The sequence below is a fragment of the Roseospira goensis genome (assembly GCF_014197795.1).
GTDB classification, from domain to species: Bacteria; Pseudomonadota; Alphaproteobacteria; order Rhodospirillales; family Rhodospirillaceae; genus Rhodospira; species Rhodospira goensis.
Genome location: NZ_JACIGI010000008.1, coordinates 1 through 56911 on the forward strand (window position 1 = coordinate 1; position 56911 = coordinate 56911).

Below are 56911 nucleotides of genomic sequence, written 5' to 3' on the forward strand. Positions count from 1 at the left end.
CAAGGTCATCAAGCGGATGGCCTACGGCTTCCGCGATGACGCCTACTTCTTCCTCAAGATCCGCGCCGCCTTCCCCGGAATTCCGTGATGAACCTTTTTTTGGTTCATCATGGATGTGCGGTCGGCGGTCCTCGTCCGCCTCCCCGTGCCCGCCAGGACTCGTCGCCCGTCCGGACGGCGTGCCCGGAACCGTGGCGCGGCGGGCCATCCCGCGGCGGGGCGCCGGGCCGGGTCGCGGGGTTGCGCGCACGGATGGATCTGATATCTGTGACGCCTTGCCGCCGGTGCCGAGGGGCGGCGCGCACATCAGGCAGGGAGGGCGCTGTGCAGCATGCGCTGGAGGACGACGCCGCCCAGGGCGCCGAGACGACCGACGTCCCGACGTTGCGCGACCGTCTGCGGGCGGCGCAACAGGACATGCGCGTCGATGCCATGGCGGCGCTGCTGGCCGATGCGCCGGAACTGGAGTTTGCCGACGACGCCGGGTTGGTCGTCATCGCGGCCGTGTGTCTGGTGCTGACCGGGCGGCCCGAGGACGGCGCGATGCTGATTGAGCGCTTGGGCGAGCACGAGTTCACCGATACCGCCGGGCTGGCGGACTACGGGCTGGCGCTGTCGATGGCGGGGCGGTTCGAGGCCGCCGAGCGGGTGCTTAAACGGGCGGCGGAGGCCGTTGATGCCGGTCCCGAAGTCTACGCTCGGCTGGGGGCGGTGTATCTCTCGCTGGAGCGGCTGCACGAGGCCGGCGAGGCCATGGAAGCGGCCCTGGACCGGCGGCCGGACTGGCCCGAGTTGCTGTCCAACCTGGGTGGGCTGCGGTTCCGGGAGGGGGACCACGCCGCCGCCGTTCGGCTGTACGACCGGGCGCTCGCCTTGCGGCCCGAGTTGCAGATGGCCCGGGACATGCGCGGGAAGGCGCTCGTCGCCCTGGATCGGGGCGACGAACTGGTGGAGGAAGCCCGCGCGGCGCTGTCTCGGGACGTGGACTCGCCAGAGGCCTATCTGCGTCTGGCGCTGGCCCAGCGGCAGGCGGAGCAATGGGCGCAGGCGGAGGCCACGCTGTCGGATGCCATCGAGCGATTCCCGGATCGGGAAGAGCTGCGGATGCTTCTGATCACGCTTCTCATGGATCGCAAGGAGCATCACCGCGCCGGCAATCTGTTGAAGCAGTGGGTGGAGGCGCGCGAGGAGCCGGACTGGACCCGCCTGGCGCTGAACCGCGCCCGCATCGAGGCGCGGTTCCTGGAGGCGGCGGAGACCGACTTGGCCGCGCTGGCGGACACGCCGCTGGCGCAGGAGCCGCTGTACCCCGTCCTGAAGGCGAAGATTCTGATCGAGCGGGCGCGCGCGGACGAGGCCGCCGCACTCCTGGAGGAAACCGTGGACCGGTTCCCGGGCCATGCCGAGGCCCGGGCGCTGTTGTCGCACACCCTCATGTCGCTGGGGCGACTGGACGAGGCTGCCGCTCAGGTCGAGGTCGGCGCCGCCTTGAACCCGATGGCGGTGCTTCAGCAGGTTGAGAACCGCGGCTACAAGGCGGAAGACCACGAGATCACCGCGATCGAGGGGCTGTTCGCGGCACCGTTCCTGGAACCGGACGCGCGCGCGCGGGTCGGGTTCACCCTGGCGACCGTGCGCGAGAAGCGCAAGGACTATGACGGGGCGTTCGACGCGCTGAGCAAGGCGAACGCGCTGGCGCGGCGGGCGCTCAAGTACGACTGGCGCGCACACCGGCGGTTCATCGACGACAGCCTGGACTGCTTCACGCCCGACCTGGTGGACCGGTTGGCGGGCCTGGGCGATCCGTCGGCGCGACCGATCTTCGTCGTCGGCATGCCGCGCTCCGGCACGACCCTGACCGAGCAGATCCTGTGCAGCCATCCGGAGGTCTACGGGGCCGGCGAACTGCCCTGGGTGACCAAGATTGCGGGCCTAATGCCCAAGGTGGTGCAGGGCGGTTTGGCCTACCCCAAGGCCATGGAAGCGATGACCGAACAGGCGCTGAAGAGCGCGGCGCGGTATTATCTGGACCGGATCGCAGAACAGAACGCGGACGCCGCACGCGTTGTGGACAAGATGCCGCATAACTTCGATCGTGTCGGGCTCATCGCGCTGATGTTCCCGAATGCGGCGATCATCCACCTGGACCGCGAGCCGCGCGACGTCGCCCTTTCCAACTACTACCAGAACTTCGCGCATGCCTACGGCCTCATGGGCTTCGCCTACGACCTGCGCGACATCGGCCATATGCTCAACGACCACGACCGCATCATGCGGCATTGGCACGACCTGTTCCCGGGCCGGATCTTCGAGCTGAACTACCAGAGGCTGGTGTCGGAGCCGGAGGACACCATCCGCGCTCTGCTCGACCACTGCGGGCTGTCGTGGGACGACCGCGTGCTGCGCTTCTACGAGACCCAGAGGCCGGTCCGCACGGCGTCGATCCGGCAGGTGCGCGAGGGCATCTACACCTCGTCGGCCGAGAAGTGGCGCCGCTACGAGGCGTTCCTGGGGCCGCTTGAAGAGGTGCTGGCGGAGGGCTATAAGCCCCTGGGCGAGGCCGACAGAGCGGGCCGCCTGCGGGATGTGATCGCGGGTCCGACCGGTCTGGTCGGCGGGTGACGCGGACGTGGCTGAGGGACGGATCATGCAAAGCGAAGCGGCGGGCCTCGGGGGCCGGACCGGCGGCGAGGCGGACGCCAGCGACGGCGGGTTCTACGTCCAGGACGTGGACTTCCGATCCGGCGTGGTGGGTGTGCAATCGCCGATGTCGATGGCCCTGACCGCCGCCGTGGGTGGCGTCGTGCCGCCCGATCCCAGCGCCGCGTTCACTTACTGCGACCTGGGGTGCGGCGACGGGACCACCGTCAATGCCTTCGCCGAACTGTACCCGCACGCGACGTTCGTCGGGATCGACTTCAACCCCGGCCACATCCGCACCGCGCAGGAGACGGCGGCGGCTTGCGGGCTCGACAATGTGCGGTTCGTGCAGGCGCGATTCAGCGACCTGGCGAACCTCGACGACCTGCCGGTGTTCGACTTCATCGGCATGAACGGCATCTACGCCTGGCTGGAAGAGGACGAGGCGCAGGCCGCGCGCCGCTTCGTGGGCGACCATCTGCGGGCCGGGGGCCTGTTCTACGTCGAGTACACCTGCCTGCCCGGCAAGGTCTCGGTACAGCCGCTGTGGAAACTGATCCAGACGCTGACGCCCCCACGCCCGGGCGAGGACAGCCGCGAGCGAGCGCGCCGCGGTCTCGATCTGACCGAGGCCCTGGCCAAGCGTGGGATGGCCTACCTGGCAGCGCATCGCCCGGCGGCCAACGGCGCGCAGGGCTATATCCGCGGCCGCAAGGTCGACGAGTACCGTGTGGATCATTTCGCTCACAATGCGATGGCCAGCGGGTTCCGGCCCCGCTACGTCACCGACATGTTCGCGGAGATGGCGTCGGTCGGGTTGACCTATGCCGCGCGGTCGGAACTGGCGCTGAATGACCTTGAGTTGTCGGTCCCGGCGGCTCAGGTGCCAACGTTCCAGGACTATCGGGACGATGTCGGAACGGTGGAGCTCCTCAAGGACTATATCCGCAATGAACAGCAGCGCCACGACGTGTTCGTCAAGGATGGCGCTCCGGATCGCGCCGCGGCCGACGCGTGGCTCGATGCCGTGCCGCGCCTGATGCTGCGCATGCCGGCCGACGGTGTGACGCGCCACATCCAGGCGCCCGGAAACGCGCGGATCCCGCTCCGGGGCCCGGCCTACGATGCGCTGATCACGGCGGTCGACGCCAAGGCCCAGACCGTCGCCGACGTTGCCGCCGCCAGCGGGCAGCCGGTCGAGCGGGTGCGGCGCGCGGCCGTCCGGCTGCTGGCCTCCCATCAGATGGTCGCTTGCCGGACCGGCGCGATCGAGCCCGTGCCCGAGCCCGGGACGGTGGCGGGCCTGACCATCCCCGGGCGCATGAACCGGCGAACCCTGCGGCTGGCGGCGGAGCGCCTGCTCGGCAACCAGCTCGTCTCGCCGGTGACAGGCACCGCGAGCATCCCGGTCTCGCCGCTCGAAGCCGTCCTGCTGCAGGCCGTCGTGGACGTGGGGGTCGCGGACGCGCCCCCGGCGGCCCGGGACCGCTTGGCCAGCGAAACGCGGCCGCTGCCGGGACCCGGTGGTCAGAAGCCGGCCCGGGACATCACCGCCGACGATCTGAACGAGGTCCTGGGCGCGATGCGTGGGCGCAAGCTCTATAACATGCTGCGTCTCGGGATTGTCGCGCCCGCGTGACCCGGGCGCGTGCCGGCTGGCGGCGAGGACGTCATGACGCAGCCCTCGAAGCAGGCAGCCGACGCCCTGAGGCAGGCCGTCGCGGCCCATCGCGCCGGACGCCACGCCGAAGCCGAGCGTGGCTACCGCGCGGTGCTGGCGGTTGCGGCGGACGATCCTATGGCGCATCACAATCTGGGCGTCCTTGCGGTCCAGACCGGCCGCGCGGCCGCAGGTCTGCCCCATCTCCAGAAGGCCGTCGAGGTCTCGCCCGACACGGGGCAGTACTGGGTCTCGCTGGCGGACGGGCTGTTGCGGTCCGGTCGGGTGGCGGACGCCGCCCGGGTTCTGGAGCAAGCCCTGTCGCGGGGCCTCGACCCGGTCGCGGCGCGGACCGTGCGGGCGCGCATCACGGCGGCGCGGACCGGAGAGGGCGACGGCGACGCTGGGGCTGCGCGGCTGACGGCGGCGGCACGGGCTCTCCGCGAGGGGCGCTTCGCGCAGGCGGAGGCAGAAGCGCGCGCCGCGACGCGTTTGAAGCCCTCGGCGTCGGCCGGGTGGACCGTGCTGGCCGCCGCCCGGCGCGGGTTGGGCCGGTGGGACGGCGCGCTGGCCGCCGCGCGGCGCGCCGTGGCGCTCGCACCGGGTGATGCCGCGATAGTTTCCAACCTGGGTGTGTTGGAGCTGGAGCGCGGACAGGCCGACCATGGTCTGGATCTGCTTTCGCGCGCCCGGCGGCTGGATCCGGCGTACGCGGAGGCGGCCTTCAACCTGGGCAACGGTCTGGCGGCCGTGGGGCGGCCCGATGACGCCGCCGCCGCCTACCGCGCGGCCCTGGCCCTGCATCCGACGCATGCGCAGGCGCTGAACAATCTGGGAACCGCCCTGCAGGCGGCCGGACGGCCCGACGCGGCGGTGGCGGCGCTGACCTGGGCCGTGCGTGTGGCCCCGACCTATGCGGCGGCGCATTACAATCTCGCCCATGCCCTGCTTGATGCTGGGTGTCGGACGGGGGCCGCACGCGCGTTCGAGATGGCCTTGGTCCTGAGGCCGGATCTGGCGGAGGCCTGGAACAACCTTGCCAACCTGAGGCGGGACGACGGGCGTCTCGACGAGGCTATTGCCTGCTATCGGCACGCTGTTCATATCCGACCCACCTACGCCGAGGCGTTGACCAATCTCGGGGGGGCTCTGCGCCAAGACCCGGCCCAGGCCGAAGCCCTGTGCCGGCGCGCCCTGGCCCTGGCGCCGCGTCTGACCGAAGCCCGCATCACCCTTGGCGCGGTGCTGGCCGAGAAACGGTGCTTTGAGGACGCCACGATCTGTTACATGCAGGCGGCCATGTTGCGGCCGGCCGATGCCGGCGCATACGTCGGTCTGGCTCATGCGCTCAGCGAATGCGGCCTCAGCCGGCGCGCGGCGGCCATCGCCACCCGGGCGATCCGGCTTGACCCGCTGGCGGCGGAAGGGCACCGCGTGCATGCCGCCGTGTTGCGTGAAGAGGGGCAGGTCACGGCGGCTGTCGGGGCAGCTCGCCGGGCCGCGACGCTGGCGCCCGACGTGCCGGAGGTGTGGGTAACGCTGGCGCTGTGTCTTCAGACGGCGGGCGACCTCGCCGCTGCCGAGATGGCGTTTCGCCGCGCGGTGGCGCTGGTGCCGGGTCATCCGCGAGGGACTCACGGCCTGTACATGCTGGCCCGGGCCGGCCCGACGGAATCCGCCTTCGGCCTGATTCGGACGCGGCTCGACGACCCGGCCACGCCGCCGTCCGATCGTGTGCTGCTCCACTTCGCGCTTGGCAAGATGAACGCGGACGTCGGGGCGCATGACACGGCCTTTGCGCACTATCTCGACGGGCACCGGTGGCGCGCCGCCGTGCGGGGCCACACCTACCAGGCCGCCGCACAGGAGGCACGTTTTCTGTTCCGGCGCAGCCTCTTCACACCGGCGTATTTTCGGGCGCGGGCGCAGTGGGGTGACCCGTCACGGCGCCCGATCTTCATCGTCGGCATGCCGCGATCGGGAACGACCCTCACGGAGCAGGTGCTGGCGAGCCATTCACGTGTGTACGGGGCCGGCGAGCTGCGCGCCCTGAATAACATCGCGGCCGACCTGTTCGACCAGCAGACCCTCGCAGCGGATGCGGCTGATCCGCGGGCCGACTTCGGGGACCGGATGCGGACGGCTGCCCGACGGTATCTCGACTACGTCGGGTTTGTGTCCGGAGGATCGGAGCGTGTGACAGACAAGATGCCGCACAACTTCGAGCTGCTGTGGTTGGTGGCGTTGCTGTTTCCCCATGCCACGGTGCTGCACTGCGTCCGGTCGCCTGTTGATACGTGTCTGTCCTGCTTCTTCCAGAACTTCACGAATGCCCACACTTACACCGATGATCTTTCAAGTCTCGGGCATCATTACAGACTCTATCAGGCATATATGCGTTTGTGGAAGCAGGTCCTCCCCATGCGTATTCATGACGTCGTTTATGAGGACCTTGTGAGCGACCCCAAGGCGGCGATTTCTCGTCTTCTGGATGACTGTCAACTCTCGTTCGAGCCGCAATGCCTCGACTTCCACCGCACGGATCGGCCGGTCAAGACCGCCAGCGTGGCCCAGGTGCGCAAGCGGGTGTACACGACGTCCGTCGAGACGTGGCGCCGGTATGAGGCGCATTTAGGACCGTTGCTTCAGGCGCTGGAGACCCCGTTGGCCTTTGAGCGGGCGTCGGCGAATTCGTGAGCGGCGCTTAACCATGCTCGCTGGAGGAGTGCCCGTGAGGACTCCACAGACCCTTTTCCGCGCGGCCCTGGCCCACCATCGGGCTGGTCGCCATGGTGCCGCGGCGCGCGCCTACCGGGCCGTGCTGACGCTGTCGCCGGCCGACGCCAAGGCGCTCCACAATCTGGGCTTGCTGATAGTCCGGGAGGGCAGTGTAACCGCCGGCCTCGCGTGCCTGCGGCGCGCCTTGTGCCTGCATCCCGGGGCCGAGCTGTTTCGCCGCTCGTGGTGCGAGGGGTTGCTGGCGTCTGGACAACCCGATGCGGCGCTGGCTGCGGTCGCGACCGCACGGGCGCGTGGGCTCGACGGCCCCGCGTGGCAGGATCTGGAGCAGCGGGCGCGCGATGCCGCCGGTCGCTATCAGGGCCAGGCGATCCCGGCGGACCGCCTGGCGACGCTGCGCCGTCTCCTGGAGGAAGGGCGCTGTCGCGCGGTCGTCGCGGCGGCTCAGGAGGTGACGGCTCGCTGGCCGGCCGATCCGCGGGGCTGGACCCTGCTCGGCGCCGGGTTGCGGACGCAGGGCAAGGCGGAGGCGGCCGCAACGGCCTTCCGGGCTGCGGTGGCCCTGGAGCCGGCCGCCGCTGTGGGATATGCGAACCTTGGGGCGGTGCTGCGGGACGTTCCGCAGCTCCATCAGGCGTTGTCCAGTCTTGATCGGGCGCTTCGTATCGCCCCCCATGAGGTGCAGGCCTGGCTCAACAAGGGGATCTGCCTGACCGCGCTGGACGATGCGACCGCGGCGGTCGCGGCCTTGCGTGTGGTTTTGATCCAATGTCCCGCGTGGGCCGACGCCTGGATGCATTACGGGGTTGCCCTGGGCATGCTCGGTCGTCCGCGGGCGGCGGAGAACGCCTTCCGCCGCGCGCTGCATGCGGCGCCGGAGGCCGACGCGCCGCGCCGCAATCTAACCGTGCTGTTGCGCGCCGAAGGACGCTCCGTCGAGGCGGCGGCGGTGGACCGCCACACCCTGTGTCGCCGGCCATCGGCGGCCGCGGCCTGGGTCAGCCTGGGGATCACGGCTGCCGACGCGGGCCGGCTTGACGCGGCCGAGGTGGCATGGCGGCGCGCGGTGCGGCTGGATCCCGAAGACGCGGAAGCGTGGTACCGTCTCTCCACGCTGAGCGGCGGGTTGGCGGACGACTGGGCGGCCGGCGCGATCCTCGACCGGTTGACAGAAGAGGCCGGCCGGACTTCGCACGATCGCATGCTGGCCCATTTCGCCCTGGCGCGACGCCTCGACAGCCTGGACCAACCGGAGGAGGCCATTGGGCATCTGAAATCGGCCCACCGGATCCGGGCGACCATGCGGGGACACCCTTATGATCGTGCCGCCGCCGAGGCGCGGCTGGATCATCTGCGGCGCACCGTCACGCGCGCCTTTGTGGCGGCACTGGCTCCGTCGGGCGACCCGTCACAGACGCCGATCCTGATCGTCGGCATGCCGCGGTCGGGGACAACGCTGGTGGAACAGATCCTCGCCAGCCATTCCTGGGTCTTCGGCGCCGGCGAGCTTCCGGCCTTGGGTCGGTTGGCGCGGCACCCCGTGATCGCCGGCGTCCTGGACGCGGCGGCGCAAGGAGCCGGACCGGAAGGCCGATCGCGGATCAACTGGGCGGCCCGTTCGTACCTGGACACCCTTAAGACCGTATCAGGTGGGTCCGCGCGGGTGACGGACAAGATGCCGCACAACTACGAGCACCTGTGGCTCGCGGCGCTGCTGATCCCGAACGCGACGATCATCAACTGCGTTCGCGATCCCGTGGATACCTGCCTGTCGTGTTTCTTCCAACCGTTCGGATTTGGCCACGCCTACGCGGATGACCTTGCTGACCTCGGCCATCAGTACCGCCTTTATCAGGACTACATGCGGCTTTGGACCCGTGTCCTGCCCATCCCCATCCATACCGTCGTCTACGAGGATCTCGTGCGGGAGCCCGAGGTCCAAATCCCGGCCCTTCTGGATGCCTGTGGCCTCCCGTTCGAACCGGGATGCCTCTCATTCCACACTACGGATCGACCGATCCGGACGGCCAGCATGTCGCAGGTCCGGCGACGCGTGTACACGTCCTCTGTGGCGAAGTGGCATCGGTACGAGGCCCATCTTGGCCCACTCCTGCGCGCCCTTGAGGCGCCTGCGCACGGACCGGGAATCTGACGCCCGGGAGCGGCGGCATGCCGGCCTGGCCGCAAGGTCTGCGCCGTCGGCGGAGGGACGCCTCGCCTGTGTTCCGCCGATTGCGTTCGCCGGCATCTCCCCGAGGGTTCCCGGATGGCAACCCTGGTCCGCAACACCAAGCGTGAGGGGCACCCATCGTTGACGCCCGGGGGCGACATCGGGAGCCGACTCGAAACGAGAGCCTACGGGCCTACAGCCGATTGCGACAAACCGGACTCGCGGCACGATTTCGGTTTGTAGCGATAATCAGCTGTAAAATCAATACTGTAGAGCCGATTCACGTTCGAAATCGGACCGCATCTGCGGTTCCGATTTCGAACAATCGGCTCTATGTCACGCCCGGACTCCCGGGTTATCGGTTCGCGCTTTCCTGGGCACCGAGCAAGGTATTGGCGGTCTCCGCCGGCGAGGTGGCCTCCGCCCCTGCGGCCAGGAACGAGAAGTCACCGCGCGTGATGCGGCTGGCGTTCTCCGCGAGCGTGCGAAGTGCGATCCGTTCAGGGGACTTCCAGTATGGGTAATTGTTGCCCAAGTTCGCGGTCGACATCTGGTCGGCGAGGCCGGACAGCGCGCTTGCATCCAGCCCGAAGTCGGCGATGGCCCGCGCCACTTCACTGGAGTCTCGACCCGCGTAGCGGAGAATGCGGTTGTTGGCGTCGATCAGATAGAGTCCGCCGCCGTGGGCGTAGGTTTCGTTCGGTGTGAGGGTGGTGGTCTCCAGCCAGGCAAAGTTTCCCGAGCGGGCGGCGAATCTTGCCGGGGGCGGCGCGTCCTCGTCGTCTGCGGCGGCGTCACCCTGCTGGGCTTCGCCCTCGGCATCAAGACGCGCCAGGGCTTCGGCTTCCAGCGCGTCCGGGGCGGTGCCCGCGATGCTATGATCGCCGCTGGCGTACATGGCGCCCAGCGCCGCACGCGCGGTCGCCAATGGGTCGTCGGACTCCAGGATCGCCGCCCAGTCGCGCAGGTCCTTGTGGGTGCCGACGTTGTTGTACAGGACCGAGACACGCTCCATGACGGAGGCATCAATGCCCTTCGCCTCCAGGGCCGCCTGGAATTCCGCCATGTTGGGGCGTTCGGCGGCGAACAGGCGGTCGCCCAGCGCCGACGGGTCGAGAAGGTAGGCGGACCCGTCGATGGCCGGGGGGGCGTCGTCTTCGGATCGCACAGGCGTCTCGTCTTCGGAGGCCTCGGAGGCCTCGGCGGCCTCGGAGGCCGTGTCCACGCCATGGTCGTCGCGTGCGTCGGTGTCCGCGTCCTTCAGGGTGGCGGCAGGCGCCGGGGCCGGTGGCGCGTCTGTCGGGGGGGCGGTGGCCGGGGCTGCTGTCGGCGTTTCAGAGGCACCGGGAGCATCGGTGCGGACGCTGTCGGCTGCGCGGACACGGCCAAGCGCTTCGGCGAACAGATCGCCTGCAGAGCGGGTTTGTGTGGTCTGACGCTGCTTTTGAGCGTACTGGGCCGCGGCTTGAGGGTCATGGACACTCGCGACGGACATGGAACGGGCCCCTCTCAACGGACTGTCTGACGAACGGCAGAAACTGCGTGCCTTTGCAGAAGCAACCGCTGTGCCATCCAGTGTGGCCGGAAACCTTGACAGGAGGCCACGGGTGTGGTCCTCACGGCGGGTAGGCTCCGTTCCGTCGACGAAGAAGAGGCGTTGAGTCCGTGTACACCCCATTGCAGCCGTCCAATCCCTCCCATCGTCTCTATACGCCTGTGGCCGGCTATCCGGCCGCGCGCGGAAGACCCATCGCTGTTCTGTCGCGCGGCGAGCTGAGACGGGCCGTGCCGGCTCTGCCGGTGGCCTTTCGGCGCGAGGAGGGCGGGGTGACCATGGTGGCATTGATGGGCCTGACCCTGGATCGCAACTTTTTTGTGCAGGATGGTGGCCGCTGGCTCGGTTCCTACGTTCCCGCGGCATTTCGCGGCTATCCTTTTGGGCTGGCAAGCGGACCCGATGGAAAGTACGTCGTGTGCGTGGACGAAAACAGCGGCGCCCTGCGCGATGGCCCCGGCGCCAAGGCGCTGTTCGAGGACGACGGCCAGCCCTCCGGCTTCCTCAAGCAGGTCATCAATTTCCTGCAGCAGGTGCAGGCCGACCAGCAGGCGACGCGCGCCGCCGGCGCGGTGCTGGACCGTCACGGCCTTCTCGAGGACTGGCCTATCGCCGTGACGGCGGCAGAACAGAGGATTCCGCTGAACGGGTTTCTTCGCGTCAGCGAGACGGCACTGGCCGCCCTCGATCCGGCCGTGCTGGCCGAGGTTCGGGACAGTGGAGCGCTTGACCTGGCATACGGGCAAATCTACGCCTCGAACAACCTTTCTGTTCTAGGCCGTCTGGCCGAAGCGCATGCCAAGGCTGCAGAGGCCGAACGGGCGCGGTTGCCGAGTGCCGAGGAGATGTTTGCGCCCGAGGACATTTCCTTCAACTTCGACTGACGCCGGTCGGGCTTCAACGGGATCGCGCGCCCATGCCTCTGTCGCCGCCCCAGCCTCGAATACCGGTGTGTGCTGGCCGCGATGCGAGGTTGGGCGGGGAGATCACGCGTGGCTTTAGCGCTGGCGCGGGCGCATTTCCCGTGAGGGCCGGCGCGCCATGAAGGTCCTGTTCGTCCACCAGAACTACCCCGGCCAGTACAAGCACCTGGCACCGGCCCTGGCGGCCCGGCCCGGCATCGACGTTTCCGCCCTGCACATGCGCGCCGATCTGCCGGACAGGCGCGACGGCGTGCGCCTGCACCGGGTGCAGCCTGCGCGCGGGTCGACCCCCGGTGTTCATCCTTGGGTGGCCGACCTGGAGACAAAGACCATTCGTGGCGAGGCGACGTTTCGAGCGGGGATTAAGCTGCGCCAGCAGGGCTACGCGCCCGATGTGATCGTGGGCCACCCCGGCTGGGGCGAGATGCTGTTCCTGAAGGATGTCTGGCCCACCGCGGCGGTCGGGATTTACAGTGAATTCTACTATAGGGCCCAGAACGGGGACGTGGGCTTTGACCCTGAGTTCGCAAGCAACGATCCTGCCACGGTCTGCCGGGTGCGGCTGAAAAATCTCACCTTCGAGCTGAGCATGGCGCGGGCGACGGCCGGCTTGGCGCCGACGCAGTGGCAGGCCGAGACCTTCCCGCCCGCTTTGCGCGACCGCATCGCCGTCATCCACGACGGCATCGACACCGACCAGGTGGCGCCCAACCCCACGGTGTCGATGACCCTGAACCGGTCGCTGACCCTGACGCCGAAGGATGAGGTCGTCACCTTCGTCAACCGCAACCTGGAGCCCTATCGAGGCTACCACATCTTCATGCGGGCGCTGCCGGCGCTGCTGCGCAACCGGCCGAAGGCGCGGGTGCTGATCGTGGGTGGCGATGGGGTGAGCTACGGCGCCCGCCCGCCCGACGGCACCTGGAAGGCGCGGTTCATCGAAGAGGTGCGCCCCGGGATGCGTGACGCCGACTGGGCGCGGGTGCACTTTCTGGGCAACGTCTCCTACACGCACTTCCTGGGGCTGCTGCAGTTGTCCACGGTGCACGTCTACCTGACGTACCCGTTCGTGCTGTCATGGTCGCTGCTGGAGGCCATGAGCGCCGGCTGCGCCATCGTCGCCAGCGACACGGCACCCCTGCGCGAGGCCATCCGCGACGACGAGACCGGGGTTCTGGTCGACTTTTTCGACGTCGACGGCCTGGCCGACCGGGTCACGCACCTGCTGGCCGACGCGCCCCGCCGGCGGCGGCTCGGGCAGGCCGCGCGGGCGTTTGCGCGCGCGACCTACGACCTCAAGACGGTGTGCCTGCCGCGCCAGATCGCCTGGGTGGAGGCGCTGGCGCGGGGCGAGGCGGGATCGGCCCTCAGATCAGACTGAAGTCGCCGGCGGTCAGGTCGACGGTGAAGGTGCCGATCAGTTGCAGGCCGCTGGGCGGGGCGTCGCCTCCGTCGGCGGTGTCGTCCCCGCCGCCTGCGGTGTCGTCGCCGCCCCCGGCGGTATCGTCGCCGCCGCCTGCGGTGTCATCCCCGCCCCCGGCGGTATCGTCCCCGCCATCGGCCGTATCGTCGCCGCCATCGGCCGTATCGTCGCCGCCGTCGGCGGTGTCGTCGCCGACCGGGACGTCGACATCGTAGTACAGCTCCCCGGTGTCGCTGCGGAACACCAGCACCTGGCCGTCCTCGGCGTCGGCGGCGTCCATCTCGGTGGCGTTGGCGGCGACCACGAACACGTCGGCGATGCTGCCGGTGATCTGGGTGAACACCGACGCCGCCAGGCCCACGGAATCGCTGCCGACGCCGTAGTCCTCGACCGTGTCCGCGTTCTCGGTCCCGAAGGCGTCGAAGACGAACCGGTCATCGCCGGAGCCGCCCGCCAGGGTGTCGGTGCCGGCGCCGCCGCCGACGGTGTCGTTGCCGAGGCCGCCGCTGACGGAATCGGCGCCGTCGCCGCCGTCCAGGCTGTCGTCGCCCTGCTCGCCGGTCAGCAGGTCGTCCCCGGCGCCGCCGCGCAGGGTGTCGTTGTCGGTGCCGCCCGAGAGGGTGTCGTTGTCGGCGTTGCCGTCCAGGCTGTCGTCGCCGGTATTGCCGGACAGGGAGTCCGCGCCGGTGCCGCCCAGCAGGGTATCGTTGTCGAGCCCCCCCAGCAGGGTGTCGGCCTCGCCGCCCCCCAGGATCAGGTCATCGCCGTCGAGGCCGTCCAGGCTGTCCGCGCCGCCGTCGCCGGACAGGGTGTCGTTGCCGTCACCGCCGCGCAGGGTGTCGGCGCCGAAGCCGCCTTCCATCTCGTCGGCGCCGGTGCCGCCCGACAGATCGTCGTCGCCGTCGCCGCCACTCAGCACGTCGTCGCCGGCATCCCCGGTCAGGGTGTCGTTGCCGGTGCCGGCGTCCAGCAGGTCGTCGCCGTCGCCGCCGATCAGGCTGTCGGTGCCGGCGGTGCCGATCAGGGTGTCGTTGCCGACGGCGCCGTCGAGGAAGTCGGCGCCGGTGGTGCCGGTCAGGGCGTCGTCTTCGGCCGTGCCGGTCTGGCGCGTGTCGAAGGTGGTGTCGGTGGCGCCGCTTTCGGCGTCGATGGCCTGCTTGGCGGCCACCACGGTGTTGAGGTCCTCCGTGACCGTGGACAGCACCGCCTGGAGGTCGGCCAGGGTCTCGGCCGGTTCCGAGACCTGGGTGCTGTAGTAGCTCGCCACCTCGACCTTGTTGCGGAACTGGGTCGCCGCCGGCTCGAAGGCGGCATCGACGGTCTCGCTGTTGAACAGGTAGTCGGCCGCAGCCAGGATCACCGCGCCCACCGAGGCGCCGGCGTTCAGGTTGGCGATAAAGGCGGCCTTGGCCTCGGTGAAAGCGTCCGAGCCTTCCTGGAAACCGAGGTTGCCGAGCGCGATCGCCAGCTTCTCGTCGTCCGTGGTGGCGGCGGTGTACTGGCCCTGGAACGCCTCGCTTGCCACCAGCGAGTCCGCGAGCTGGAGCAGGGTGCCGCCGTCCTCGATGAAGGAGACGAACTCGAAGAAGTTGGTCGCCCCGGGCGCGGCGTTGAACATCGCGACCGTCATGGCGACGATGTTGTCGCGCGTCTCCTGGGGCACAGCCATGGATCGAAGCCTCCGAGCGGTATTCAGCCGTCGCGCGCCCGCCGCGCGGGTGCGCTCCCTGGTCGGGAGTATGCGCGGGCGGGCTTAAGCGATGGTTACCCCCAGGACGGGACGGGGGGCGGGGCGAGGGTGGGGCGGCGCACCGTCAGCCATCGTCATAGGCGCCGCGGCGGCCGATCTGGACATCGCGATGGACCCACACGCTCATCAGCAGGCCGAAGGCCAGCATCAGGGTCATCATGGCGGTGCCGCCGTAGCTGACCAGCGGCAGCGGCACCCCCACCACCGGGATCAGGCCCATCACCATGGCGACGTTGATGAACACATAGAGGAAGAAGGTGAACGTCACCCCGATGGCGACCAGCCGGCCGAAATGGTTGCGGGCGCGCAGGGCGATGGCCAGTCCGTAGGTCAGCACCAGCACGTACAGCAGCAGCAGGCCCATGCCGGCCAGCATGCCGAACTCCTCGGCCAGCATCACGAAGATGAAATCGGTCTGCTTCTCGGGCAGGAAGTTCAGGTGGCTCTGGGTGCCCTCCAGGAAGCCCTTGCCCGTCAGGCCGCCCGATCCCAGGGCGATCTTGGACTGCAGGATGTGGTAGCCGGCCCCCAGCGGGTCACGCTCGGGGTTGATGAACGTGAGGACGCGCTGTTTCTGATAATCGTGCAGCACCTGCCACGCCACCGGAATGGCGGCCAGGCCGAGGGCGACCACGAGTCCGAACATCCACAGCCGCACCCCGGCGACGAAGAACAACACCCCGGCCCCGGCCAGCATCATCAGGGCCGTGCCCAGGTCCGGCTGCTTCAGCACCAGCGCCACCGGAACCAGCACCAGCACCGTCGGCAGGATGAGATACAGCGGCCGCCCGGTATCGGCCAGGTCGGCGCCGTGGAAGAACCGCGCCAGCGCCAGCACCAGCGTCACCTTCATCAGCTCGGAGGGCTGGAGCTGGAACACGCCGAGGTCGATCCAGCGTTGCGCCCCCATGCCGATGGTGCCGCGGACCTCCACGGCCACCAGCAGCACCAGGGCCAGGGCGTAGAGCCAATAGGCGTAGCGCATCCATTGTCGGATATCGACCATGGCCACCACCAGAAGCAGCGCCAGCCCGACGCTGAACCGGGCGATGTGACGCGATGCCCACGGGTCCATGTTGCCGTTGGCGGCGGAATAGAGCATGGCCACGCCGATGCCGGCGAGGGCGCCGATCAGCAGCAGCAGCGACCAGCTCACCTGCCACAGCTTCTCGCCCAGGGTCATCTCGCCGCGGCGCAGCCGCGCCGTCATCAGGCCGTCCCCGATCATTGTCCGTTGCCTCCCTGGCCCGGTGACCCTTCGGCGGCCTCCGCCGCGGTCTCGGCTGTCGCCTCGGCCAGCGCGGCGGCGGCAGCGGCCTTCGCCTCGGCCCGGCGGCGCCGTTCGGCGGCGGTGGGCGGCGGGGCCTCGCGGATCGCCGCCAACTCATCGGGTGTGCGCCGCCGGGACGGGTCGAGCCGCAGGGTCTCCAGCATGACGTCATGGGCGATCGGCGCCGCGAACCGGGAGCCGCCGCCGGCGTGCTCGACGATCACGGAGACGGCGTAGCGCGGCGCCTCCGCCGGGGCGAAGCCGACGAACAGCGCGTGGTCGCGGAACTTCCACGGCAGGTCCTCGTTCTTGCGTACGCCGGTCTCGCGCTCGCGCATGCTGATCCGGCGCACCTGCGAGGTGCCGGTCTTGCCCGCCATGGTCTGGCCGTCGACGTCGATGGCGGACCCGCGCGCGGTGCCGCGGTCGCCGTTGACCACCCGCCACATGGCGTGCTTGACGACCGCCATGGCCTGCTTGGAGACGCCCACGGAGTCGAACGACGGCGTCGGCTCGGTGATCAGCCGGCCGTCCGCGACCCGCTGGCGGCACAGCGTGGGGCGCACCGCCAGGCCGTCGTTGGCGATGCGGGCGGTCATCACGGCCAGTTGCAGCGGCGTCGCCAGGACGTAGCCCTGGCCGATGCTGGCGACCAGGGTTTCGCCCTGGACCCAGGGCTGGCCCAGGGTGGCGGACTTCCAGGCCTTGGTGGGGATGAGGCCGGATGCCTCCCCGGGCAGTTCCAGGTCCAGGTCCGCGCCGAGGCCAAGCCGCCGTGCCATGTCGGCGATGCGGCCGATGCCGATGCGCCGGGCCACTTCGTAGAAGTACACGTCGCAGGACTGCTCGATCGCCCCCACCATGTTCAGGTGTCCGTGGCCCCAGCGCTTCCAGCAGTGGAAGCGGTGGTTGCCCAGTGTCAGGTGGCCGGGGCAGTAGAACGTCTGCTCGGGTCCGACGATGCCGCTTTCCATCGCCGCCAGGGCCACCGCCATCTTGAAGGTGGAGCCGGGGGCGTACTGGCCGGCCAGGGCCTTGTTGCGCAGGGGGGCGCGCGGATTGCCGGCGAGTGCCTTCCATTCCTTGGTGCTCAGCCCCCGGGCGAAGGCGTTCGGGTCGTAGGCCGGCATCGAGGCCATGGCCAGCACCTCGCCGGTGTGCACGTCCATGACCACGCAGGCGGCACTGTCGGTGCCCAGCCGGCGCGAGGCATAGTCCTGCAACCGCATGTCGATGGTGAGCTGCACCTCGTGGCCCGGCTCGCCCTCCTCGCGGCGCAACTCGCGGATCATGCGGCCGACCGCGTTGACCTCGACCTGGCTGGCGCCGCTCTTGCCGCGCAGGGGCAGGTCGTAGACCTTCTCGATGCCGGCCTTGCCGATGCGGAAGTCGGGCAGTTGCAACAGCGGGTCGTCGCCGTCCATGTCGTCCTCGGAGACGGCGGCGACGTAGCCCAGGATGTGCGAGGCGAGGTCGGCGTACGGGTAGTCGCGGGTCAGGCCCTCGTCGATGATCACGCCGGGCAGGTCGGGGGCGTTCACCTGCACCATCGCCATCTGCTCCCAGGTCAGGTTCTCGCGCACCGTGACCGGCACGAAGCTGCGGCGGCGCTTGCTTTCCTTGAGCACGCGCTGGTGGTCGTAGTCGGTGAGCGGCACCAGACCGGCGAAGGTCCGCAGGGTCTGCTCCAGGTCGCGGGTGCGTTCGGCCACCACCAGGGCGCGGAAGTTCTGGCGGTTGACCGCCACCGGGATGCCGAAGCGGTCCACGATGCGGCCGCGCGGCGGCGGGATCAGCCGCATGTTGATGCGGTTCTCCTCGGCCAGGGTGCGGTACTTCTCGGCCTCCATGACCTGGAGGTAGTACATGCGCGCCCCCAGCAGGGTGACCAACAGGGCCTTGCCGCCGGCCAGCAGCACGACCCGTCGGGTGAACACCTTGGAGCGGTCGCCGTCCTTCTGCATCGCCGGGGTCTCACGGTTCCTTGGTGAGCAGGATCTGGGTGCGGGCGAACACCCAGGCGAGGATGGGATACAGCAGAAGCGTCAGCACGTAGCTGGCGATCAGCGGGCCCGGTGCCACCACGTAGCCGGACAGCAGCGCGATTGCCAACGCCTTCAGCAGGATGGCGCCGAGGGCCACCAGCGCCAGCGCCCACCACGTGATCAGGAACGGGCGGCCGACGAAGAACCGGTACTGCGTCAGCACCACCATCTGGGTCAGCATGAGGATCAGGGAACTCACCCCCAGCGGGGTGTTCATCAGGATGTCCTCCAGGAGGCCCAGGGAGAAGCCGCCCAGGTAGCCCATCATGTCCGGCCGATGCACCGCCCAGTAGTACACGCACAACAGCGTGATCATGGGACCGGCGCGCAGGAAGCCGGGCGTGGTCATCGGCACGATGGCCAGCAGCAACAGCAGCAGCGACAGCCCGAACGGGATCAGGCGGCGGGCGGTCTGGTCCAGGGTCTGCCACAGGGTCGGTCGCATGGTGTCCGTTCCAAGGTCGTCCAGGCCGGGGCGGGCCGCAGCGCCTCCGCCCAAGACCCGCGATCTCGGGTCCGCGGGGCGCGTGCTGACAGCCGATCGCGATAAACCGGACTCGCGGCGCGATTTTGGTGTGCCGCAATAATCGGCTGAGACTCACACATTTCGCACGGAGTCACGCGGTCAACCGGAACCCCGTCGTGGTCCCGATTGATCGCGATCCGCGCTAGTCGGTGCCGGCGCGGGCGGCGGCGCCCGGTCCCGGGTCGGCGATGATGCCGTCCGGGCCGTAGTCCAGGATTCGCACCAGTTCCAGGCGGCCTTCCTCGATGAACAGTTCGACGCGGATGTGGCCCTCGTCCACCGAGGCGACAACGCCCACGGGCAGCCCCGGCGGGAAGGCCCCCGTCACCCCGGAGGTGACGATGCGGTCGCCGGGCGAGACGCCGGCCTTGGCTTTGAGGAACGCCAGTTCCGGCCGGTTGCTGTTGTCGCCGACTAGGATGGCGCGGGCCCGGCTCTCCTCCATCACCACGGGGATCTTGGAGTTGATGTCGGTCAGCAGCAGGACCCGGCTGGAGCGCGCGCCCACCTCCGTCAGGCGGCCCACCAGCCCCTCGGCCGCGACCACGACCTGACCCTTGCGGGCGCCGTCGCGGGCGCCGACCGTCACCAGCAGGCTGCGCGCGAACACGCCGCCCGTGTCGGCGACGACGCGCCCGGTGATGGAGCGCGGCCGCGGGTCCGGCACCAGGTTCGCGAGGTCCCGCAGGCGCTGGTTCTCCACCTGGAGCTGGCGCGCCAGCGTCTGCCAGCGCAGCAGGCGCTGGTTCTCCTCGCGCAGGCGGGCGTTCTCCTCGCGGATGGCGGCCAGTTCACGGATGTTGTTCATGACCGCGCCGACGCTGGCCGCCGGCTTCGACATGACCTCCAGCACGGGCGCCAGCGCGTCGGTGACGGCATGACTGAGCCGGGTCACCAGGACCGTGTCCGCCTTGCCCAGCAGCATCAGACCGAACGCCGCCGCCACCAGCACCACGAAGGCGAGCCGGTGCAGCGCCACCTTCATGGCGCCGAAGCGGGACAGTTGTCCGTTGGGCTGCATCACGGGCCGCCTCGCCCTGACATAATCCGGTTGCGACAGGTCCGGTTGCGCGGGATCCGAGTCCTACGGATCCAGCGAACGCCGGGTGGCGGCTCGCCGCCCGGCGCGACGGTCGCGCTGTCGCCTCGCCGCCGTCCGCGTGCTCGATCCCGATCCCGATCCCGACCCCGATTCCGTCCGGCCCGCCCGGGTCAGTACATGGTGGTCAGGACGTTGCGCAGCTTCTTCATTTCTTCCAGCGCGCGGCCGGTGCCCAGCGCGACGCAGGACAGCGGATCGTCGGCGATCGACACGGGCAAACCGGTGGACATGCGCAGCACGAAGTCCAGGTTCGACAGCAGCGCCCCGCCGCCCGTCAGCACGATACCCTTGTCCACGATGTCGGCCGCCAGTTCGGGCGCGGTATGCTCCAGGGCCACCTTCACCGCCTCGACGATCGAGGCCACCGGCTCGCCCAGGCTATCGGCGATCTGGGCCTCGCTGATGACCAGCTCCTTGGGCACGCCGTTCATCAGGTCGCGGCCCTTGATCTCGATGGTGCGCCCGGGGCCTTCGGCGGGCGCGCAGGCGCTGCCGATGTCCTTCTTGATGCGCTCCGCCGAGCCCTCGCCGACCAGCAGGTTATGGTTGCGGCGGATGTAGGCGATGATGGCCTCGTCCATCTTGTCGCCGCCGACGCGGACCGAGCGCGCGTAGACGATGCCGCCCAGGGACAGCACCGCCACCTCGGTGGTGCCGCCGCCGATGTCCACCACCATGGAGCCGGTCGGCTCGGTGACCGGCAGTCCGGCGCCGATGGCGGCCGCCATCGGCTCTTCGATCAGGTAGACGCGGCGGGCACCGGCGGCCTCGGCGCTCTCCTGGATGGCGCGGCGCTCGACGGCGGTGGAGCCGGAGGGCACGCAGATGATGACCATCGGGCTGGCGAAGCTGCGCCGGTTGTGCACCTTGCGGATGAAATGCTTGATCATCTCCTCCGCCACCTCGAAGTCGGCGATGACGCCGTCGCGCAGGGGGCGGATGGCCTGGATGTTGCCCGGGGTGCGGCCCAGCATCTGCTTGGCCTCGTCGCCGACGGCCAGCACCTGCTTGCGGCCCTTGTGCTCGGCGATGGCAACCACGGACGGCTCATTGAGGACGATGCCCCGCCCCTTGACGTAGACAAGGGTGTTGGCGGTGCCCAAGTCGATGGCCATGTCGGCGGACAGCCACCCCGTCATCCTGGAAAACATGTGTCCTCACTCAGCCCGCGTCTCGCGTCTCGCGTCTCGCGCCTCGCGGCGGTGGCCCGGCGCCGCGCACGCGTCGCCACGCCGTACGCCCGTCCAGGGCTACGCCGTCCGCCCCGTCCGCTTTCGTGCGGTCATATGCACGATGCCGGGGCGGTCTGTCCACGTCTTTCCGTTCCCGTTGCACCACACAGGGCGGGCCGGTTTCAAGGCCGGCAGACAAGACACAAGGTCCGCTGTCCGGATCAAGGGTTGGTGCATGCCGAATGGTCGCCTACGAAATGAAGGATGGTTCGGGTGCTGTTGTCAATGACTGCCTGCACCGCACCAATCATTTCCCGGCACGGCGCCTGGGGATTGCGACCGCGGGCGCCGCCGGGAACGGCGTGTTTCCGTTTCGGGCCGATGGGCTCTATGATCGCGAGCGCCGGGCCGCCGCGCCGCGGCGGACGGCAACGGCGCGACATGGGGCGCGCAAGACGGGAGAGAGCGCCATGACCGGCGTCGGCCTGCTGCGATCCATGACCGGGGTGCTGTGGTTCGGGGCCGTGGTCCTGATCGGCTCGGTGCTGGTGCTGGGCAAGGACGTCCTGGTGCCGCTCGCGGTCGCCCTGATCGTCTGGTACCTCATCAATGCCCTGACCGAGGGCTTCTCGAACCTGCCGCGCATTGGCTCGCGGCTGCCCGGTTGGCTGTGCCGCACGCTGGCGCTTCTGGTCATCGCGATGCTGCTGTACCTGTTCGGCCGCCTGGCGAGCCAGAACATCGCCGAGGTCACACAGACCGCGCCCGCCTATCAGGAGAACCTGCGCACTCTGATGCATGACCTCAGCGTCCGGCTCGGCCTGGAGGGGCCGGTGGATCTCGGCGAGTGGATCCGCCAGATCCGGCTGGAATCGGTGCTGCCGGAGCTGGCGGGCGCGCTGTCCAGCCTGCTCGGGATGGCCGGCCTGATCGTCGCCTACGTGATCTTCCTGCTGATCGAGCAGCACCGCTTCGGCGCCAAGATCCATGCCCTGTTCCCGGATCCGGAGCGCGAGCAGTGGGTGCGCACCATGCTGACCCGGATCCAGGAGGATATCCGCACCTACGTCTGGATCAAGACCCTGACCAGCGCCCTGACCGGCGCGGTCAGCTACGCGGTGCTGATCATCGTCGGGGTCGACTACGCCGCCTTCTGGGGCGTGTTGATCTTCCTGATGAACTACATTCCCACCATCGGCTCGCTCCTGGGGGTGATGTTCCCGGCGGTGCTGGCGCTGGTGCAGTTCCCCACGCCGGTGCCGGCGCTGGTGGTGGCGGGCGTGCTCGGCAGCGTGCAGTTCACCATCGGCAGCCTGATCGAACCCCGGCTGATGGGCCAGTCCCTCAACCTCAGCCCGTTGGTGGTCATCCTCTCGCTGGTGGTGTGGGGCAACATCTGGGGTGTGGTCGGCATGTTCCTGTGCGTGCCGCTCACCGGGATCATCATGATCGTGATGTCGTACTTCCCGGGCACCCGGCCGATCGCCATCCTGCTGTCCAGCGACGGCCGCGTGCGCTACGACTGACGTGATGCCTCGTCCGGGCCGGTCGGCGCGCCGTGGTCGGCCTCGTCCGCCGGGGCCAGCGGCAGGGCCACGTGGAACGTGGTGCCGACGCCGGGTTCGGACTCCAGCCAGATGCGCCCGCCGTGGCTCTCGGCGATGCTGCGGCACAGGCTGAGGCCCATGCCGGTGCCGGGGTAGGAACTGGCCGGGTGCAGGCGCTGGAAGAACAGAAAGATGCGGTCGTGATAGGCGGGGTCGATGCCGATCCCGTTGTCGGCCACCGACAGCACGGCCTCGTCGTCGGTCACCGCCGCCTCGACACGGACCTTGGCCGGACGCTCCGGGTCGCGATACTTCAGCGCGTTCTCGATCAGGTTCTGCATCAGGCTGACGAGCAGGGGCTCGCGCCCGTGCACGACCGGCAGCGTCGGGGCCACCGACACTTTGGCCCCGGTTTCCTCGATCCGGGCGGCCAGGGTTGCCAACACGCGATCGAGCACCCGCCCGAGCGGCACCGCCACAAACGGTTCCTCGGAGCGCTGGACACGGACGAAGGTCAGCAGGTCGCCGATCATGTCGTGCATGCGCCGGGCGCCCTCGCTGGCGTAGTCGATGAAGGCGTCGGCGTCGGCGTCGAGCCGGCCGCGGTAGCGCCGCCGCAACAGGCCCACGTAGCTGGCGATGATGCGCAGCGGCTCGCGCAGGTCGTGGGAGGCGACATAGACGAACCGCTCCAGGTCGGCGGTGGATTTCTCCAGGTTGCGGGTCTGCCGCTCCAGGGCGGCCTCGGCTGCATCGCGGCGCGTCGCGGCCCCCTTGAGGGCCTGCGCCAGGCGGGTCGTCTCCGCCAGCCGCATGGCGTTGGTGTCCAGGCGCTCGGGATGACGGCCGTCGTCGGCCAGGAAGCCCTCCAGTTGCGCCATCTCGCCGCCGATCCGGCGGGCGCTGTCGAGCGCGATCAGGTAGCTCGCCGCGGCCAGCAGCACCACGAGGCCGGTGCCCAGCAGCAGATCAAGCAACGCCTCGCGCCGGGTGTCGTGGCGCATGGCGGCGATGGCCGCATTGATGTCGTCGACGGGCACCCCGGCCCCCACGTACCACTCCCACTCGGGCACCGGCAGGACGTAGCTCAGCTTGTGGGACGGTTGCATGCCGTGTTCGATGTCGGGCCGGACATACTCGACGAAACCGCCGCCGCCGCGCGCGGCGGCGATCAGTTCCTGCACGATCTTGACGCCGTGGCGGTCCGTGACCTCCCACATGTTGCGCCCCTCGGCGGGCCCGAGCAGGCTGACCCCCGCCCAGGTGCCGGCGAAGATGTAGCCGTCCTCGCCGAAGTGCATCGAGCGGAGCTGTGCCAGGGTCTCGGCCTTGATGTCGGCGGTCATGTCGGCGATGTAGTCGCCCGCGGCGATGGCCCATCCCAGCGGCTCGAAATGGGCCAGATAGGCGATCTTGCGATGGTTCGGGCCCGCCCGAGTGGGATGGAACCATTTGTAGGTGTGGAACCCGGTGCCCTGGTCGCGCACCATGTCCAGCATGCTCTGGACGAACGGCTGCCCGGTGCTGTCCCGCAGGTCCCGGGTGTCCGTGCCTTCGAGCGCCGGATTGGCCGCATGCAGGATCGCGCGGCCGGTGGCGATGTCCAGAACGAAAAAGTAGCCGCGCCCGTTGTTGAACCGAAGCGGGCGCAGCGCCTCACGGATCATCACCTCCGCTTCTTGGTCGGACGCCCGATGGGGACGCGTGCGCCAGATATGACTGGCCACGGCGAGCGCGCTCTGCACGCGCTCGCGGATCACCGCGCGCGCCCGCGCTTCCACGGTCCGGCGCTGGTGCTGGGCGCCGTTGACCGCCGTCTCGACCAGCGCCCGGATGTAGGCCCGGCGCTCCTCCATGAGGGTCTCGGCCCGGTAGCGGACCTCGGCGTTCATGGTGCGGTACAGGTCGAGACCCCAGTACGCGTAGAGCGTCATCAACGCGGCCGCGAACGCGACGAACAGGCGCAGCGACAGAGACCGGACGACCCCGGGTCGCTCGCGCGCCACCGCTTCAGGTCCGCGAGGCACGGGGCCGGGGTCCGGCGCTGTGGCGGTCGTCATGTGTGGCGCTTGGTCTCACCCTGGCCTTCGCGTTCGGTCCGTTGCACTCGGTCCGCGGCCCGGCATGGGACCCATCCACCGGTCCCCGGGCCCAGGAGCAGAGGGGTGTCCCACCCGATACCTCGGACATCGGCCCTCCAGACCACGGGGGTGGGCCTGAACGACCAAGGTCGCCGCCAAGTCTAGTGGAGACCGCCGCCCCTTGCACAGAGGCAAAGCCGTGCGTCGATGATCGCCGTCGGGGCGACGCCGATCAACCGCCGGCGCGGATCTGGCTCAGGGTGCGCGTGGGCGTGATCGCCTCGGGGTCCAGGCGGATATCCAGCAGCGCCGGTCCCCCGCTGCCCTCGGCGTGGGCGCGGGCCCGGTCGAAGGCGGGCGCGAACGCTGCGGTCTCCGCCACCACCTCGCCGAAGGCGCCATAGGCCCGGGCCAGGGCGGCGAAGTCGGGGTTGACCAGATCGGTTCCGCTGATGCGGCCGGGGTAGCTGCGCTCCTGATGCATGCGGATGGTGCCGTACATGCCGTTGTTGACCACCAGGACCAGGATCGGCAGGCGTTCCTGCACCATGGTGCCGAACTCCTGGCCGGTCATCTGAAAGTCGCCGTCGCCGGTGACGCACAGCACCAGTCGGTCGGGGTGGGCGAGCTGCGCGCCGATCGCACCCGGCAGGGCGTAGCCCATCGACCCGGACGTCGGCGCCACCTGGGTGCCGAAGCGGCGGAAGCGGCGGAACCGGTGCACCCAGGTGGCAAAGTTGCCGGCGCCGTTGGTGAAGATGGCGTCGTCCGGCAGGGTGGCGTTCAGGTGGGCCATGATTGGCCCCATCTGCACCGCGCCGGGGCCGTCCTCCGGCGGCGTGGACCACAGCCGGTAGGCGTGATGGGCGGCCTTGGCCAGGGTGTCGTCGCGTCGGCGCAGCGGGGCCGGCACGCCGGCGAGGGCGGCGGCGAAGGCGCGCGGCGTGGCGACGATCCCCACCGCCGGACGGTAGACGCGACCCAGTTCCTCCGGATCCGGATGCACATGGATCAGCGTCTGGCGCGGCCCGGGAATGCCGAGCAGCTCGTAGTTCTGCGACGGCACCTCCGACAGGCGTCCGCCCACGAGCAGGATGACGTCCGCCTCGCGCACCCGCTTGGCCAGCGCCGGGTTGACGCCGAGCCCCAGGTCGCCGGCGTAGTGCGGGTGGGCGTGGTCGAACAGCATCTGGCGCCGGAACGAACAGGCCACCGGCAGGCCCCGGCCCTCCGCGAAGCGGGCGAAGGCGCCCACCGCGGCGGCGTCCCAGCGGCTGCCGCCCAGGATCGCGAGCGGCCGCTCGGCGCCGTCGACCAGGGCGGTCATGCGGACCATGTCGCGCTCGCCGGGATGGATCTCCGGCGGCGCGAACCCCTTGCCCAGGGCGACGCCGGTGGCGTCCTCGCGCAGCATGTCCTCGGGCAGGCCCAGCACGACCGGACCGGGCCGGCCCGCGGTCGCCACGTGGAAGGCGCGCGAGATCATTTCCGGGACCCGGTCGGCGCGGTCGATGTCGGCGACCCACTTGGCCAGGCCGCCGAACATCTGGCGCAGGTCGACCTCCTGGAACGCCTCGCGCTCGCGCGTGTCGCGCCGGATCTGGCCGACGAACAGGATCAGCGGGGTCGAGTCGTGACAGGCCACGTGCAGACCGGCGGCGGCGTTGGTGGCGCCGGGGCCGCGCGTGACGAAGGCCACACCGGGCTGACCGGTCAGCTTGGCCTGGGCCTCGGCCGCCATCGCGGCGCCGCTCTCGTGGCGGCAGCAGACGAACCGGATGGCGGAATCGTGCAAGGCATCCAGCACCCCCAGATAGCTCTCGCCGGGGACACCGTAGACCTGTCGGACGGCGTGCCGCTCCAGGCAGCCGACCACCCACTCGCCTCCGGTCGCCGTGATCCGCTCCATGTGGTCCTGTCTCCTCCGGCGCAGTCGGGCCGTGGGTCGATGATGGTTGCCCCGGCCTCAGGTGGTGTTGGCGCCCGTGCCCCGGATCGGTGGTGGCACGGCGCGGCCTGCCCTCGGGGCCGCGGCCCGGGCGCCCGACGCCGCGGTGACCGCGCGCCGGTGGGGCGGCTGGCGGGCTCGGCGGCCCTCCGAGAAGCGCGCGGGAGTGTGGTCGAAACCGGGCGTGGACGGCAAGCGGGAAGGCGTCCGTCGGGGTCACCACAGGCGGGTCGCCATCCACTTGACGGTCGTGGCGAGGTCATGGACCGGTGCCCCGGCCTCCTGGCGGATGCGGGCCGCGAACGGCGCCAGGTTGGTGCATTCCAGCAGCACGGCATCCAGGTGGCCACCGGCCCGCGCGCGCAGGCGGCGCGCGGCCAGCGCGGCCTCCGCCTCGGCGGCGGCGGCATCCAGCGTCGGACGGTCCTCGCGGATGGCGGGATAGAAGGCGCGCGACTGCTCCATCCCCTCGATCAGCACGTCGGGGTCCCAGGCGGTATCGAAGTGTGCCGGCGACAGCGCCCGGGAATCGAAGGTCAGAACGCCGATCCGCGCCGTCGGCCCATGGGCGGCGCGCAGCAGCGGCAGCAGCAACAGCGCGCTGGCCAGCACCGGCACGGCCACCGCCGCCCGTAGCGTGTGCTGCACGACCCCGAGAAAGCCGCAGCTCGTGGCGATCAGGCCCGCGCCTTCGGCCTCCAGCTCGCGGGCGGCGGCCACCAGGGCGTCGGTCAGCGGGTCCGCCGGTCCCTCGGCCCGCACGACGGCGCCGACTCGCGCCGCCGCCACGCGCCGGTACACGACCCGGCCGTCAAAGGTGTCGGGGTGCCCGATGTCGCCGGGCAGGCGCGGGAAGCGCGTCGCCAGCATGATGACCCCGACGGGCGGCGGGCCGTCCGTGTGCGGCCTGGGCGGGGCCGGAGGGGAGGGTGGATCAGGCTCCATGGCGATCCCGGGGCAGGAGGCGGGCCGGACGCGGGATGGGCGCGACCTCCGCCGCGCGATCGGTATTGTGCGGCGGCCTGCGGGCCGGGCGCAAGAGGGCCGCTCTGCGCCTTCAGGACCATCGGGTGAAAGCTCCTGGGCGCGCCTTGACTGCCGATGAAATGCTGACGCGTCGTCACGATCTGTCGAAAACGCGTCACAGGTGGCGACATCGGGCCGGCAGAACCCGGAAACGGCTCACGAGCCCGTTCACCCGATGGCCCCGTCTGCGCCTTTGACCGCGGGGCGCCGGCCGGCTAACACTTTCGTGCGGGGGGCTGGCTCGCCCCGACACAAAACCACCCTCGGGCCCGGCACCAACCCGGACAACGACCCAGCTAAAGACCCAGCTAAAGACCACGGGAGGCTTTCGCACCATGCCGCATCCGTCGACCAGCCGCCATGGCCGCATCCGGGACGTTGTCCTGGCCGCGGCCGTCGCCGTCGTCGCCAGCGCGACCACCCTGGCTCTGGGCGTTCGCGCCGCGCAGGCCGAGGTCTGGGACATGCCGATGGCCTACGCGGCCTCCAACTATCACTCCGAGAACAACGCCAAGTTCGCCGCCGCCGTCACCGAGCGCACCGGCGGCGCGTTGGAGATCAAGACCCACCCCGGCGGCTCGCTGGTGCCGGGCGGCGAGATCTTCGGCGCCGTGCGGCGCGGCATCGCCCCCATCGGCGAGCGCCTGATGTCGGCCCTGGGCAACGAGCATCCGATCTTCGAGATCGACGCCGTGCCGTTCCTGGCCACCAGCTTCGAGGATTCGCGAAAGCTCTACGAGGCATCCAAGGACGCGACCGAGCAGGTGCTGGAGGACAAGGGCCTCAAGCTGCTCTACGCCGTGCCGTGGCCGCCCCAGGGCCTTTATGCCGTCAGGCCGATCGAAAGCGTGTCGGACATGGAGGGCCTGAAGTTCCGTGCCTACAACGCGGCGACGTCGCAGCTCGCCGAGATGATGGGCGCCATTCCGACCAAGATCGAGACCGCCGAGCTGTCGCAGGCCTTCGCCACCGGCGTGGCCGAGAGCATGATCTCGTCGGGCTCCACCGGCTACGACCGCAAGATCTGGGAGTTCGTGGACTACTGGTATGACGTGCAGGCCTGGCTGCCGAAGAACATGGTGATCGTCAACCGGGACGCCTGGGACGCGCTGGACGAGCAGACCCAGGGAATCGTTCTGGAGGAAGCGGCGAAGGCCGAAGAGGCCGGCTGGGCCGAGGCCCAACGGCTCGCCGACTGGTACAAGGAGCAGCTCGCCGCCAACGGCATGACGGTGGCGCCGCCGAGCCCGACCCTGAAGGCCGAGTTCCAGGAGCTGGGCGCCGAGATGGCCGCCGACTGGACCGAGCGTGCCGGCGAGATGGGCGAGACCGTCCTGGAGACCTACGAAAGCATGGAGTAGCGCCGCGGGGGCCGGGCGGGACTGTCCCGGCCCGGCTCCTGTCCGCGTCCGGCACACGTTGGGGTGAGTGCCGCGATCCCCAACGCCCCATGCCTCCTGATGGGGATCAGCTTGAGGGCTCTCACGCGGGATGATGGATGTCTCTGCTGCCATGCCGCTCGCGACCTGAGGATATCCCCCGCATGCCCTTTTTCGCCGTCCTCGCACGGGGCCTCGACCGCTTCTACGTGGCCTGCGGCGTCATCAGCGCCCTCTGTCTGGTCAGCCTGACCGCGCTGATCCTGGCCAGCATCGTCTCGCGCCTGCTCGGGGTCTACCTGGGCGGGGTGACCGAGATGGCCGGCTATGCCATGGCGGCCGGCTCGTTCTTCGGCATGCCCTACGCGTTTCGCTCCGGGGCGCACATCCGCGTCAGCCTGCTGATCGCCAACCTCTCGGGCCGGGCACGCTGGCTGTTCGAACTGTGGGCGCGCGCCGTGATCGCGGCCGCCACCGTCTACCTGGCGGTCTACTTCTGCCGCCTGGCGTACTTCTCCTGGGACTTCGGCGAGGTCAGCGAGGGCGGCGACGCCATCCCGCTGTGGATCCCGCAAAGCGTGATGGCGGCCGGGGCGGTCTGCTTCGCGATCTCCGCGGTCGATTCCTTCATCCGCGCGATCGTCGAGGGCGAATACAGCCTGACCGCGCCCGAAGCCGAGGGAGGGCGCGAGTGATGGGCGAGGGTGTGCTGATCGCGATCTTCGTGCTGTCGCTGTTCCTGCTGCTGGGCTCCGGCGTGTGGGTCGGCGCCAGCCTGCTGGTCTGTGCCTGGCTCGGCATGGAGCTGTTCACCAGCCGCCCGGCCGGCGATTCGATGGCGATGATCCTGTGGGGCTCGCAGTCATCGTGGACCCTGACCGCGCTGCCCATGTTCATCTGGATGGGCGAGATCCTGTTCCGCTCGCGCCTGTCCGAGGTGCTGTTTCAGGGCCTGACACCGTGGCTGGCGCGGCTGCCGGGCGGGCTGTTGCATGTCAACGTCGCCGGCTGTGCCATCTTTGCCGCCATCTCCGGGTCGTCGGCGGCGACGGTGGCGACGGTCGGCAAGATGTCGATCCCCGAGTTGCGCCAGCGCCAGTACCCGGACCGCATGATCGTCGGCACCCTGGCCGGGGCGGGCACGCTGGGGCTGCTGATCCCGCCGTCGATCTCGCTCATCATCTATGGGGTCTCGGTCAACGAGAGCATCGCCAAGCTGTTCATCGCCGGCATCCTGCCCGGGGCCTGCCTCGCGCTGATGTTCATGGCCTATGTCGCGCTCTGGGGCCTGGTGTCCAAGGACGCCAGCGCGGAGATGGTGGTCTATTCCCTGCGCCAGCGGCTGCGCGGCCTGCGCGATCTGGCGCCGGTGGTGGTGCTGATCCTGGGGGTGATCGGCTCGATCTACAGCGGCGTCGCAACCGCCACCGAAGCGGCCGTGCTGGGGGTGGTGGGCGCGCTCGGCCTGTCGGCGCTCCAGGGCAGCCTGTCGTGGGGGACCTTCCGGGAGTCGCTGTTCGGCGCCGTGCGCACTTCCGCCATGATCGCCTTTATCCTGGCCGGGTCGTCGTTCCTGTCGCTGGCCATGGGCTTCACCGGCATCCCGCGCGCGCTGGCCGAGGGCATCGGGGGCCTGGAACTGACGCCGCTTCAGCTCATTGCCCTGTTGACCGTGTTCTACATCATCCTGGGCATGTTCCTGGACGGCATCTCGTCCATCGTGCTGACCATGGCGGTGATCGAGCCCCTTGTCAGGCAGGCCGGCTTCGACATGATCTGGTTCGGCATCTACCTGATGATCGTGGTGGAGATGGCGCAGATCACGCCGCCGATCGGGTTCAACCTGTTCGTTCTCCAGGGCATGACCGGCCACGACATGGGATTCATCAGCCGCGCCAGCCTGCCCATGTTCCTGATCATGGTCCTGGCCATCGTCGGGCTGGTGCTGGTGCCGGACGTGGCGCTGGTGCTGCCGAACAACATGTAGCCGGGCGGGGGGGACGGGGCGCCGTGGTGCCGGAGACGCCGCCGGACAGCCTGCTGGGGCTGGACTACGCCGCCTGGCACGTGGTGCATGTGGTCGCGGTGGTGGTGTTCCTGGGCAACGTGACCACGGCGGCGGTGTGGAAGGCGCTGGCCGATCGCACCCGCCATCCGCCCACCGTGGCCTATGCCCAGCGTCTGGTGACCCTGACCGACTGGCTGTTCACCGGCGCCGGCGGCGCGGTCGTGCTGGTCAGCGGTTACGCCATGGCCTGGCTGGCCGGGTGGGGCGACCTGGGGCCGGCCTGGCTGCGCTGGAGCCTCGGGCTGCTCGCGCTGTCCTGGCTGGTCTGGGTGGCGGCGCTGATCCCCTGCCAGATCGCGCAGGCCCGCATGGCACGCGGCTTCGCCGACGGCACCCCGATCCCGCCCCGCTACTGGCGCCTGGCGCGGATCTGGCTGTGGGTGGGCACCCTGGACCTGGTGCCGCTTTACGCGGCCGTCGCGGTGATGATCCTGAAGCCGTCCTGACGGGACGCTCAGGGCGACACGGCGCCGCCCAGGCCCGCCACCCCCGGCGCCAGCCCGGTCGCCGCCGCCAAGGCCAGGCCCACCGCCCCCGACAGCGCCAGCGGCACGGCGACCCGCAGCCCCAGCGCCGGACCGCCGACGGCGAGCGCCATCAGGCCCTTGACCACGGTGTTGACGGCGCCGGCCAGCACGATGCCGAACCCGGCGAGGGCCAGCGCCAGGCCATCGGCGCTCATCTTGGCCAGGGTCAGGGTGATTGCGTCCACGTCCGTGATGCCGGACACCGCCGCCAGCGCCAGCACGCCGGCGTCGCCCACGGTGGCCTCCAGGCCCTTGGCGGCCACCATGACAAGCGCCAGCACGGCGCCGAACCCGATCGCCGCGCCCAGGGCCAGCGGGTTCTTCAGGGGCGCCGGCGCGGTGCCGCCCTCCTGGCGCGCGGCGCGCCACCACACCAGGGCGGCGCTGGCGTAGACGACCACACCCATTCCCACGGCGGGGACGATCAGGGCCGTGGCGGCCGGCGGGTGGACCACGGCGGTGACCAGGACCATGCGCGGCAGCATGGTGCCGCAGGCGAGCAGAATGCCGGAGGCCAGGTAGCCGCCCGTCTCCGGCTGGTGCCGCGCCAGACGCGCGAAGTGCAACGTCAGCGCCGTCGACGACGCCAGACCGGCGACCAGACCGGTGAGCACCGCCCCCTTGCGCGGGCCGATGATCTTCATCGCGAAATAGCCGACGAAGGAGATGCCGGCGATCAGCACCACCATCCACCACACCTGGAACGGGTTCAGGGCCTGCCACGGCCCCAGGCCCCGATCGGGCAGGATCGGCAGCACCAGGACCGAGATCGCCAGCAGTTGCAGCGTGGCCCGCACTTCCCCCGGGGCCAGCGCCGCCACCCAGCGGTGCAGCGTGGACTTGTATTGCAGCAAAAGGGCGGTGGCGACGGCGGCCACCGCGGCCTCGGTCATCAGGCCCTGCGGCACGGCGGCGCCGAAGGCAAAGGTCAAGAGGGCGGCCACCAGCCCGGTGATGCCGAGCGCGCCGCCGCGCAGCGCGCTGAGCACATGGGCGGCGACCAGGGCAGCGGCGAGCCCGACGAAGGCGAACCCGGTGACCGCGATGTCGGTCTCGCGTGCCAGCAGGCCGACGAACCCGCCCAACAGGCCGATCAGGGCATAGGTCCGCACCCCGGCGACGCGCCCGCCTTCCGGCACTTCGCGGCCCTGCCAGCCGCGTTCGAGGCCGATCAACAGGCCGAGCGCCAGCGCCACGGCCAGATGCACGAAGGGGTCGGTCAGGCTCATCGCCGCTCCCCGGGCTCTGCGGGCACAAGGCATGCCATGGAACGAGTGTAGCATCCGCGCTGGCGGTTGTGCAGCGCGCGGCGTCCGCGCGCGGTCCGCAGGGCTGGCCCGACGCCCGCGCCGCGCCGCCCCGCCCCGCCTTGTGCTATCCTGACGGGTGCAGGCGGCGACCGCCGCGGCCGCCGCGCAGCGGGGAGACGGGCGATGCGGATCGCAACGCGGGCGTGGCCGGCGGGATGGGGACCGGCCGGGGTGGCGATGCTGGCGATGCTTCTGGTCGGCGGACCGGCGCAGGCCCAGCAGGAGCTGGTGGGGGCCTGGGTGGGGCAGGGTACGGACCCCATGAGCGGGGCCACCATGCAGGTGGAATACAGCCTCATGCCGGACGGCACGTTCCAGAAGTCGTTCGCCCTTCAGATGGGCTACGCGTCCGGCTACGACTGGATCGCCGGCGTCTGGTTCACCGAGGGGCCATGGCTCCGGTTCGAGGTGCGCGACCACTATTCCACCCACCAGGGCAGCCGTGGTCCGCTGCCGGCGGGTGAACTGTGGGCCTGGCGGCTGGAGGGGCCGGGCACCCTGGTGCTGACGCACGCCCTGTGCGTCCAGCAGGGCCTGACGCGGCCGGACTGCGTGCTGACCCTGCAGCGCGCCCGGTAGGTAGCGGACCGGCCGGGACGGCCCGGCGGCCGCGCCACGGTCCTCCGGGCTCAGGCGCTGCGGTGCCGCCGAGCCCGGAAGGGCGATTTGCGGGCCATGCCGCGCAGGCTGTCGCCGACCGCGCGGGCGGCCCCGAACGGGTTCGGCACCTTGGACAGCCGGCGCTCGACGCGTCCGCGCATCTTGTGCAGGCGCACGATGTCGTTCAGGCGCCGGTCCAGGAAGCCCCAGGTCTCGGCCGAGTCCTCCGACGAGTCGTCGAGCCAGTACAGCAGGGTGGCGCTGTACACCCCGGCGAGCTGAACCCGCTTGGTGTAGAAGTTGAAGTCGGTCGAGCTGTCGCCGACCGCCCACCAGATGGTGTCGACCGTCCGGTAAGTGCAGCGCAGCGCGGTGGCGGTGTTCGTTGGCAGCGACAGAACCGCGACGGCGCGACGCACCGCCTCGCGGTCCATCTCCCACTGGTGCAGGCGCAGACGGATGGCCAGGCCGACCCGCTCGTGCAGCCGCAGCCCTTCGGTGTCGGCCTCGGCCAGCGCCTGCTCCATGCGGCGGTCGGCCAGCTCGCACCAGTGCGCGACGGCATCCACCGACCCGCCGGGGAAGGCACGGTCGGCCTGGGATGCCTCGAACCCGGCGTCGACGGCGGCGGCCCGCAGCGTGCGCTTGCTCCAGCCGTCGAAGGCGACATGAATGAGCGCGTTCTCCACGATGGCGTCGCGGACCGCCGTCATGGTGTCGTGCCCGCCGGCGTGGGGCGGCGCCTCAGGACCGGCGTCGGGATCGGGGGGGGCGGCCTCGGGAGTCTTCCCGTGCGGGCCGTCGGTCTCGGGGTGCTCCTCGGGCGTGTCGGTCATGACGTGAGTCCTCGCAGCGGCAAGAGCAGGGGCGGTCTCGGGAGGGGGTACGCATCGCAGGCGGTGTCGGATGTGTCAACGCGCCCGGGCCGGCTCGGGCGGGGCGGCGGCGGGACCGGCGCGCAGGGCCTCGACGAACCCGAAGGCGGTCAGGTCGGGCAGCCGCATGGGATAGAGAATGCCGTCCAGGTGATCGCATTCGTGTTGCAGGACCCGGGCATGGAAGCCCGTCGCCTCGTCCTCCAGCGGCTGGCCCTCGGCGTCCAGCGCGCGCAGGCGCACGGCCCTGTGCCGCGGCACCCGCCCGGTCAGGCCGGGCAGCGACAGGCACGCCTCCCATGCCTCCTCCAGGTCCGCGTCCGCGTCGTCCAGAGGCGCCAGCACCGGGTTGATCAGGGTGCGCCAGGGCACGGCCAGACCCGCGTTGCGCGCCGCCGGCACGTGGTAGACGACCACACGCAGCGGGACATGCACCTGGGGCGCCGCCAGGCCGACGCCGCCACTGTCGTGCAGGGTGTCGACCATGTCCGCGATCAGGCGGCGCACATCCGGCGCCGACGGGTCCGTGACCGGATCGGCGGGCCGGGCGAGCACCGGGTGCCCCATACGGGCGATCTTCAGAATGGCCATGACGTAACAGATAGTCGGGCGGCGCCCGGCCGTAAAGCGGCGCACCGAGCGCGTGGCGGGCTCTTCACATCGGCCCGGCCCCGTGATACGGTTCGTGCCAATGTGCGGTGTGGCGACACACCGCCAAACGTGTATTGCCTGCCGTGTCGAACCGCTCGGACCGCGCCGCAGGATCCCGCAGGGTCGGGAGCCGGCGGAGGAACGGTCGGGGCGTCGCACCCGGATGGGCGCCGCACCACCGCAACACCACTGTAATGCGATCGGGTGCCGGGCGGGGCCGCCGTTCGGCCGGTGACAGACGAAGGAGAAGACCCCTGGTTCAGGTTCTGGTTCGCGACAACAATGTCGATCAGGCCCTCAAGGCGCTGAAGAAGAAGATGCAGCGCGAGGGCGTTTTCCGGGAGATGAAGCTGCGCCGCAATTTCGAGAAGCCGTCGGAGCGCAAGGCGCGCGAGAAGGCCGAGGCCATCCGCCGCGCCCGCAAGCTGGAGCGCAAGCGGCTTGAGCGCGAGGGCTTCTAGACCCCTCGACGCCCGGTCTCCCGGCGTGCGGCCTGCGGGCCGCCGCGCCGGTCTTGAGACCTGATCCGAAGACCCGATCCGAGCGCGCGACCACGCACCGGCACCGACTCCGTCCCAGGTGGGACGGGGCGGTTGGCTGTGCGTGGTCGGGCGCGTTTGGCCGGCTGCGGTCCCGGAGGCCGGATCGGGGCGCCGAGCCGCCGCGGTCCAGGACCTCGAGCAGATCGCGCCAAAATGGACTCGCGCCGCGGTCCCGTTTTGGCGCGTGAATCGGCCCTAGTCCGTTCGGGTCAGCACCGCCGAGAAGGCGTAACCGCGGTACAGTGGCGTGATGGACACGGCGGCCCGCCCCTCGGCCTGTAGCGTCCGCAGGTGGTCCAGAAGTTCCGGCCGGTACTGCACATGGAACAGACCGAGCCACCAGTACAGGATGGCCCGGAACCAGCGCGGCAATCCGGCCTGATCCCCGAAATCGACGATATGCACCCGGCCGCCGGGCCGCACCAGGGCGAGGGCGTGGTCCACCGAGTCGCGCCACGGCGGAATCATCGACAGGCTGTACGAAAACACCACATGGTCCAACGGCCGGTCGAGCCCGAACAGACCGGCCGGGTCGAAGTCCTGGGCCAGGCCGTGGGCCAGCGTGATACGCTCGGCCAGCCCCTGCCGGCGCAGCTTGCCGCGCGCCGTCTCCAACATGACCGCGCTGGCGTCCAGGCCCATCAGGCGGGCGCGGGGATAGCGCCGCGCCATCTTGATCAGGTTGCGGGCGGTGCCGCAGCCGACCTCGCAGACGGTCTCCCCCTCGGCCGCCGCCAGGTCGGCGATGACGCGGTCGCGGCCGAGCAGGAAGTACTTGCGGGTCAGGTCGTAGATGTGCCGCTGCTGCCGGTAGATGCGGTCCATCAGGTCGCGGGCGTCCATGGGGCGGCGCTCGTTTGGCTGCGGTTGGCTGCGGGTGGCTGCGATCGGGTCGGAGCCGCGGCGGCTCAGGCGGCGCGCTTCACGTACAGGTGGAAGCCGCCGTAGATCGAGGCGCGGTCGCGCCGCGTCAGGTCCTTGCACTGCGCGATGTCGTGGTCCCAGACCGACAGCAGGTCGGGCGACAGGCGGGGCGGCAGAATGCTGTCATGGCCCGCGGTGCGGAAGATGACGCGTGCCCCGGGGCGGGCGGTGCGCACGATCTGTGCCCACAGTTCGTTGAGCTGGCGCTCGTTCATCCAGTCCTGGGCATCCAGCAGCACGTAGCCGTCCAGGCTTTCGGCCGGCTGCTCGGCCAGCCAATGCGTCATCGACGCATGGTGGATGTGGACGCGGTCCGAAAGGGTGCGCAGGCGCTCGTAGTTCTCGCGGCGCAGGTAGCGCGGCACCGCCTTGCGGTAGTGGCGGTCATAGCCGCGGCCGAACGCCTGCCAGGCGAAGTAGTTCTCCTCGATCGGGAAGTCGCAGGCCAGGCGCTCCAGGCGGCTGCGCAGCAGGCCGCTGATGTCGCCGTCGGAGGCCACCACCAGGGACTCGAACTGGGCCGGCGGGATCCCCAGGCCGTAGAGCGACACCGGCATCTGGCACAGCGCCCGCACCAGCTTCTTTTCGAACACCGGGGCGATGGTGGCGTCGAACATCGCCTTCTGTTCGGCCGGCGTGCGCACCGCCAGCAGGACGCGCGGGTTGACGCCATAGACGCGCGAGATGCCGTGCAGCGAGCCGATGAAGCGACCCAGAACCCCGAAGCGATAGATGTTCTTGGTGAAGTAGTTGATGCGCCGGCCGTGCATCGGCGTCCAGCCGGTCCAGTACTTGCGTGTGGCCTCGTCCAGGTGCGGCAGCAGGTACTTGGTGAAGGCGCGGGTGTTGCCCCGCTCGTCGGCATGGCCGAAGAAGCGGAAGAACGTCTCGTGGTCCGGGAAGTGCTGGAGGGCGGTCAGCTTGAGCCGGCTCAGGGCCACGTGGGCCGGGTTCAGGTCCACGGCGTCGATCTGCGCCGGGCTCTCGGTCAGATAGTTCAGGATGTTGCAGCCGCCGGAACAGATGGTGACAATGCGCTTGTCGCCGGTGAGCTGCAACGCCTCCAGGTCGATCTCCGGATCCTCCCAGATCTGTGGATAGACGAACCCCCGGAACATCAGCGTGAAGAGACGCTCCAGCGCCCCCTTCTTGGAGATCGGCTTGCTGTTGTGGACAGCCGCGTGCAGCAGGGCGTTCTTCTTCATGGGGGTCGGGGTCCAGGCACAACGAGGGAACGGGCTCAACGAGATACGCCGGCCGGCCGCGGCCGGTTCGACGGGCGGCGCATCCTACTGTCTTTCCCGCGGGGGCGGAACCCGATTCCGACGTGTCGGCAGGGCTATCGCATTTGCCCGAGGACAGACCTGGCGAAAGCGTCGGACCATGCGGAGCGTTTAAGCTTCCGTCGGATTGAGATTTTTGGGGGGCGGTTCTGAGGACGGTGAGGGCGAGCTTGCGGATGATGGCAAGGTTTTCGGGGCTGTGATCTTGCCGGGACCGCGCGCCGTCTTCGTCGAAGGCGGGATCGAGAGCCCAATGCAGGCCGTTTTCGATGCGCCAATGGCGGCGCACGGCCGTGGCGCAGGCTTCGGCGGTGGCGACGCCGGCGACAGCCGCGGCGACGCGCGGGCTCTGGAAGGCCTCCCGGTGTCCGGGTCGGGGTCGGTGGGGTCCGGCTGTCCGATTGCGGCTCCGCCATGTCGTCCATCGACGAGATCACATTCGGACCGGCGCTCGATGCGTCCATCTTCGCCTACGAATCGAGGCAGGGCGCGTTCGCCGAGGCGGTCGCCGCAGAGCTGACCAGTCAGATGCTGGACGTCGCCTTCGACGACGGGACCGGCGGATTCGATGCGCGCCCGTGACGGTCCGGTGCGGACCAGGGGCGCGGGCGTTCACAGGGCCTCGGCCTCGGCGCGGGCTCGGGCCTCGTCTTGCAGGCGCGCGGCCCAGGCCGGGCCGTCGCGCAGGCCGGTTCGGCCGGGGGCCAGGTCGTCGGCGGTCAGGCCCAGGTCTGCGATGTCCGGCGGCACGCCCTGGTCCTGGATCAGGGCCGCCGCCAGCCGCCCCAGCGCCGCTGCGGTCTGGATGCCGTAGCCGCCCTGGCCGGCGAGCCAGAAGAACCCCGGAGCCTCGGCGGCGAAGCCGGCCACCGGATCATGGTCGGCCACAAAATTGCGCAGCCCGGCCCATGTCTCCCCGTGCGTGTCGACCCGGAGGGTCGTCACGCTAAGGAAGCGGTCCATGGCGCGCGCGATGTCCAGCACCTCGGGTTGCACGTCCTGCGGCGGGACCGGTGTCGCGTCCGCCGGCGACAGCATCAGGCGCCCGCCCTCGGGCTTGATGTAGAACTGATCGGTCAGGTCGCCGGTCAGCGGCCAGCGGCGCACGTCCAGACCCAGGGGCGGGTCCAGCATGATGCCGGTGCGGCGTTTCGGCACCAGGCCGAGCGGCGCGGCCCCGGCCAGGACCGCGATCTCATCGGCCCAGGCCCCGGCGGCGTTGACCAGGATCGGCGCGGCGAAGCGGGCGCCGGCCCGGGTTTCCACGTGCCACAGGTCGCCGCTGCGGGTGATCGCCGCCGCCTCGGCACGGGTCGAGACGAGGCCGCCGGCGGCCTTGAGGCCGCGCAGAAACCCGTGGTGCAGGGAGTGCACGTCCAGATCCATGGCCTCGGGTTCGAGGGCCGCGCGGCTGAACACCCCGGGGCGCAGGATCGGCACGCGGTCGCGCAGGCCGGCATCGTCCAGCACCTCGACGACGGCGCCGCCGGCGCGCGCTTCGGCCGCGAACGCCTCCACGGCGTCCTCGTGGCCCGGCTCGCCCAGGAACATCAGCCCGCGCGGCCCGAGCAGGGGGGTATCGGCGAAGCCGGGCGGCGGGGCTTCCAGGAAGGGGCGGCTGGCGGTCGACAGCCGCCGCACCGGCAGCGGTCCATAGGTCTCGCTGAACAGGGCCGCGGACCGTCCGGTGCTGTGGTAGCCGGGGTGCTCCTCGCGTTCCAACAGGCGCACGCGGCGCCCGGCCCGGGCCAGCGCGTAGCCGACCGAGGCCCCGGCAATGCCGGCGCCAATCACGAGAACATCGACGGGGGACGGCGCGGCGGTCATGGGCACTCCGGCGACAGCGAGCAGGATATGACGGCTCCACGCCGCCCGGAGGGCCACCCGAAGACCATCGACCCACCCTTTGCAGATCGCGCATGGCAACGCAAGCCCGCGCCCTTCGCGCAGCACGCAAGGCGGGAACGGGTCGCGTGAGCGCGTGTCGCCGATGGTCGTGCGGGGGAGGCGCCCCCCGTCAGGTGCGTCCGCGTCAGGTGCGCCCCCGTCAGGTGCGTCTACGTCAGACGCGCCCCGCTTCGGACGCCCCCGCAGTCCGCCCCGAGTTGGCCAGGGGTGGGGAGGCCCGGGGCGGGCAGAGCAACCGTCTTGGGGGGGGAATGGTGGGCGCGGCTGGGATTGAACCAGCGACCCCTCGCGTGTGAAGCGAGTGCTCTCCCGCTGAGCTACGCGCCCATCGCGGGCGGCGCGGCGGCGCCGATCCCGGTGGAGCGCGGCTTATAGACCCGGCCGGCCGGCCCCGTCAAGCAGGATTCGCGAGCGGGCGCAGCGCGCCGAGGGCGGCCGGCAACTCGGCGTAGGCCGAGATCAGGCGGTCGGCCCCGGCCTCGGCCGGCGGCACCGGGCTGTAGCCGAAATCGACCAGGATGATCGGCACGCCGGCGGCGCGGGCGGCGCCCACGTCGTAGGGCGTGTCGCCCACCATGGCGGCGCGCGCGGGCGCGACCCCCATGCGTTCCAGCGCCAGCAGCAGCGGCGCCGGGTCCGGCTTGCGCTCGGGGATCAGGCCGGCGCCGACGATGCCGGCGAACAGGTCGGCCAGCCCCAGCGCGCGCAGCACCCCGACGGTCGGCCCCTGCGGCTTGTTGGTGCACACCCCGAGCCGGACGCCGCGCGCGTGCAGCGCCCGCAGCAGCGGCACGGCGTCCGGATAGGGCCGCGTGCCGTCGGCTGGATGGGCATCGTACAGGGCCACGAACCGGTCATGCAGGCGCTCCAGGTCATTGTAGCCGGCGGCGTCGTCGGTCAGCGGCCGGCCGACGGCGGCCATCGCCTTCGACACCAGAATGCGGGCACCCTGGCCGACGAAGGCGGGCACCTGGGCCTCGGTCACGGGCGGCAGACCCTCTTCGCCGAGCAGCGTGTTCAAGGCCACGGTCAGATCGGGAACACTGTCGATCAGGGTTCCGTCCAGGTCGAAGACGATGCCGTCGAACGGCAGGTCGTCCGGGAGCGGGGGCAGGTCGCGGGATGCCGTCATGGGTCCTCTCGGCATGGGGGGCGGCGCCCGGCACAGGCCACGGACCCCGGGCGGCGCCCGGGGCGGCTGTAACCAAGCGCAACACTGTGTGAGTTTGCGGGTGCGGCAGAGTATGGCAGCGTGCTTGCCCTGACCACCCCACTTCGGGTAGGCCCGATCCTGCCCGCGCCGCCTGTCCGGCCCGCCTCTCCAACCCGCGCTGATCCTCCATGAGTTACACCGACCTCGCCGCCATCGTCCTCGCCGCCGGCCAGGGAACCCGCATGCGGTCCGACCGGCCCAAGGTGGCCCACAGCCTGGCCGGCCGGCCGCTGCTGGGCCATGTCCTGGCCACCCTGGACGCGGTGGGGACCGACCAGGCCGTGGTGGTGGTCGGTCCCGACATGCCGGCGGTGGCGTCGATCGCCGCGCCCCGGCCGACCGTGCTCCAGGCGGAGCGCCTGGGCACCGCCCACGCCGCGCTTCAGGCCCGCCCGGTCCTGCCCGAGGCCGCCGGGACGGTGCTGATCCTGTTCGGCGACACGCCGCTGATCCGGCCGGAGACGCTGCGGGCCATGGTGGCCGCGCGCGCCGAGGCGGCGGTGGTGGTGCTGGGCTTCGCCGCCGCCGACCCCACCGGCTACGGCCGGCTGGTGACCGCGGCCGACGGGACGCTGGACGCGATCGTCGAACACAAGGACGCGACGGCGGCGCAGCGGGCCATCACGCTGTGCAACTCCGGGGTCATGGCGGTGGACGGCGCCCGGCTGTTCCCCCTGCTGGAGCGCGTCGGCAACGCCAACGCCAAGGGCGAGTACTACCTCACCGACATCGTCGCCCTGGCCCGCGCCGACGGCCTGCGCTGTGCCGTGGTCACGGGCGACGAGGCGGAGATGGCGGGCATCAACGACCGCGCCCAGCTCGCCGCCGCCGAGGGGGTGGTGCAGGGCCGGTTGCGCGCCGCGGCGATGGCCGGCGGGGTGACGATGACCGACCCCGCGACCGTGTTCCTGTCCATCGACACCCGCCTGGGCCGCGACGTGACCGTGGGGCCGTTCTGCGTCTTCGGCCCCGGGGTGACCGTGGGCGACGGCGCCGAGATCAAGGGCTTCTGCCACTTCGAGGGCTGCACGGTGGAGGCCGGCGCGGTGGTCGGCCCCTATGCCCGGCTGCGGCCCGACGCGGCGGTGGGCGAGGGCGCCCACATCGGCAACTTCGTTGAGGTCAAGAAGGCCACCGTCGAGGCCGGCGCCAAGGTCAACCACCTGACCTACATCGGTGACGCCCGCGTCGGCGCCAAGGCCAACGTCGGCGCCGGGACCATCACCTGCAATTACGACGGGTTCGCCAAGCACCACACCGACATCGGCGCCGGGGCGTTCATCGGCTCCAACAGCGCCCTGGTGGCGCCCGTGTCGATCGGCGACGGTGCCATCGTCGGCGCCGGTAGCGTCATCACGCAGGACGTGCCGACCGATACCCTGGCCCTCACCCGGGCGCCGCAGACGGCGCGGGAGGGCTGGGCCAAGAAGTTCCGCGACCACATGAAACGGCTGACCGGCAAGGGCTGACGGCGCCGGCCGGCTCGGAAAGGACGGACCAACCCATGTGCGGTATTGTCGGCATCATCGGCACGCAGGCGGTCGCGCCGCGGCTCATCGACGGCCTGAAGCGGCTGGAATACCGGGGCTACGACTCGGCCGGGCTCGCCACCCTGGACGGCGGCGCCATCGCACGGCGCCGCGCCAAGGGCAAGATCGCGGTGCTGGAGGAGCGGGTGCGGGCCGAGCCCGTCGGCGGCACCACCGGCATCGGGCACACCCGCTGGGCCACTCACGGCGTGCCCAACGAGATCAACGCCCACCCGCACGCCAACGCGCGGGTGGCGGTGGTGCACAACGGCATCATCGAGAACTTCCAGGCGTTGCGCGAAGAACTGCTGGCCCAGGGCCACAGCTTTGCGTCGGATACCGACACCGAGGTGGTGGTCCATCTCATCAGCCAGATCATCGCCGACGGTGTCGATCCCATCGAGGCGACGCGGCGTGCGCTGGCCCGCCTGGAAGGGGCGTTCGCGCTTGGCATCCTGTTGCAGGAGCGACCGGATGTGCTGATCGCGGCGCGCCAGGGCAGCCCGCTGGCCATCGGCCACGGCGACGGCGAGATGTACCTGGGCTCGGATGCGCTGGCGCTGGCCCCGATGACGCGGCGCATCACCTACCTGGAGGATGGCGACTGGGCGGTGCTGACCACCGGCGGCGCCACCATCCGCGATCTCGACGACCGCCTGGTCACCCGGCCGGAGCACCTGACCAGCCTGTCGGGCGCCATGATCGGCAAGGGCGGCCATCGCCACTTCATGGCCAAGGAGATCTTCGAGCAGCCGCAGGTGATCGGCGATACCCTCAACGCCATGTTCAATCCGGCGGAACGCACCATCACGCTGCCCGATCTGCCGTTCGATCTCGGAGCCGTGCCGCGCATCACCATGATCGCCTGCGGCACCGCCTCGCTCGCCGGGCTGGTCGGCAAGTACTGGATCGAGCGCTTCGCCGGCGTGGCGGTGGACTGGGATCTGGCCAGCGAGTTCCGCTACCGCGCCCCGGTGATGGCCGAGGGCGGGCTGGCGGTGTTCATCAGCCAGTCGGGCGAGACCGCCGACACCCTGGCCGCGCTGCGCTACTGCAAGCAGCAGGGCCAGCACTGTCTGGCCATCGTCAACGCGCCGGAGAGCTCCATCGCGCGCGAGGCGGACGCCGTATTGCCGACCCTGGCCGGGCCGGAGATCGGGGTCGCCTCGACCAAGGCGTTCACCACCCAACTCGTCGTCCTGGCCTGCCTGGCCATCGCGCTGGGCCGCGCCCGCGGCACCATGGACCGCGAGACGGAGGCGCGCCTGTCGGGGACCCTGACCGAGGTGCCGAGCCGCGCCGCCGAGGTGCTGAACCACGATGGGCGCATCAAGGCCCTCGCCGAAGAGACCATCACGCCGGCCCGCGACGTGCTCTACCTGGGGCGCGGCACCAGCTACCCGCTGGCGCTCGAAGGGGCGCTGAAGCTCAAGGAGATCAGCTACATCCACGCCGAGGGCTACGCCGCTGGCGAGATGAAGCACGGTCCCATCGCCCTTATCGACGACTCGGTGCCGGTGGTGGTGATCGCGCCCAGCGACGACTTGTTCGACAAGACCGCCTCGAACGTGCAGGAGGTGGTGGCGCGCGGCGGCAAGGCGGTGGTGTTCTCCGACGCCGCCGGGGTGGCGCGCCTGAAGGACCTGGCGCTGGAGGCGATCGCGCTGCCGGCCGTGGATCCGTTCGTGGCGCCGATCCTGTACGCCATCCCGGTGCAGCTTCTGGCCTACCACACCGCTGTCGACAAGGGCACCGACGTGGATCAGCCGCGCAACCTCGCCAAGGCGGTGACGGTGGAGTAGGGGGCCGTCCCAACGCCGTGCGGCTGCCCCAGAATCTCCGCAATGCCCCGTCGTCATGGGAGTCGTCACAGCGGGCGACGGAAAGGACCCGGCAATGGTCCGGATCGCACGACGTCTCGGAGCGGCCACCGGCTTGCTGGTCGCGCTTGCGCTCGGCGGCTGTGCCGGCACCGCGCCGTCGGCCACCCCCTACCAGCCGGCGGCGGAGGAGGGCGCGGCGGGCTACAGCGGTCAGGCGCTGGCGCCCGGGCGGGTCCGCATCGCCTTCGCCGGCAACCGCCACACCCCGCGCGAGACGGTCGAGACCTACCTGCTGTACCGGGCCGCCGAGGTCACCCTGCACCAGGGCTTCGACCATTTCGTCGTCACCGAGAGCGACACCGAGCGGTTCACCCGCACCCGGCCGGTCGGGCCGCGCATGTCGCTGGGCGTCGGCTACGGCAGGGGCTGGGGCTGTTGTTCCGGGTCGCGGTCCATCCTGGCCTACCGCTACGGCGTCAACCCCTGGGACCCGTTCTGGTCCGGCCGCTACGGCCATCCCTTCTATGATCCGGTCTATGATCCGCGTCCGGTGGCGACGGAGCACCGCTACACCGCCCATGCCGTGGTCGCGATGGGCAAGGGACCCCCGCCCGCCGGCAACGCCGCGGCCTATGACGCGCGTGCCGTGATCGCCACCCTGGGGCCGCGGGTAACCCCGCCCCCGCCCGAACCCCCGCTGCCCGCGCGGGGGCCGCCGGGCGCGCCGCCGGTGCCGCCGTCCAAGCCGGCCCCACCCGCGGCCTGACCCGACCGGTCACCCGCCCAGGCGGTAGCCGCCCTCGTCGGTGCGCAGAAGGGTGGGCTGGCGCGGGTCGGGCTCGATCTTGCGGCGCAGGCGGTGGATGTGGGTCTCCAGGGTGTGGGTCGTGAGCCCGGCGGCGTAGCCCCACACCCCGGCCAGCAGCGCGTCGCGACCGACCGGGCCGCCGGCCGCGTGCAATTGGGCCAGGATGGCCGCTTCCTTCTCGGTCAGGGCCAGGGTGCGGCCGGTCCCGCGGTCGGTCAGGGTGCGGCTGCCGGGGTCGCAGAGGTAGGGGCCGAGGCCGAAGGCGCCGGTCGACTCGGCCGGCGCGGTGTCGGCCGGGGGGGCGTCGGCCGTTTCGGCATCGGCCAGGAGGGCGCGCAGCCGGGCCACCAGGGTCCCCAGCCGGGCCGGTCGGTCGACGCAGCCGACACCCTCCGGCCAGGGCGCGGCCGCATGCCCGGCCGGCAGCATCAGCAGCACGGGCAGGGTGGGGGCGACCGCGCGCAGCCGGGCCACGGCGGCGCAACCATCCGCCGTGTCGCCGGCCGAGACCAGGGCGGCGTCCCAGGCGGGCGCGCTGCCGCCGCCGCCGCCGCTGTCGCTGTCGGGGCCGGGGGCGAGGGCAAGGGCGGCCTCCACCGATAGCGACTCGGTGATCGCGGGGCGGGCGCCGGGCGCCCCGAGGTGGACGGCGAGGTGTCCCGCCAGGGCGCGGCGCGGACCGGGCGCGGCGTCGATCAGCAGCAGCCGGGGGGCGGTCGGCGCCGGCGGGCACGGCTCTTGCGTCGCCGACGATCCTTGCTTACCTGTCATGCCTTCCTTCTTAGTCCGTTCCGCGCGCCATCGCCAGCGGTGGCACACTCCGAACGGCCGCACCATGAGGCCCTCCGCTCGCCATGACATCGGTTCCGCGTTCCCTCGAGTCCCGGTGCGCGCCGCCGGCCCCGCCCGTCTCCGCCCTGACCGCGCTCGACCGGGTCGGGAGGGCGGTCTCAGAACTGCGCCGTGGCGCGCCTGTCGTGGTGATCGGGCCGGGTGATGCGGTGGTGGCGATGACGGCCGAAGGCGTCGATGCGGCGGCCCTGGCGCGTCTGGGCGGCATCGCCGGGACCGCCCCGTCGCTGCTGGTGACCGCCCGCCGCGCCTCGGTGCTGCACTTGGCGGCGCCGGGGCCGCACGGGGTCCGCCTGACCCTGCCTGACGGCCTGACCGTGGAGCGCTTGCGCCTGCTGGCCGATCCGGCGGCCGGCGACGCCGCCCCGGTGCCGCCGGGGACCAGCGTCGAACCGCTGGCCGCCGACAGCGGCGCCGGGGCCAGCGTGATCCTGGCCAAGGTGGCACGCCTGCTGCCGGCCACCCTGGCCGCGCCCTGTCCGGTGCCGGCGCTGGACGCCGCCGACTGGGCGCGCGCCCGCGACCTGACCGCGGTGGCGGCGGAGGACGTGCTGGCCCACCACGAGACGGCGGCACGCGCGCTGCGTCCGGTGGGCGAGGCCCGGGTGCCGCTGGAGGGCGCCGAGGACACCCGTGTCGTCGCCTTCCGTCCGGTCGACGGCGGCATCGAGCATCTGGCCATCGTCATCGGCCGCCCCGATCCCGCCGGGCCGGTGCTCGCTCGCATTCATTCAGAGTGCTTCACCGGCGATCTGCTGGGATCGCTGCGGTGCGACTGCGGCGAGCAGTTGCGCGGCGCCATCCAGGCCATCGCCGCGGAGGGCGCCGGCGTGCTGCTGTACCTGGCCCAGGAGGGGCGCGGCATCGGGCTGGTCAACAAGCTGCGGGCCTACAGCCTGCAGGACGGCGGCCTGGACACCGTGGAGGCCAACGAGCAGCTCGGGTTCGACGACGACGAGCGCATCTACTCCCCCGCCGCCGAGATCCTGCGCCACCTGGGGTTCGAGCGCGTGCGGCTGATGACCAACAACCCCCGCAAGGTCAGTGCCCTGGCGCGCCACCGCCTCGAGGTGGTGGAGCGGGTGCCGCACACCTTCCCGGCCAACGCCTATAACCTGGGCTATCTGCGCGCCAAGGCGCGCCGCAGCGGCCATCTGTTCTGACGTGGCGGGGCGACGCGACACCGGCCGAGGGGACAGCTGGCGAGGGGACCCGGCCGACAGGGGCGCGGTGCGGGCGGCCCTGACACCAGAGGCGGCGGCGGCGTGGCTGACCCGGTACGGCGCCGCCTGGACCTCCGGCGACGTGGCCGCCATCGGCGATCTGTTCACCGCCGAGGCCACCTATCGGGAAACGCCGTTCGCGCCGGCCCTGAGCGGCCGCGGCGCCATCGAAGGCTACTGGGCCGAGGGCGCCCGGGACGCCCAGACCGATGTTCGCTTCGACTTCACCGTGTGGGCGGTCGACGGCGACGTCTGCCTGACCCACTGGACGGCCGCCTTCACCCGCGTGCCGTGGGGCCAGCGGGTGCGGCTGGACGGCGTGTTCCGCCTCGTCTTCGACAGCACGGACCCCGACGCGCCGCGCTGCCGCCACTTACAAGAGTGGTGGCACCGCGACGAGCGCCGGGACGGGGCGATTCCCCCTACCCCGTCAGGTGCTGGGTGAAGAACGCCAGCGTGCGCGCCCAGGCCAGGCGGGCGTCCTCCTCGTCGTAGCGCGCGCCCGACGGATTGGCGAACGCGTGGTCGGCCTCGTACCAATGCACGGTCAGGCGGTCCGCCATGCCGGCCTCGGTCATGGCGCGCTCGAAGCCGCCGACCATGGCCGCGTCGATGAACCCGTCCTGGGTGGCGAAGTGCCCCAGCACCGGGCCCTTCAGCATGCGCAGCCGCGCCGGGTCCTGCTCCAGGCGGCCGTAATAGATCACGGTGGCGTCGGCCGGTGCGGCCAGCGAGGCGTTCAGCGACCAGGCGCCGCCGAAGCACCAGCCCACGGTCCCGACCCGGCCGGTGCCGTTCTCATGCGTGCGCAGCCACTCCATCCAGCCGATGCAGGTCTCTGTCGCGGGACCCGCCTCGACCGCCTGCATCTGGGCACGGGCGTCCTCGGCGGTGGTGGCGACCGCGCCGTCCATCAGGTCGATGGCCAGCGCGATGTAGCCCTCGTTGGCGTACTCCCGGGCGGCGGCCTTGATCTGGTCGTTCAGGCCCCACCATTCGTGGATCAGCATCACGGTCGGGGCCGGCAGTGTCTCCGGCAGAGCCAGAGCGGCCGAGACGGTGCGGCCCGAGGGCAGCGTGAGGGACACCGTCTCGGTCTCGGCGGCGGCGGCGCGGGCCAGGATGGGGTCGGCCAGCACGGCGGCGAAGGAGGCGCCGGCCAGGCCCTTCATGAGGGTGCGGCGGTCGAGTCGAGCGTCGTCGAGCATCGTGGAGTCTCCCTGGACGTCGATCTGTTTGATTGGGCTCTGTTGAACTGGGGTCTGCTTGATAGGGGTCTGTTCTGGGTGGGGCGGACACACGGAAGGGGCGTGCCGGCGGTCGCCGATCCGCCGCTGCTATACATGGCCTGTGCGGCCGCGTGTTCAAGCGGCCGGGGTGGTCCTGACCTTTCCGGGCCGGTCCGGGCACGCCACACTGCATCGGGGATCCGGCAACGGGGAGGATGCGGGATGGTGGGCCACCAGGGCCCGACGCGGCGCGCCTGTCTTGGCCTTGGTGTGGAGCTGGGCCTTGGTGTGGGCCTGCTCGCGGCGGGTGTCTTGGCGCGGCCCGCGCCGGCTGGGGGCGCACCGGCCGACGGCCTGACCGAAGCCGTGGCGGGACGGGTGCGGGCGGTGACCGGGGACGGCCACCTGGTGCTGGAGGATGGCCGGCGGGTGCGCCTTGCCGGCGTGCGGCTGCCGCACCCGTCGGATCTGCCGCCCGGGGCCTCCCCGGACGAGCGCGCGCGCGTGCGGCGGTACGCGGCGGCGGCGCTGGCCGTGCTGCGCCGGGAGGCGACCGGACACCGGGTGACGCCGTGGACGCCGGAGGTGGAGCGCGATCGCTACGGGCGGGTCCTGGCCCAGGTGACGCGCACGCCCGGGGGAGCCTGGATCCAGGCCCGCCTGATCGCCGCCGGTCTGGCCCGGGTCGCCACCATGCCGGGCGCGGCCGCGGGGGCGGCCCCGCTGCTGCGCGCGGAGGCGGCGGCGCGCCTGGTCGGACGCGGGCTGTGGGCCGATCCGCTCTATGCGCCGCGCGCGCCGGGCCAGACCTGGCCGTGGCTGGGCACCTTCCAGATCGTGCGCGGCACCGTCGTGGATGCCGCGCAGGTGCGCTCGCGGGTCTATCTCAACTTCGGCCCCGACTGGCGCCGCGACTTCACCATCCGGGTCGAGCGCCCACGCACCGCCGGCTTCGACAGCGCCGCCCTGCTCGACCTGCGGCGGCAGTACGTCCAGGTTCGCGGCTGGCTGTTCGCGCGCAACGGACCGATGATCGCGCTCGACCACCCGGCGGCGCTGGAGACCCGGGTCACTCTGGGGTGACGGCCGCGCCCTCGGGGGCCGCCGCGGGCAGTGTCACGGTGACGGCCACGCCGGTGTCGGCCTCGTCCACCGCGATGTGCAGCGCCCGGCCGAGACCGGCCCGCGCCAGGCCGTCGGCCAGCAGCAGCGCGGCGGCGTCGGGGGCGGTTCGCAGGGCACGGGCCAGGCCGGCCGGATCGGTCGCGGGGCGGGCCTCGGCCAGCAGGGTGCGGGCCTCGGGCGTTGGCGCCGGGCCGTCGTCGGCCAGCGACAGGGTGAGGGTGTTCTCCGCCGCCTGCGCCGCGTAGACGGCCAGCGCGACCGCCGGGCGATCCGCCGTCTCCGCCGGCGCGGCCTCGGCCCGCAGGGCCACCGCCTCGACCGTGTAGGCGACGATCGCGGCCACCGTCGCCGGGTCGGCGTCGCAGCGCAGCGCCGCCGGACAGGACAGCGACAGATGCAGGTGGGCGTCGTGCAGGCGCGGGTCCAGGCCGGTCAGCACCTCTTCGAGCAGCGGGGCGAGCGCAATCGGGGGCGGGGCGGATGTTCCGCCAAGGCTGTGCAGGGCGGCGAGCAGCGCTTCGGCTTCCGCCAGGCCGTCGGTGACGTCGGCGCAGGCGGCCCCGATCCGGTGGGCGGCCCGGGTGGCGCGGGCGTCGCCGCCGGCGGCGCGGGTGGTCCCGTCGGCCGGTGCCAGGACCGCGGCCTCCTGGTGGGCCAGCTCGGCGCTGCGGCGGGCGCGCGCCAGGGCGGCGTCGAGCGCCGCCGCCAGCCCCGGCACGGTGCGGCCCGCCGCCGCCTCGGCGGCCGCGCCGAGCAGCGCGGAGGCCAGCGTGCCGGCGTCACGGCGCGCGTCGGCGGCCCCCTGTTCGGCGTCGGCGGCGCGGGCGCGGTCGGCCTCGGACGCCGACAGGGCGCGGTCCAGGGCCGCGACCGCGACGCTCTCGTCCCAACTCGCGCGCCGTCGGGCGAAGCCCAGCGCCGCGGCCCGCCGGCCCAGCCGCCCCAGCGGTCCGGCGTGACCGTGCGCGGCCAGCAGCACCGTGGCCAGACCGATCGAGACCACCCCCAGCAGCGCCGCCACCAGGGCCGCCGTGAGCCGGGCGCGGTCGGCGGCGAGGCCGGCATGGGTGGCGGCCAGGCGGGCGTCGGCGGCGGCCAGGGCGCCGTCGGCGGCCTCGGCCAGCGCCCGGTCTGCGGTGCGCCACAGCACGTCCAGCCCGGCGCGTTCGGTGAGGGCGGCGCGCCGGCCCGCCGGGACCTCCAGCGCGTCGGCGATGGCGGCGTGTACACTGGCGCCGGAGCCCAGCCGCGTGGCCGGGTCCAGGCCGAGCGGCAGCCCGGGCAGGGCGATGGCCTCGGCCGCCAGTTGGCGGGCCCGCCGCTCCAGGAACGGCAGCGCGGCCCCCTGCGCCCGGCTGGCGGTCCGCAGGACGTCGAGCAGCGCGCCCAGGCGGCGGGCGCGCGGGGTGGCGGAGTCGTCGTCCGGTCCGGCGGCGAACCGCTCCAGGGCGGCGAGGCGGTCCGAGATCACCACCGGCCACGGTTCGCGCTCCGACCGGCGCGTCGCCAGGCGCTCGACGGCGGATCGGGCCTCGTCCAGGGCGGTCCCGACCGCCTCCGGCGCCAGCACGCGCCAGGCGGGATCGGCCGCCAGGACGCCCAGCCGATCGGCGGCGGTATCGCGGGCCTCGGCGCCGGCGGCGCCGGCGGGGGCGTAGCGGATCTGGCGGGCGAGGCCGCGCAGGCCCTCGATGGCCCGGGCGACGGCGGCGAGCGCGCGCGCATCCTCGCGCGCCGTCTCCAGCGCGGCGGCATCGGTCTGCATCCCGGTCAGCCGCCAGGTCACCAGACCGGCCGGGGCCGCCAGCAGCAGGGCCGCCGCAATCGCCAGGACCGCCAGGCCCAGGCCCGGCCGGGGGGAGGGCGCGCCCCGGGCGTCGCTGGCGCGGGTCATCGTCCACGCTCCGCCGCCGTCCCGCGCGCGGGCGGGGCGGAGACGGTCAGGCGCGGCACGGCCGCCACCGGATCGGGGCTGCGGCCCACCAGGGCGTGCAGGCGCCCGCTGTTGCGGAGCGCGGCCAGGGCATCGTCGACGGCGGTTGCCAGCGCGGCGTCGCCGGCCGCCATGGCCAACGCGACCGGACCGCCGGCCCCGGCGTCGCTGCGCGGCGCGCCGAGCGGGATCAGGCGCCCGGCGTCGGGGGCGTCCATCGCCGTCAGCGCGATCGCCAGCGGCAGCAGGGCGGCATCGGCTTCGCCGCGGCGCAGGGCCGCGACCACCTCGTCGTGCCGTTCGGCCAGCACCAGCGAGGCCTCCGCTGGGGCCAGTCCGCGCAGCGCGGCGGCCTGGTCCGACCCGGAGGCGGCGGCGACCACCCGCCCCCGCAGGCCGGCGAAGCCGCGGTCGGCCGTCTCCGGCCAGGAGTCGGCCCGGCCGACCAGCAGCGAGGCGGTGCGCGCATGCGGCTGCGCGAACCGCACCCGGTGGGTGCGCTCGGGGGTCTGGGCCAGTTCGGCGGCGACCATGTCGACCGCGCCGGTCTCCAGGCTGTCCAACAGCCGCTCGGGCGGGGTCAGGGCGAAGCGGCAGTCGACGGCGAGGCGATCGCAGACCGCCCGCGCGACCTCCACATGCACGCCGGCGAGCCGGCCGGCAGCGTCGGTGCCCGACAGGGGCAGGGCGCCCTCGACGGTCGCGACCGTCAGCGTTCGCGCGGCCGGCAGCGTCGCGGCCGGCGCTGCGGCCGGGGTGACGGGCAGCGCCGCGCGGACGCCCATGGTGATGGCGCCGGCCAGCACCGCGCACAGCCCGACCGCCGGCGCCCAGGTCAGCACGCGGCGACGACGGCGGGGACGGACGGGCGACGGTCCGGGTGCGGCGGCTCTACTCGGTTTCACGACTGTAAATGTAGAGACTGCCAGAGTCCTCAAGGATGCCGAAATAGTCGAGCTTGTGGAAGCGGTTGCCGGTCGGCTGGTCGCCGGCCCAGATCACCGGGACCTCCCACAACTCCTGTTCCCCGGCCCCGATGACGTAGAACGAGATGGCGGTGCCGGAGATCGCCACCGGGTGATAGATCGCGCCGGTCTTGGGATCAAGGGTCGGCTTGCCCAGGCGCAGTTCCGGGATGTGATGGATGCGCCAATTGCCCATGCGGATGCTGGTGCCGGCGGCCGCGCCCAGCTCGCCGGGGCCGGAGTCGGTGGCGGGCGGCGCGCCGGCGGCGGCCGCCGTCTCCGAATCCTGGGCTTGGGCGGCCGGCGCCAGCAGGCCGGCGGTGAGCAGCATCGCGGCGAGTGCCGCCGCATGGCGCCGGAGTGCCGTGTTGGGACAGGCCATCGGACGACGGCTCCTTTGCGGGCCGGCGCGGGGGCGCGCCGAGGGGAACGATCGGGGGTGGTGCGCGCATCCTAGAGCCGATCGCTCGAAATTGGAACCGGCGAGTGGCCACGCGGGCGCGCGAAGAACGGTTCTAAACATTTGATTCCAGAGCTGATTCACGCGACACAGGGGGTGACGGGCGATGGCGTGGGGCGCGATCCGCGCGCGCCCCGTCGCGCCGCCGGTACCAGCGTGCCGCAGGGTGATGCCGGCGGCCCGGCAGCGCACGGCATTGACACGGCCCGGTGCGCCGGGAAGGGTTGCGATGCGCGCAGGTTTGCCCGCGCTCCCTGTTTCCGCCGAGGCCCCGCCGCCATGCCGCCAACCGCGTCGTCCGATCCGCCCGCCGACCCCCCGCCCGCCATCGCCGACGGTGCCGCGCTGGCCGAGTTCCGCGCCTTCCTCGACCGCCATCCGGACATCGCCCACGTCGACGGCCTGTTCTTCGACCTGTGCTGCGTGGTGCGCGGCAAGCGCTACCCGATCGCGGACGCCGGCAAGCTGTTCGTCGAGGGCATGCAGATCCCCGAATCCATCGCCCTGCTGGATGTGACCGGGGACTGCAACGACCCGCTCGGCCGCGGGTTCTCGGACGGCGACCCCGACTGCATCGCGGTGCCGATCCCGGGCACGCTGGCCCCGGTCCCGTGGGGCGACGTGCCGAGCGCCCAGGTGCTGCTGACCCTGGTGACCCAGGAGGGCGCGCCGGCGATGGTCGATCCGCGCCACATCCTGGACCGCGTGGTGCGGCGGCTGGCGGCGGACGGCCTGACCGCGACCGTGGCGGTGGAGCTGGAGTTCTTCCTCGTCGACCCGGAGCGCGGCCCCGGCGGGGCGCCGCGGCCGCCGCTGTCGCCGGTGACCGGCCGGCGCGACCTGCGCACCCAGGTCTACGGCATGGCCGACCTGGACGACTTCCAGCTTTTCCTGCGGGCGGTCGAGAGCGCCTGCCTGGTGCAGGGCGTGCCCGCTTTCACCGCCAGTTCGGAGTTCGCGCCGGGGCAGTTCGAGATCAACCTGAAGCACGTGGGCAGCGCCCTGCAGGCGGCGGATCACGCCCTGCTGCTGCGTCGGGTGGTGGAGTGGGTGGCGGAGCGGCACGGCTTCGAGGCGACGTTCATGTCAAAGCCGTACCCGGACCAGGCCGGCAACGGCATGCACATTCACATGAGCCTGATGGACGCCGACGGCCGCAACCTGTTCGACGACGGCGGCGCGGCCGGATCGGACCTGATGCGCCATGCCATTGCCGGCCTGCAGGCGGCGATGGCCGAGAGCATGGCGGTGTTCGCGCCCCACGCCAACGCCTACCGCCGGTTCGCGCCGAACCTCTACGTTCCGGTCAACCCGACCTGGGGCTACAATAATAGATCGGTGGCGTTCCGGGTGCCGGCCTCGGGCGGCGCGGCGCGCCGCATCGAGCATCGGGTGCCGGGCGCGGATGCCAACCCCTATCTCGTGTTGGCCGCCATCCTGGCCGCCGCCCACCACGGCATCGCCGCCCGCCTGGACCCGGGGGAACCGGTCACCGGCAACGCCTGCGAGACCGTCGACGCGACCCTGCCATGGACATGGCGCCGGGCGCTGGAGGCGCTGGGCACCGGCACCATTCTGCGCCGCTATCTGGGCGGCGAGTACCTGGACCTCTACAAGGCCACCAAGTGGATCGAGATGGAGAAGTTCCAGGCCGTGATCGCCCCGCACGAGTACGACTGGTACCTGTGACGGCAGGGAGGCGGGGCGCCGGACGTCGGCTCAGTCCGTCTTGCCGGTGTCGGCCTGCGAGGGCGCGGCCGCCGTCTCCTGAGCGGTCTCCTTGGCCGTCTCCTTGGCTGTGTCGGCGGCGGGGCTGGCCTCGCCGTCCTGGCTCACCTTCGGCGCCGGGGCCTCGCGCTCGGCCATCAGGTGGTCGAGCTTGCGTTGCATCTCGGCCAGCTGCGCCTTCATGGCCTGCACGTCCTCGTGGCCGGGGGCGCTGGAGTGGGCGCGCTCGCTGCCTGTCCCGCTGCCCTTGGCGCCGTCCTGGGAGCCGGGCACGGGGGGGAAGCCGGTCATCATGTTGGGCATGTTGGGCGCGTCGAAGGGAGCGAACATCTTCATGGCGCTCTCGAAGAAGGCCATGTTCTGCTTGTTCAGCTCTTCCATGTTCTGGACCGGAAACAGGCCGTCGAGCGCGTTCTGCATCACCTGGCGCATCTTCTCCTGGTTGCGGGCGAAGGCCTGCATGGAGTGTTCCAGGTACTGCGGCACCACGCCGCCGAGGGAGTCGCCGTAGAAGCTGATGACGTTGCGCAGGAAGCTGATCGGCAGCATGTTCTGGCCGTTCTTGCTTTCCTCCTCGACGATGATCTGGGTCAGCACCGACCGCGTGATGTCCTCGCCGGTCTTGGCGTCGTAGACGACGAAGTCAGTCTGATCCTTCACCATCTGACTCAGCAGGTCGAGTGTTACATAGCTGCTGGTCGCCGTGTTGTACAGCCGGCGGTTGGCGTACTTCTTGATGATGATCGGCTCGTTCTCGCCTCGCTTCGTCCGTCCCGCGCCTGCCTTTTCGGTCATGCTGCCGCGTCCCCTCGCCGTGTGCTCCACCCGATTGCCGTCGTCGTCCGCCACCCGGGTTCTCGCGCCGTCCCCCGCGCCGTCCGTGTGGCCCGACCTTGATCCGATGGCGGAAAATTCCGCCTATCGTATACCCTACGCAGTCTCCGGTTTCACGCGCGGCATTGCAACAGGATTGTGCAGGCGCGGGCACGCACCGCGGCAGACCGCATCCGGGCGCCGCCACCATCGCCTCGGCGTGCTCGGCCGCCCCGGCGCGTGACAGGCGGTCCGGGGGGCGCGTATAGTAGCGTGGCCATGACGGATCCGCCCGACCTGACCACGCTGGCGCGCCGATACCTGGATCTCTGGCAGGAACACTTGGGCACCATGGCCCGGGATCCGGCCGTGTCGGACGCACTCGCGCGCTCCTTTTCCCTCATGACCCAGGGGCTGGCCGACGCCGCGCGGGCGACGCCCGCCGCCGCCGCGCCCGCCACCGCGCCCGACGGGGAAGGCCATGCCCACAGCGAGCCGCCCGCGGAGCCGGGTCGGGAGCCCGCCGATGCCGCCGGCGACGGACCCGCCGAGTCCGGCGGGCACGGCCACGCGGGCCGGACCACGGCCGCTGGCCCTGCACCTGGCGACCCAGGGCCTGCTGATGATGAGTTGGCCAATCGGGTTGAGCGGCTGGAACAGCGCGTCGCCCTCCTCGAGGCCGCCCTCGGCGGGGTCCTCGCCGGGGTCGGACGCGGACGCGGCGACTCCTGAGCCGGCCCCCCTGGCGGCCCTGCTGGCCGAGGTTCGGGCCGCCGGTATCGACCCACGGGCCTTCGCCGAGGCCGTCGACCGCGAGGCGCGGGACCGCCTGGGCGGGTTCCTGGATGGGGTCGAGCGGTACCGGCAGCACGCGCACCACCGTGCCGACCGCGACCCGCCGCCGGTATGGCGGCGTGGGGCCACGGTGCTGCGCGACTTCGCCGACACGGCGGGCGACGCCGACCGATGCGCCCGGGCGCGGGCGGGGCCGCCGGTGCTCCTGGTCCCCTCGCTCATCAACCGCGGTTACATCCTGAACCTGAGCCGGCAGCGCGCCTTCGCACCCTATCTGGCGTGGCGCGGTCTGCGGCCGATGCTGGTCGACTGGGGGGCGCCGGGGCCGGAGGAGCGCGGATTCACCCTGACCGACTACGTGGTGCGGCGGCTGGAGCCGGCCCTGGACGCCGTGCGCGCCAGGACCGGGCGGACGCCGGTCGTGCTGGGCTACTGCATGGGCGGGCTGCTGGCGCTCGCCCTGGCCCAGCGGCGCACGGCCGACCTTGCCGGTCTGGTGTTGCTGGCCACGCCCTGGGACTTCCATGCCGACCGGGCCGCGGCCCAGGGCCGGCTGGCGACCGCGCTGGCGCCGTGGATCGACCCGGTGCTGGAGGTGCACGAGACGCTGCCGGTGGACCTGTTGCAGGCCGCCTTCGCCACCATCGACCCGCCGTCGATCGGGCGCAAGTTCCGCGGCTTCGCCCGTCTCCCGGCGAAGGGCGCGGCCGCCCGCCACTTCGTCGCCATGGAGGATTGGCTCAACGACGGCGTGCCGCTGGCCGGCGCGGT

General features: G+C 71.5%; 45 protein-coding genes, 1 tRNA gene and 1 pseudogene (1 of these 47 cut by a window edge). 22 read left to right on the top strand and 25 right to left on the bottom strand.

The genetic code is table 11. The features are described from left to right. Positions 1-324: 324 nt before the first annotated feature. From GGD88_RS06250 to GGD88_RS06265, 4 genes are read left to right on the top strand one after another with little or no spacing between them, the layout of a single operon-like run. Positions 325-2622 (top strand): sulfotransferase, encoded by a 2298-nt coding sequence (locus GGD88_RS06250; RefSeq protein ID WP_184432943.1) that lies wholly within the window; start codon positions 325-327, stop codon positions 2620-2622. Between the two features lie 25 nt (positions 2623-2647). Continuing rightward, the gene (locus tag GGD88_RS06255) at positions 2648-4279 is read left to right on the top strand and encodes a class I SAM-dependent methyltransferase (protein WP_184432945.1); all 1632 of its coding nucleotides are present in this window, start codon (positions 2648-2650) and stop codon (positions 4277-4279) included. A 33-nt stretch (positions 4280-4312) separates the two neighbouring features. After that, on the top strand, positions 4313-6997 hold the full coding sequence (locus GGD88_RS06260; RefSeq protein WP_184432947.1) for a tetratricopeptide repeat-containing sulfotransferase family protein: 2685 nt from the start codon (positions 4313-4315) through the stop codon (positions 6995-6997). Between the two features lie 13 nt (positions 6998-7010). Beyond that, on the top strand, positions 7011-9191 hold the full coding sequence (locus GGD88_RS06265) for a tetratricopeptide repeat-containing sulfotransferase family protein (RefSeq protein WP_246423613.1): 2181 nt from the start codon (positions 7011-7013) through the stop codon (positions 9189-9191). A 373-nt stretch (positions 9192-9564) separates the two neighbouring features. Here GGD88_RS06265 and GGD88_RS06270 read toward each other — a convergent pair whose 3' ends face one another. Beyond that, on the bottom strand, positions 9565-10704 hold the full coding sequence (locus GGD88_RS06270) for a hypothetical protein (RefSeq protein ID WP_184432951.1): 1140 nt from the start codon (positions 10702-10704) through the stop codon (positions 9565-9567). Positions 10705-10874: 170 nt separating this feature from the next. On the opposite strand from GGD88_RS06270, the gene GGD88_RS06275 reads away from it, so the two are divergent. Then, positions 10875-11648 carry a SapC family protein gene (locus GGD88_RS06275; protein WP_184432953.1) on the top strand — a complete coding sequence of 258 codons (774 nt, stop codon included), beginning with the start codon at positions 10875-10877 and terminating at the stop codon, positions 11646-11648. A gap of 157 nt (positions 11649-11805) precedes the next feature. Continuing rightward, positions 11806-13068 carry a glycosyltransferase family 4 protein gene (locus tag GGD88_RS06280; protein WP_184432955.1) on the top strand — a complete coding sequence of 421 codons (1263 nt, stop codon included), beginning with the start codon at positions 11806-11808 and terminating at the stop codon, positions 13066-13068. Here the strand turns inward: GGD88_RS06280 and GGD88_RS06285 are convergent. The 6 genes from GGD88_RS06285 to GGD88_RS06310 form a co-directional block, all read right to left on the bottom strand. Beyond that, positions 13055-14779: a calcium-binding protein gene (locus GGD88_RS06285; RefSeq protein ID WP_184432958.1), complete on the bottom strand. Its 1725-nt coding sequence runs from the start codon at positions 14777-14779 to the stop codon at positions 13055-13057. The genes GGD88_RS06280 and GGD88_RS06285 overlap by 14 nt on opposite strands. Before the next feature lie 145 nt (positions 14780-14924). Then, the gene (gene rodA / locus GGD88_RS06290; RefSeq protein WP_246423609.1) at positions 14925-16088 is read right to left on the bottom strand and encodes a rod shape-determining protein RodA; all 1164 of its coding nucleotides are present in this window, start codon (positions 16086-16088) and stop codon (positions 14925-14927) included. Continuing rightward, complete coding sequence (mrdA, locus tag GGD88_RS06295) at positions 16085-18094, bottom strand: penicillin-binding protein 2 (protein WP_184432960.1); 2010 nt, start codon at positions 18092-18094, stop codon at positions 16085-16087. Before mrdA ends, rodA begins: the two co-directional genes overlap by 4 nt. 10 nt (positions 18095-18104) lie before the next feature. Further along, positions 18105-18620: a rod shape-determining protein MreD gene (gene mreD, locus GGD88_RS06300; RefSeq protein WP_184432963.1), complete on the bottom strand. Its 516-nt coding sequence runs from the start codon at positions 18618-18620 to the stop codon at positions 18105-18107. A gap of 223 nt (positions 18621-18843) precedes the next feature. Beyond that, positions 18844-19722, bottom strand: a complete 879-nt coding sequence (mreC, locus tag GGD88_RS06305) for a rod shape-determining protein MreC (protein WP_184433244.1) — start codon at positions 19720-19722, stop codon at positions 18844-18846. A gap of 191 nt (positions 19723-19913) precedes the next feature. After that, on the bottom strand, positions 19914-20954 hold the full coding sequence (locus tag GGD88_RS06310; protein ID WP_221237033.1) for a rod shape-determining protein: 1041 nt from the start codon (positions 20952-20954) through the stop codon (positions 19914-19916). A 491-nt stretch (positions 20955-21445) separates the two neighbouring features. Between GGD88_RS06310 and GGD88_RS06315 the strand changes: the two genes are divergently transcribed. Beyond that, positions 21446-22501: an AI-2E family transporter gene (locus tag GGD88_RS06315; RefSeq protein WP_184432970.1), complete on the top strand. Its 1056-nt coding sequence runs from the start codon at positions 21446-21448 to the stop codon at positions 22499-22501. Here the strand turns inward: GGD88_RS06315 and GGD88_RS06320 are convergent. The 3 genes from GGD88_RS06320 to GGD88_RS06330 all read right to left on the bottom strand — a co-directional run bounded on the left by GGD88_RS06320 (position 22492) and on the right by GGD88_RS06330 (position 27421). After that, positions 22492-24549 (bottom strand): cache domain-containing protein, encoded by a 2058-nt coding sequence (locus GGD88_RS06320; protein ID WP_184432973.1) that lies wholly within the window; start codon positions 24547-24549, stop codon positions 22492-22494. The genes GGD88_RS06315 and GGD88_RS06320 overlap by 10 nt on opposite strands. 286 nt (positions 24550-24835) lie before the next feature. Continuing rightward, positions 24836-26512: a thiamine pyrophosphate-binding protein gene (locus GGD88_RS06325; protein ID WP_184432976.1), complete on the bottom strand. Its 1677-nt coding sequence runs from the start codon at positions 26510-26512 to the stop codon at positions 24836-24838. Positions 26513-26767: 255 nt separating this feature from the next. Then, complete coding sequence (locus GGD88_RS06330) at positions 26768-27421, bottom strand: aspartate/glutamate racemase family protein (RefSeq protein ID WP_184432979.1); 654 nt, start codon at positions 27419-27421, stop codon at positions 26768-26770. Positions 27422-27912: 491 nt separating this feature from the next. Between GGD88_RS06330 and GGD88_RS06335 the strand changes: the two genes are divergently transcribed. The 4 genes from GGD88_RS06335 to GGD88_RS06350 all read left to right on the top strand — a co-directional run bounded on the left by GGD88_RS06335 (position 27913) and on the right by GGD88_RS06350 (position 31470). Beyond that, the gene (locus GGD88_RS06335; protein ID WP_184432982.1) at positions 27913-28938 is read left to right on the top strand and encodes a TRAP transporter substrate-binding protein; all 1026 of its coding nucleotides are present in this window, start codon (positions 27913-27915) and stop codon (positions 28936-28938) included. A 182-nt stretch (positions 28939-29120) separates the two neighbouring features. After that, positions 29121-29651 (top strand): TRAP transporter small permease, encoded by a 531-nt coding sequence (locus GGD88_RS06340; protein ID WP_184432985.1) that lies wholly within the window; start codon positions 29121-29123, stop codon positions 29649-29651. Next, complete coding sequence (locus tag GGD88_RS06345; RefSeq protein ID WP_184432987.1) at positions 29651-30943, top strand: TRAP transporter large permease; 1293 nt, start codon at positions 29651-29653, stop codon at positions 30941-30943. The genes GGD88_RS06340 and GGD88_RS06345 overlap by 1 nt, the downstream gene beginning before the upstream one ends. Positions 30944-30966: 23 nt before the next feature. After that, positions 30967-31470, top strand: a complete 504-nt coding sequence (locus GGD88_RS06350) for a DUF2269 family protein (RefSeq protein ID WP_221237034.1) — start codon at positions 30967-30969, stop codon at positions 31468-31470. Positions 31471-31478: 8 nt separating this feature from the next. On the opposite strand, the gene GGD88_RS06355 is transcribed toward GGD88_RS06350, so the two are convergent. Next, positions 31479-32780 (bottom strand): MgtC/SapB family protein, encoded by a 1302-nt coding sequence (locus tag GGD88_RS06355; RefSeq protein WP_184432990.1) that lies wholly within the window; start codon positions 32778-32780, stop codon positions 31479-31481. A gap of 204 nt (positions 32781-32984) precedes the next feature. Between GGD88_RS06355 and GGD88_RS06360 the strand changes: the two genes are divergently transcribed. Then, on the top strand, positions 32985-33440 hold the full coding sequence (locus tag GGD88_RS06360) for a hypothetical protein (protein ID WP_184432993.1): 456 nt from the start codon (positions 32985-32987) through the stop codon (positions 33438-33440). 50 nt (positions 33441-33490) lie between these two features. On the opposite strand, the gene GGD88_RS06365 is transcribed toward GGD88_RS06360, so the two are convergent. Then, positions 33491-34297 carry a COQ9 family protein gene (locus tag GGD88_RS06365; protein ID WP_184432996.1) on the bottom strand — a complete coding sequence of 269 codons (807 nt, stop codon included), beginning with the start codon at positions 34295-34297 and terminating at the stop codon, positions 33491-33493. A gap of 75 nt (positions 34298-34372) precedes the next feature. Next, positions 34373-34927: a peptide deformylase gene (def, locus tag GGD88_RS06370; protein ID WP_184432999.1), complete on the bottom strand. Its 555-nt coding sequence runs from the start codon at positions 34925-34927 to the stop codon at positions 34373-34375. 254 nt (positions 34928-35181) lie between these two features. Here def and rpsU point away from each other — a divergent pair, with 254 nt between their 5' ends. Further along, positions 35182-35448: a 30S ribosomal protein S21 gene (gene rpsU, locus GGD88_RS19120; RefSeq protein ID WP_281392848.1), complete on the top strand. Its 267-nt coding sequence runs from the start codon at positions 35182-35184 to the stop codon at positions 35446-35448. Between the two features lie 276 nt (positions 35449-35724). On the opposite strand, the gene GGD88_RS06380 is transcribed toward rpsU, so the two are convergent. The 3 genes and pseudogenes from GGD88_RS06380 to GGD88_RS18730 all read right to left on the bottom strand — a co-directional run. Next, a complete protein-coding gene (locus GGD88_RS06380) occupies positions 35725-36372 on the bottom strand; it encodes a class I SAM-dependent methyltransferase (protein ID WP_184433002.1) in 648 nt (215 codons plus the stop codon). Between the two features lie 65 nt (positions 36373-36437). Continuing rightward, positions 36438-37658 carry a BtaA family protein gene (locus GGD88_RS06385; protein ID WP_184433005.1) on the bottom strand — a complete coding sequence of 407 codons (1221 nt, stop codon included), beginning with the start codon at positions 37656-37658 and terminating at the stop codon, positions 36438-36440. 134 nt (positions 37659-37792) lie between these two features. Beyond that, positions 37793-38028 (bottom strand): annotated as a pseudogene (locus GGD88_RS18730) (ISAs1 family transposase); the annotation flags it as partial. A 122-nt stretch (positions 38029-38150) separates the two neighbouring features. Between GGD88_RS18730 and GGD88_RS06390 the strand changes: the two are divergent. Then, positions 38151-38318 (top strand): hypothetical protein, encoded by a 168-nt coding sequence (locus tag GGD88_RS06390; RefSeq protein WP_184433008.1) that lies wholly within the window; start codon positions 38151-38153, stop codon positions 38316-38318. 30 nt (positions 38319-38348) lie between these two features. On the opposite strand, the gene GGD88_RS06395 is transcribed toward GGD88_RS06390, so the two are convergent. The 3 genes from GGD88_RS06395 to gph all read right to left on the bottom strand — a co-directional run bounded on the left by GGD88_RS06395 (position 38349) and on the right by gph (position 40776). Further along, complete coding sequence (locus tag GGD88_RS06395) at positions 38349-39563, bottom strand: NAD(P)/FAD-dependent oxidoreductase (protein WP_184433011.1); 1215 nt, start codon at positions 39561-39563, stop codon at positions 38349-38351. A 333-nt stretch (positions 39564-39896) separates the two neighbouring features. After that, positions 39897-39971 (bottom strand) — tRNA-Val (locus GGD88_RS06400). Positions 39972-40038: 67 nt separating this feature from the next. Beyond that, positions 40039-40776 carry a phosphoglycolate phosphatase gene (gene gph / locus GGD88_RS06405; protein ID WP_184433014.1) on the bottom strand — a complete coding sequence of 246 codons (738 nt, stop codon included), beginning with the start codon at positions 40774-40776 and terminating at the stop codon, positions 40039-40041. 209 nt (positions 40777-40985) lie between these two features. On the opposite strand from gph, the gene glmU reads away from it, so the two are divergent. From glmU to GGD88_RS06420, 3 genes are all read left to right on the top strand, one after another. Next, positions 40986-42326: a bifunctional UDP-N-acetylglucosamine diphosphorylase/glucosamine-1-phosphate N-acetyltransferase GlmU gene (glmU, locus tag GGD88_RS06410; RefSeq protein ID WP_184433017.1), complete on the top strand. Its 1341-nt coding sequence runs from the start codon at positions 40986-40988 to the stop codon at positions 42324-42326. Between the two features lie 35 nt (positions 42327-42361). Then, positions 42362-44188, top strand: coding sequence for a glutamine--fructose-6-phosphate transaminase (isomerizing) (glmS, locus tag GGD88_RS06415; RefSeq protein WP_184433020.1), 1827 nt, complete (start codon positions 42362-42364; stop codon positions 44186-44188). A gap of 133 nt (positions 44189-44321) precedes the next feature. Then, complete coding sequence (locus tag GGD88_RS06420) at positions 44322-44975, top strand: CC0125/CC1285 family lipoprotein (protein ID WP_184433023.1); 654 nt, start codon at positions 44322-44324, stop codon at positions 44973-44975. A gap of 9 nt (positions 44976-44984) precedes the next feature. Here the strand turns inward: GGD88_RS06420 and GGD88_RS19125 are convergent, their stop codons facing one another. Continuing rightward, complete coding sequence (locus GGD88_RS19125) at positions 44985-45788, bottom strand: winged helix-turn-helix domain-containing protein (RefSeq protein WP_221237035.1); 804 nt, start codon at positions 45786-45788, stop codon at positions 44985-44987. 83 nt (positions 45789-45871) lie between these two features. Here GGD88_RS19125 and ribA point away from each other — a divergent pair, with 83 nt between their 5' ends. Together ribA and GGD88_RS06435 are read left to right on the top strand one after the other, a co-directional pair. Beyond that, the gene (gene ribA / locus GGD88_RS06430) at positions 45872-47032 is read left to right on the top strand and encodes a GTP cyclohydrolase II (RefSeq protein WP_184433025.1); all 1161 of its coding nucleotides are present in this window, start codon (positions 45872-45874) and stop codon (positions 47030-47032) included. Between the two features lie 67 nt (positions 47033-47099). Further along, the gene (locus GGD88_RS06435; protein WP_184433027.1) at positions 47100-47537 is read left to right on the top strand and encodes a nuclear transport factor 2 family protein; all 438 of its coding nucleotides are present in this window, start codon (positions 47100-47102) and stop codon (positions 47535-47537) included. Here GGD88_RS06435 and GGD88_RS06440 read toward each other — a convergent pair. Beyond that, a complete protein-coding gene (locus tag GGD88_RS06440; protein WP_184433029.1) occupies positions 47515-48300 on the bottom strand; it encodes a dienelactone hydrolase family protein in 786 nt (261 codons plus the stop codon). The genes GGD88_RS06435 and GGD88_RS06440 overlap by 23 nt on opposite strands. Before the next feature lie 243 nt (positions 48301-48543). Here GGD88_RS06440 and GGD88_RS06445 point away from each other — a divergent pair, with 243 nt between their 5' ends. Further along, complete coding sequence (locus tag GGD88_RS06445) at positions 48544-49404, top strand: thermonuclease family protein (RefSeq protein WP_184433031.1); 861 nt, start codon at positions 48544-48546, stop codon at positions 49402-49404. On the opposite strand, the gene GGD88_RS06450 is transcribed toward GGD88_RS06445, so the two are convergent. From GGD88_RS06450 to GGD88_RS06460, 3 genes are read right to left on the bottom strand one after another with little or no spacing between them, the layout of a single operon-like run. Next, a complete protein-coding gene (locus GGD88_RS06450) occupies positions 49391-51340 on the bottom strand; it encodes a hypothetical protein (RefSeq protein WP_184433033.1) in 1950 nt (649 codons plus the stop codon). The genes GGD88_RS06445 and GGD88_RS06450 overlap by 14 nt on opposite strands. Next, complete coding sequence (locus tag GGD88_RS06455) at positions 51337-52221, bottom strand: transporter substrate-binding domain-containing protein (protein ID WP_184433035.1); 885 nt, start codon at positions 52219-52221, stop codon at positions 51337-51339. Before GGD88_RS06455 ends, GGD88_RS06450 begins: the two co-directional genes overlap by 4 nt. Before the next feature lie 49 nt (positions 52222-52270). Continuing rightward, on the bottom strand, positions 52271-52726 hold the full coding sequence (locus tag GGD88_RS06460; RefSeq protein ID WP_184433038.1) for a hypothetical protein: 456 nt from the start codon (positions 52724-52726) through the stop codon (positions 52271-52273). 357 nt (positions 52727-53083) lie between these two features. Between GGD88_RS06460 and GGD88_RS06465 the strand changes: the two genes are divergently transcribed. Continuing rightward, positions 53084-54493 (top strand): glutamine synthetase family protein, encoded by a 1410-nt coding sequence (locus GGD88_RS06465; RefSeq protein WP_184433041.1) that lies wholly within the window; start codon positions 53084-53086, stop codon positions 54491-54493. Positions 54494-54523: 30 nt separating this feature from the next. Here the strand turns inward: GGD88_RS06465 and phaR are convergent, their stop codons facing one another. Continuing rightward, on the bottom strand, positions 54524-55327 hold the full coding sequence (gene phaR / locus GGD88_RS06470) for a polyhydroxyalkanoate synthesis repressor PhaR (protein WP_184433044.1): 804 nt from the start codon (positions 55325-55327) through the stop codon (positions 54524-54526). A gap of 544 nt (positions 55328-55871) precedes the next feature. Between phaR and GGD88_RS06475 the strand changes: the two genes are divergently transcribed. Further along, a protein-coding gene (locus GGD88_RS06475) for an alpha/beta fold hydrolase (RefSeq protein ID WP_246423610.1) crosses the window boundary here: on the top strand, positions 55872-56911 show its 5' portion. 301 nt of this gene lie beyond the right edge of the window; the window shows 1040 of its 1341 coding nt (coding positions 1-1040); the start codon lies at positions 55872-55874; the stop codon falls past the right edge of the window.

Bases quoted from the DNA above. Each gene is read 5' to 3' on its own strand.
- ribA (WP_184433025.1), top strand. From the start codon at position 45,872: ATGACATCGGTTCCGCGTTCCCTCGAGTCCCGGTGCGCGCCGCCGGCC.
- GGD88_RS06330 (WP_184432979.1), bottom strand. From the start codon at position 27,421: ATGCTGGCGACGCGCTTCCCGCGCCTGCCCGGCGACATCGGGCACCCC.
- phaR (WP_184433044.1), bottom strand. From the start codon at position 55,327: ATGACCGAAAAGGCAGGCGCGGGACGGACGAAGCGAGGCGAGAACGAG.
- GGD88_RS06395 (WP_184433011.1), bottom strand. From the start codon at position 39,563: ATGACCGCCGCGCCGTCCCCCGTCGATGTTCTCGTGATTGGCGCCGGC.
- rpsU (WP_281392848.1), top strand. From the start codon at position 35,182: ATGCGATCGGGTGCCGGGCGGGGCCGCCGTTCGGCCGGTGACAGACGA.
- GGD88_RS06345 (WP_184432987.1), top strand. From the start codon at position 29,651: ATGGGCGAGGGTGTGCTGATCGCGATCTTCGTGCTGTCGCTGTTCCTG.
- GGD88_RS06445 (WP_184433031.1), top strand. From the start codon at position 48,544: ATGGTGGGCCACCAGGGCCCGACGCGGCGCGCCTGTCTTGGCCTTGGT.
- GGD88_RS06325 (WP_184432976.1), bottom strand. From the start codon at position 26,512: ATGGAGCGGATCACGGCGACCGGAGGCGAGTGGGTGGTCGGCTGCCTG.
- GGD88_RS06380 (WP_184433002.1), bottom strand. From the start codon at position 36,372: ATGGACGCCCGCGACCTGATGGACCGCATCTACCGGCAGCAGCGGCAC.
- GGD88_RS06265 (WP_246423613.1), top strand. From the start codon at position 7,011: ATGCTCGCTGGAGGAGTGCCCGTGAGGACTCCACAGACCCTTTTCCGC.
- glmS (WP_184433020.1), top strand. From the start codon at position 42,362: ATGTGCGGTATTGTCGGCATCATCGGCACGCAGGCGGTCGCGCCGCGG.
- GGD88_RS06270 (WP_184432951.1), bottom strand. From the start codon at position 10,704: ATGTCCGTCGCGAGTGTCCATGACCCTCAAGCCGCGGCCCAGTACGCT.
- mrdA (WP_184432960.1), bottom strand. From the start codon at position 18,094: ATGCAGAAGGACGGCGACCGCTCCAAGGTGTTCACCCGACGGGTCGTG.
- GGD88_RS06385 (WP_184433005.1), bottom strand. From the start codon at position 37,658: ATGAAGAAGAACGCCCTGCTGCACGCGGCTGTCCACAACAGCAAGCCG.
- GGD88_RS06335 (WP_184432982.1), top strand. From the start codon at position 27,913: ATGCCGCATCCGTCGACCAGCCGCCATGGCCGCATCCGGGACGTTGTC.
- GGD88_RS06260 (WP_184432947.1), top strand. From the start codon at position 4,313: ATGACGCAGCCCTCGAAGCAGGCAGCCGACGCCCTGAGGCAGGCCGTC.
- gph (WP_184433014.1), bottom strand. From the start codon at position 40,776: ATGACGGCATCCCGCGACCTGCCCCCGCTCCCGGACGACCTGCCGTTC.
- def (WP_184432999.1), bottom strand. From the start codon at position 34,927: ATGGCCATTCTGAAGATCGCCCGTATGGGGCACCCGGTGCTCGCCCGG.
- mreC (WP_184433244.1), bottom strand. From the start codon at position 19,722: ATGCAGCCCAACGGACAACTGTCCCGCTTCGGCGCCATGAAGGTGGCG.
- GGD88_RS06255 (WP_184432945.1), top strand. From the start codon at position 2,648: ATGCAAAGCGAAGCGGCGGGCCTCGGGGGCCGGACCGGCGGCGAGGCG.
- GGD88_RS06340 (WP_184432985.1), top strand. From the start codon at position 29,121: ATGCCCTTTTTCGCCGTCCTCGCACGGGGCCTCGACCGCTTCTACGTG.
- GGD88_RS06315 (WP_184432970.1), top strand. From the start codon at position 21,446: ATGACCGGCGTCGGCCTGCTGCGATCCATGACCGGGGTGCTGTGGTTC.
- glmU (WP_184433017.1), top strand. From the start codon at position 40,986: ATGAGTTACACCGACCTCGCCGCCATCGTCCTCGCCGCCGGCCAGGGA.
- GGD88_RS06285 (WP_184432958.1), bottom strand. From the start codon at position 14,779: ATGGCTGTGCCCCAGGAGACGCGCGACAACATCGTCGCCATGACGGTC.
- GGD88_RS06460 (WP_184433038.1), bottom strand. From the start codon at position 52,726: ATGGCCTGTCCCAACACGGCACTCCGGCGCCATGCGGCGGCACTCGCC.
- GGD88_RS06360 (WP_184432993.1), top strand. From the start codon at position 32,985: ATGCGGATCGCAACGCGGGCGTGGCCGGCGGGATGGGGACCGGCCGGG.
- GGD88_RS06465 (WP_184433041.1), top strand. From the start codon at position 53,084: ATGCCGCCAACCGCGTCGTCCGATCCGCCCGCCGACCCCCCGCCCGCC.
- GGD88_RS06365 (WP_184432996.1), bottom strand. From the start codon at position 34,297: ATGACCGACACGCCCGAGGAGCACCCCGAGACCGACGGCCCGCACGGG.
- mreD (WP_184432963.1), bottom strand. From the start codon at position 18,620: ATGCGACCGACCCTGTGGCAGACCCTGGACCAGACCGCCCGCCGCCTG.
- GGD88_RS06280 (WP_184432955.1), top strand. From the start codon at position 11,806: ATGAAGGTCCTGTTCGTCCACCAGAACTACCCCGGCCAGTACAAGCAC.
- GGD88_RS19125 (WP_221237035.1), bottom strand. From the start codon at position 45,788: ATGACAGGTAAGCAAGGATCGTCGGCGACGCAAGAGCCGTGCCCGCCG.
- GGD88_RS06390 (WP_184433008.1), top strand. From the start codon at position 38,151: ATGTCGTCCATCGACGAGATCACATTCGGACCGGCGCTCGATGCGTCC.
- GGD88_RS06440 (WP_184433029.1), bottom strand. From the start codon at position 48,300: ATGCTCGACGACGCTCGACTCGACCGCCGCACCCTCATGAAGGGCCTG.
- GGD88_RS06355 (WP_184432990.1), bottom strand. From the start codon at position 32,780: ATGAGCCTGACCGACCCCTTCGTGCATCTGGCCGTGGCGCTGGCGCTC.
- GGD88_RS06450 (WP_184433033.1), bottom strand. From the start codon at position 51,340: ATGACCCGCGCCAGCGACGCCCGGGGCGCGCCCTCCCCCCGGCCGGGC.
- GGD88_RS06310 (WP_221237033.1), bottom strand. From the start codon at position 20,954: ATGTTTTCCAGGATGACGGGGTGGCTGTCCGCCGACATGGCCATCGAC.
- rodA (WP_246423609.1), bottom strand. From the start codon at position 16,088: ATGATCGGGGACGGCCTGATGACGGCGCGGCTGCGCCGCGGCGAGATG.